Here is a 52,660-nt window from a genome sequence, read left to right as displayed (position 1 = left end):
GGCCGGCGAGGTGGTCTCGCGGGTGGCGAGCGCGGTGGTGGAGGTGGTGGTGGAAGCCGTCTTCGACTGCGGCGACATTCTGGGCAAGGTGTTCGACGACAAGAACCGCAACGGCTACCAGGATGCGGGCGAGCCTGGGCTGGCGGGCGTGCGGGTGGCGACGGTGAAGGGGCTGCTCGTCACCTCGGACCAGCACGGGCGCTTCCATGTGGCCTGCGCGGAGCTGCCGGACCAGCGCATCGGCACCAACTACATCCTGAAGCTCGACCCGCGCTCGCTGCCGTCCGGCTATCGCTTGACGAGCGAGAACCCGCGCGTGGTGCGGCTGACGGCGGGCAAGGCGTCGGAGTTCGCCTTCGCGGCGGCGCTCGGGCGCGTGGTGCGGCTCGACCTGACGGCGGCGGCGTTCGAGGGAGGAAGCGCGGCGCTCCGGCCGGAATGGCAGGCGCGGCTCGGCCAGGTGCTGGCGCTGCTCGACAAGGAGCCGTCGGTGCTGAGACTCGCCTATGCGGAGGCCGGCGGCAGCAAGAGCCTGGCAAGGAAGCGCCTCGGCCTGCTGCGCCGGCAGTTAGAGGAGGAATGGCGCAGCCTCGGTGGCCGCTATCGGCTCGAGATCGAGACCCGCATCCACACTGAGCGCCCCCCGCGCGTCACAAGGGACCGCATGCCGGTCTACAAGTGAACGCGACGGTGCCCGGGCTTCGGCCCGGGCGCCGATCGGCACTCAATCCCGTAGCACGATGCTGTCACCGCTGAGCTCGAACCCGGATAAGGTGTTGATGAAGCTCATGCCGAGCAGGCTCTGACCGAGCTGTCCGGGCTGGGCGATGTGAAGCGGCATGTCGCGGCGGACGATCGCGCCCACCCTGATTTCGGCGGCGCGAGCCCGCGCCACCATCGTGATGCCGTTCGCGGTGGAAACGGGGATGCGGAAATCGAGCGTTGCCGGGTCGAAGCCGATGCGGCGCGCGTCCTCGGCGGACAGGACGATGCCGCTGGCGCCCGTGTCGATCAGCATGCGCAGGGGCCGGTCCTCGATGTCGACCATCACCTCGAAATGGCCGCTCGAGGAGCGTCCCACGAGAACGCGGGTTCCAGTTGATCCGTCGCCGACCGAGATCGGGCTGCCGGGAACCAGGCCCGCCGTGACGCGGCTTGCCACGTCCTGCAATTCGTAACGGTATTGATAACCGGCCACCAGGACGAGCAGGAGCAGCACCCAGAAGGCGAACGAGCGGGCGACCTCGCCGAGGCGCATGCCCGACGTGGCTATTCCAACGAGGATGACCGCGGCCCAGAGCCCGAGATAAAGAGCTCCGGCGAATATGTTGTTTTCGATACCGAAAACCGATCCCGCGTCATTGTTGGCGATGAGCAGGAGCAGCCCGCCGCCCATGATCGCCATGATGATCCAGAACAGCCGCATGCTATCGGCCCTCGGCGCGCAGGCGGGCGAGGCGCGCGCGCTTCGTCTCGCGCCGCGGGCGACGCTCGACGGTCTCCAATCGGGCCGGCAGTGCCTCCATCACCGCGCGGCGCTCGGCCTTGGTCATGCCGATCCAGGAAGCGATTTCGGCGCGCGTCCTGCCGCAGCCGAAGCAATAGCCGGTGTTAAGGTCGATCGAGCAGACCAGGATGCAAGGGGAGTCGATTTCCGTCATCAATCGTCCAGCCGTTTGCTCTGACATGGGACATTCGACGCCCACGTGCAAGAGCCACCTCCCTTGGTATAGGCGCTTGCGCCATTGCGTTGGGCTGTCTCGGCGGCTATGCCGTTGCCGTCTCCAATCGGGTGGATTTCCCATGACCGTTTCCGGAATGCCTTTCGACGACGTGCGCAGCCTGTTGCAGCAGATCAGCGAGCCCGATCGCGCGGCCGCTTCGGCGATGGAGGATGCCTTCGCCGGGGCAGGCTATGCCGGTGAGGAACTCGGGCGGATGAAGGGGCTCGCCCTGTGGCTTGCCGCGACACGCGAGCGGGTGCCGCCGCTGATCGGCAAAGCCGGCGTCGCCCTTTATGCCGCCACGCACGGTTTTTCCTTTGCGGGCCGGGACGTGCTCGCCGACCAGCGCCGGCGCGTCGATGCCGTTGCGGCGGGCGCTGCGGCCGTCTCGCATCTGTGCGTCGCCAACGATCTTTCCCTGAACGTCTTCGACCTCGCCCTCGATCTGCCCTCCGGCGACATCACCCGCGAGCCGGCTCTCGACGAACGGGCCTGTGCGGCGACCATCGCCTTCGGCATGGAGGCCACCGCCGAAGGCGGCGACCTCCTGTGCCTCGGCTCGCTTGGCGAGCAGGCCGATGTGGCGGCCCTGGCGGTGCTGACGGCGCTGCTTGAGGTCGCGAGTGACGGCATGCCGCGCGATGCTCTCGACGTGGTGGAACGCGCCGTGACGGCTCACGAGGGGCATCTGCACGATCCGCTCGAGGTGCTTCGCCGGCTCGGCGGTCGCGACATCGCAGCGCTCACCGGCGCGATCGTGGCCGCCCGCATGCAGCAGATGCCGGTGATTCTCGATGGCCTGCCGGCGCTGGCCGCCGCTGCCGTGCTGCATCGGTTGAGGCCGACCGCCATCGCCCATTGCGTCCTTTCCGGCGCCGACCATCCCGTGGCGGTGGAGGTCGCGGCGCGGCTCCATCTGGAACCGCTTCTGGCGCTCGGGCTCGCCGAGGGCGGGGGATGCGGCGCCGCGATGGCCGCCGGCGTGGTCAAATCCGCGGCCGTCCTGGCGGGCGGCGTCGCCGAGATCGCCCGCCGCCTTTCCTGATCAGCGGCTACCGGCGGAGGAGACTTTTCTTTTGCGCGTCGTGCGGGGGGCTTCCGCCACGCGGGACCGCGGGAAGGCGACGATGGCTTCCGTGCCGGCGCGCAGTTTCGATCTCAGCTCGAAGACGCCGTCATGCAATTGCGTGAGGCCCTGGACGATGGGCAGCCCGAGCCCGGTGCCTTCCTCCGCGCTCTTGATCGCGATGGAGCCCTGGCCGAACGCGGCGAGCACCACCGGCAGTTCATCCTCCGGGATGCCGGGCCCGTTGTCCTTGATGGCGATGTACTGACCGCCGCCGGCCGTCCAGCCGACGCGGATGCGGATTTCTCCGCCGCTCGGGGTGAATTTCACCGCGTTCGACAGAAGGTTGAGGACGATCTGGCGAACAGCGCGCTCGTCTGCAAGTAGCTGCTGCAGCGTCTGCTCGATCTGCAGGACGAGGCGGATGTTCTTCGCCTGCGTCTTGAGTTCGACCAGCTTGCAGCAATCCTCCACCACCGGCGCCAGGAGCAGGGGCTCCTCGTTCAACGGATAGCGCCCGGCCTCGATGCGGGAGAGGTCGAGAATCTCGTTGATCAGGTCGAGAAGATGCCGGCCCGAGACATGGATGTCGTTGGCGTAGTCCTTGTAGGTGGTGTTCTCCAGGGGGCCGAGAACCTGATTGGCCATCACTTCCGAAAAGCCGAGGATGGCGTTGAGCGGGGTTCTGAGCTCGTGGCTCATGGAGGCGAGGAAGCGCGACTTGGCCAGATTGGCTTCCTCAGCCCGGCGCCGGGCCTCGTCGGACATGGCTTTCGCCGTCTCCAACTCGCCGATCAGCGCGTCTTTTTCGCTGCGCAGGGAGAGCAGCGTGAGCGCGGCCCGGTTGCGGTGATGGGCGACGTAGGCGAAGAACGGCAGGGAAAGCGAAAGAAGAACCGCCATCGTCGTGCCTGCCGGAGTCGACTGGCCGGCGGCTTCATAGGCGAAAAAAAAGACGGGAAGCGCAAATGCGGCCACCACAGCACCGCCCAGCGATGCCGCCATCATCGCCGTGGCGGCGATGACGATGAGCAGCACCGCACCCTGGAAAACTTGGATCTGACCCGCTCCGCAGGCTTCGCAGCGCAATGCGACCAGATAGGCCCAGCCCAGACCGCTGAGGAAATGCGCAAGGAAGAACAGCTGCTGGGTGCGCGCCGCATCGATCTCGTCGCGTGGCTGCCGGCTGAGGCGGCGCGCAAAGAGATAAAGCGGCGTGTAACCCAGGACCGCGGTGAACGCCCATGCCGCAACGTGCTCGCCCATGCCGAGGTTGAAGCCGGCAAGGCACAGGAGAAGCACCAGGACGGGAAGGGCGGCCGCGTTGTGGAGCACGGCGCGGGCGTGCATCTGCAGCGTGTCGCGGTTGAAATCGCATGTGCCGGCTTGTGCGGAAAGGCGGTCGCGCGTGCGCTGTACCGCGCGGCCGACATTGCTGTTGCGATGCGGCTTGGTGCGGTCCACAATGAATTTGTCGGCCGTTGTTGAAGGTTCCGGCACCATCACCCGAGTTGAATTCCCGCTATTCGCCGGCCACGCTATCCTGGAATGATTAAGAGACCCTTCAGCCCATGAGAGGACGCCGTCGCTACCGGGCGCGTTCGCGCAGCCGCTTCGGGCGGGCGGGCGACATTCTGTTCGCCCTGTGCGTGATCGGCGTGCTCGCCGTCGCGGTGGATCGTCTTCAGCGGCTGAACACGCGCAGCCTGTCCGGTGCCGTGACCGTGAACGACGGTGATACCCTGACGCTGTCGGGCGTTCGCATCCGCCTGCTGGGGCTCGATGCACCGGAATTCCAGCAGACCTGCAGCAGGCGTGGCGTGACGTATTCCTGCGGGCGGGAAGCGCGCAATGTGCTGCGCGGGCTGATCGGGGCAGGGGAGGTGAAATGCGAAGGCCACGAGCACGACCGCTACGACCGCCTGCTGGCGCGGTGCAGCGTCAACGGCAAAGATCTCGGCGAGGCGCTGGTTGCCGGCGGCTGGGCCGTCGCCTATGGCGACTACGGGGCGGCGGAGGCCGAGGCGCGCCGTGCTCGGCGTGGCATCTGGGACGGGGAATTCGATGCGCCGCGCGACTGGCGGGCGAGCCATGGCGGCGATCCCGAAACGGTCGAGAGCGGCCTGCTGGAGCGCATTCTGAGTTTTGCAAAGCGCCTCCTCGGGAGGCCGGAATGAGGAGACGTCGATGAAGCTTTACGATGGAGGCCGCGCGCCGAATCCCCGCCGGGTCCGCATCTTCCTGGCCGAGAAGGGGATCGAGGTTCCCCTGGTGCCAGTGGACATGGGGGCGATGGGACACAGGTCCGAAACGCTGACGAAACTCAATCCCCTGCAGCGGCTGCCGGTCCTCGAACTCGACGACGGCACCATCCTCACGGAAACCGTGGCCATCTGCCGTTATTTCGAGATGTTGCAGCCGGAGCCCGCTCTGCTCGGAAGAGGAGCGTTGGGAGCGGCCACGGTGGAGATGTGGCAGCGGCGCCTCGAAATGCATCTCTTCCTGCCGGTCGCCCAGGTGTTCCGCCATCTGCACCCGGCCATGAAGGAGTGGGAAGTGCCGCAGGTGGCCGAATGGGGCGAAGCCAACAAGCCGAAGGTCCTGGAGTTCCTCGAACTGCTCGACCAGCATCTGGCCGACCGCCCCTTCGTCGCTGGCGACGAGTACACGATCGCGGACATCACGGGGCTGGTCAGCATCGACTTCATGAAGCCGGCGCGGCTGGTCGTCCCCGACGGCCTCGATCATCTGACGCGCTGGTATCAGGCGGTCTCTTCGCGGGCGAGCGCAAAGGCATGATGGAAAGCCGGTGAGCGAGCAACTGAACGATCTTCTGGCGGAGATCCGTGCCTGCCGCATCTGCGTCGAGGAACCCCGGGGCAGACCGTTGCCGCACGAGCCGCGCCCGGTCGTGGTCGGCTCGCCGACGGCGCGCGTGCTGATCGCCGGGCAGGCGCCGGGCACACGGGTTCACGCCTCGGGGCTGCCGTTCGACGACCGCTCCGGTGACCGGTTGCGTGACTGGTTGAAGGTCGACCGGGCGACCTTTTACGATCCCGCGTGTTTCGCAATCGTGCCGATGGGCTTCTGCTTTCCGGGACTTGACGCGAAGGGAGGCGATCTTCCGCCGCGCCGTGAATGCGCTCCGGCATGGCGGGACCAACTCCTGGCACGGATGCCGCAGATCGAACTGGTGCTGGTGATCGGCCAGTACGCGCAGGCCTGGCATCTGGGAGCGGATCGTCGGACGACGCTGACGGAGACCGTGCGCGACTGGCGCCGGCTGCTCGACCGGGACCTCCACCCGCGGGTTCTGCCGCTGCCGCATCCCTCCTGGCGAAACACCGGGTGGCTGAAGCGCAATCCGTGGTTCGAGCGGGACCTGCTGCCGGTCCTGCGCGAGGAAATCCGATGGCATCTCAGCAAAATATGAGGAAATTCAACTCACACCGCGGTGTTTGTAGCAAATATTTTCTTGTTTCGGAGCGTACTCGCTGCCAATTTGGGAAATCATTTTTCTCGGAGACTGTGATGGACCGCCTCGACCGTAAGATCCTACGCCTGTTGCAGGAAAATTCGACCCTTGCGGTGGCCGATGTCGCAAAGAAAGTCGGGCTTTCGACGACGCCGTGCTGGAGACGGATTCAAAAGCTCGAGGAGGAAGGCGTCATTCGCAGGCGCGTCGCCGTTCTCGATCCGGAGAAGGTCAACGCCAAGGTGAACGTGTTCGTCTCGATCCGGACCAACATGCACAGCCACGAATGGCTGAAGCGCTTTTCGGAGGTGATCCAGCAGTTTCCGGAGGTGGTGGAGTTTTACCGCATGAGCGGCGATGTCGACTACCTGCTGCGCGTCGTCGTTCCGGACATCGCCGCCTATGATGCGTTCTACAAGAAGCTGATCAGCAAGATCGAGATCCGCGACGTCTCCTCGACCTTCGCCATGGAGCAGATCAAATATACGACCGAGTTGCCTCTGGATTATCTGGTGCTCGACAAGGAGACGTCGAACGCTTCGGCATAGGGAACTGTGCGTCCGAAGAGACGCACAGCGCCGTCGCGAGGGCTGGGACTTTTTCCTAGAGCTTTTCATCTTTTGCTTGAAGCATCGGGCGCCTATCGCACCCCCCTCTGCCCTGCCGGCCATCTCCCCCTCAAGGGGGGAGATTGGACGGCCGCAAGGACTTTGACCAACCGTCCAACGTTGCACGGGATGCGACACGGTGCTGCCTGCTGATCTCCCCCCTTGAGGGGGAGATGGCCGGCAGGCCAGAGGGGGGTGTGCCGCGCGCCGAAGCCGAGCCGAAACCACGCATTCGACCGAGCGCTTCCGTCAAAACCTGAACCGCTCTAAAGCGTCACTTCTCGAGCCGGGCGAGCAGGGACGAGGTGTCCCAGCGGCTGCCGCCCATGGACTGAACGTCCTTGTAGAACTGATCCACAAGGGCCGTCACCGGCAGGCTGGCGCCGTTGCGGTTCGCCTCAGCGAGGCAGATGCCGAGATCCTTGCGCATCCAGTCGACCGCGAAGCCGAAGTCGTATTTTCCGGCGGCCATGGTCTTGTGGCGGTTCTCCATCTGCCAGGATCCGGCGGCGCCCTTTGAAATGACGTCGACCACCTTTTCGATGTCGAGCCCGGCCTGGCGCCCGAAATGGATGCCTTCGGCGAGACCCTGCACCAGGCCGGCGATGCAGATCTGGTTGATCATCTTGGTGAGCTGGCCGGCTCCGGCGGGCCCCATGAGGCCGACCATGCGGGCATAGGAGGCGATCACCGGCTCGGCCCGGTCGAAGGTCTCCTGCGTGCCGCCGCACATGACCGTCAGCACGCCGTTTTCCGCGCCGGCCTGGCCGCCGGAGACCGGCGCGTCGAGAAAGGCGAGGCCGCGCTTTTCGGCCTCCCGAGCCAGGTCGCGGGCCACTTCGGCCGAGGCCGTCGTGTTGTCGATGAAGACGGCGCCCGCTTTCATGCTCTGGAAGGCGCCCTCGGCACCGAGGGTTACCGAGCGCAGGTCATCGTCGTTGCCGACGCAGGCGAAGACGAAATCCTTGTCCTTCGCCGCCTCCATCGGTGTCGCAGCGTTCGAACCGCCGTGTTCGGCCACCCACTTCTCGGCTTTTGCCGCGGTGCGGTTGTAGACGGTGACCCTGTGGCCGCCCTTGTTCTGCAGGTGAGCGGCCATCGGATATCCCATGACGCCGAGCCCGATGAATGCAACGTCTGCCATCCGGTCCAACAATCCTCCTCTTGCGGGTTGCGTTTGCGGCCTGCGCGAAATCAGCGCTTCAGATGCCGCGTGATGCGCCCTTCGATCCAGTCGATCAGGTTGCGCAACAGCTCGACGATGACAAGATAGATCAGCGCCGCCCAGATGTAAGTCTGGAAATCGAAAGTCTGTGAATAAGCCCGCCGCGTCTCGCCCATCAGGTCATAGACTGTGATGATGGCGACGATCGCGGACCCCTTGATCATCAGAATGATTTCGTTGCCGTAGGGACGAAGGGCGACGATCATCGCCTGGGGCACGATGATCTTGCGCAGGGTCTGCAGCTTCGACAGTCCGAGCGCCGCCGCCGCCTCCCATTGCCCGCGCCTGACGCTTTCGATGGCGCCGCGCAGGATCTCCGCCTGATAGGCGGCGGTGTTCAGCGTGAAGGCGAAGACGGCGCAATACCAGGCTTCGCGAAAGAAGGTCCAAAGACCGATCGCCTGCAACTCGGGACGGAACGAGCCGAGCCCGTAATACACCAGGAAGGTCTGCGCCAGCAGCGGCGTTCCACGGAAGAAGTAGACATAGGCGTAGGCCAGCGAGGAAAGGACATGGTTCTTCGACATCCGCGCATAGGCGACAGGGATCGACAGCAGGGCGCCGAGGACGACCGACAGAACGACCAGCCTTATCGTGGTCCACAGGCCGGACATGTATCGCGGCGCATAACGGCTGAAGATCGCCGGGTCCCAGGCCTGGATCATGAAGAACAGCACCGCCAGGCCCAGAGCGGCCCACAGGCACAGCAGGACGAGGCCGACGGTGCGCTGGTGCGTCCAACGCTTCTTCTCCGCCGGCGGGCGCGGCAGGGCGGCGGTTCGGTCCGCACTCATCGCGACACCTCGCTGCGCTCGGCCCAGCGCTCGATTGCGCCGAGCGCGACCGAGGAGAGCATGGCAAGGGCCAAATAGATGAGACAGGCGATTCCGAAGAAGAGGAAGGCTTCCTTGGTCACGCGCGCGGCAATGCCAGCCTGGCGCAGCGTGTCGGCGAGGCCGATGACCGAGACGAGAGCCGTGTCCTTCAGCAGGATCAGCCAGAGATTGGAGAGGCCGGGCAGGGCAAGACGCACCAATTGAGGCAGGATGATGAGCCGCATCGTCTGCAACCGGGAGAGGCCGACCGCGAAACTGCCTTCATATTGTCCCTGCGGAATGGCGCGGAAGGCGGCCAGAAAAACCTCGCTGGCGTAGGACGAGAACACCGCGCCCAGCGCGACCATGCCGGCGATGAAGGCGTTGATCTCGATGTTGGCGCGGGGATCGAACAGATGCACCAGCTTCTGCAGGCCGATCTGCGCGCCGTAGAAGACCAGGAACAGCGTGAGCAGTTCGGGAAGCCCGCGAAACAGTGTGGTGTAGATGTTCGCGGCGATCCGAAGCAGGCGGTCGTTCGACCGTTTGCCGAGCGCTACGAGGAACCCGACCACCAGACCGAGCGGCAGCGTGGCAAGCGCCAGGGACACCGTGACCAGCACGCCTGCCGCGATGTCGTCGCTCCAGCCCTCGGGCCCGAAGCTCAGAAGGGTGAAGACCCTCTCCATGTTTCAAAGATCCCCTGTTGGCCCGATTCTGCATATTTTTCCGGCAGTTGGCCCGCGGTTCTTCAACCGGTCTGCCAGAATTGTCGGCGAGCCCTCTTGCAACACAGGCGGCCGGACATGCCTGCCGCCTGTGCCGTGTCGCAATCAAGACAGGATCTCGTCCTCAGATCGCGATGATCGTGGTCTACCCGCCGTAGACGTCGAACGAAAAGTACTTGTCGTTGATTTCCTTGTACTTTCCATTATCACGAATGGCCTTGATGGCGGCGTTGAGCTTCTCGCGCAGATCGTCCTCGCCCTTGCGGACGGCGATGCCGATGCCGGGGCCGTAGATCTCCTCCACCGGCGTGAGCGTACCGACCACCTTGCAGCAGGCACCCTCGTCGCTCTTCAGGAATTCCTCCAGGACGACGACATCGTCGATCACCGCGTCGAGGCGCCCGTTGATGAGGTCGAGCTTGTATTCCTCGGCCGTCGGGTAGAGCTTGACGTCGCTGTCGGAAAAGTGGGTTTCCGCATAGGTCGAATGCGTTGTCGAGCCCTGGGCGCCGATCGTCTTGCCGGCCAGATCCTCCTTGGTCACACCCTCGATGTCGGTGTCGTTCGGCGCGACGACGGCCGGCGGCGTGTTGTAGTATTTGTCGGTGAAGTCGACCTCCTTCAAGCGGTCTTCCGTGATCGACATGGAGGCGATGATGGCGTCGAATTTTCCGGCCTGCAGCGCCGGGATGATTCCGTCCCAATCCTGCGTGACGAATTCGCAGTCGGCCTTCATCTCTTCGCAAAGCGCTTTGGCGATGTCGATGTCGAAGCCTTCGAGCGAGCCGTCCGAGGTCAGATTGTTGAAGGGCGGGTAGGCGCCCTCGGTGCCGATCTTGAGCTTCATCGTGTCCTGAGCATTTGCCGCTCCCATGGCAAGGGCCAGGGCCGCAGCCGGCACCGCGAGCGCAATACGCCTTGAAATACGCATTCCAGTTCCTCTCATTTATTGTTTGCCACCGCCGAAAGGTTCCCTCGGGGCGAACGCGAAACCGGATATTCCCATCGTTCCGCGCGCAATTGCAACTGCAAAAGGTGATGCTCCCATGCAGCGAACGGCTACTGAGCGCCCTTCAGCAGACCATTGCGGGAGACGATGAAATCCGCAATGGCCTTCACGTCGTCGAGCGCAAACCACGGGAGGTCGCCGCTGTCGGTTTCGTGATCGGCGGCTATCGCCACCACCGAAGGGTCGTCCGGAGCGAGAAAGCCCTTGTCCCTGGCGGCGGTGCGCCTGCACTCGATCTTCGGATGCGGCGCCCGCTTGAAGCCTTCCACCAGCACCAGGTCGCAGGGCGAAAGACGCTCCAGCATGGCTTCGAGAGACGGCTCGTCTTCGTCGTTCAACTCATGAATGATGGCCCAGCGCCGGCTCGAAACGATAGCGACCTCCACGGCCCCGGCTGCGCGGTGGCGAAAGGAATCGGTGCCCTCGTGATCGATGTCGAATGCGTGGTGGGCGTGCTTCAGCGTCGCAACCCGCAATCCCCGGCTCGTCAGTTCCAAAACGAGGCCGGCGGTCAGGGTGGTCTTGCCGGAATTCTTCCAGCCGACGATGCCAAAAACAGGGTTGCTCATCGCTCCTTGCCTTCGATCCTGTCCCGGACCTGCTTCAGATCGTCCGGCGTGTTGATGTTGAAGAACGGGTCCGCGGCGGGCCCGGCGGGAAAGTCCGCCAGAATCACGGCATGCCGCTCGCCTGCATAGGCTTGCAGGCGCCGGTTGCCGCCGTTCATGATGTAGAGCTCCAGATCGGCGGCAAGGTCCGTCGGCCAGAGGCCGAACACGGGATGCACGCGGCCGAGCGAGCGGGCCAGAACGATGTCCGTCGCCTTCACCTGCGCCCTCCACAGGCGGGCGACGAGGTCGCCGGGGAAGAACGGCGTGTCGGCGGCGACGGTAACGATATGGTGCAGGCCGGGGTGCCGGGCCGAAGCCCACCGCATCCCCGCCAGAATGCCGCCCAGCGGGCCGACCGGCTCCGGCAGAGGGTCGGCGACGACGTCCAGCCCCGCGGCGCTGAACCGGCGAGGGTCGCCATTGGCGTTGAGCACCATGGCTTCGACCTGCGGGGAGAGTCGGTCGATGACCCGTTGAAGCAGCGTTCGGCCGCCGATCGTAAGGAGCCCCTTGTCTCCGCCGCCCATGCGGGAGGCGGTTCCTCCTGCCAGAATCACGCCGGCGACCGGATGCGCCATCGTTCCCATTCTCAGATATCGCCTGCCTTGCGGGCAACATGCACCACGTAGAGCGAGGCGACAATCGCAAGAAGCGAGGAGATCAGCATCACCCAGACCAGCGGATAGGGCCCCGATTGCGGCGACAGCAACGCGCCGGCCACAACCGACAGGGCAGCGCCGCCGCCGATCTGCAAGGCGCCGCCGAGCCCCGAGGCGGAGCCGGCCAGATGCGGCCGGACGCTGACCAGGCCGGCATTGGCGTTGGGCATCGTCATGCCGTTGCCGACACCGACGAAGAGCGAGGGGCCGAACAGGGACAGGGGATGATAATAGCCGACCCAAAAAAGGACGAGGGAAAGGATGAGCCCCATCGATGCGATCACGTTGCCCATCAGCATCATGGGATTGATGCCGATGCGCCGCGAATAGCGGCCCGACAGGAAGTTGCCGAACATGTAGCCGATCGAGATGAGCACGAAATAGAGGCCGTATTCGGAGGGCGAAAGATCGAGCATCTGCGTCGCCACATAGGGGCCGCCGCCGAGAAAGGCGAAAAAGGCACCGGAGGCCATAGCCGCCGTTGCGGTGTATCCCCAGAAGCGGCGTGCGCGAAACAGCTCCGGATAGTTGGTGAGCTGCGCGGCGATGCTCGACGTGCGCCTCTGGTTGGTTTCGCCGAGATCGAGATAGACGACCGTGAACGAGACGAGGCCGAAGGCGAGGATCAGATAGAAGGCCGCTTTCCACCCGTAGAGCTCGTCGAGAATGCCGCCGACGAACGGCCCGATCATTGGCGCCAGCGTCATGCCCATGGTGATGTAGCCGATGCGGCTGGCGGCCTCATCGGCGCCGACCGTATCGCGGACGATGGCGCGCGACAGCACCATGCCGGCCGCGGCGAAGGCCTGAAGGACGCGGCAGACGAGAAAGATGGTGATGTTCGGCGCGAACAGCGCCGCAAAGGTGCTGGCGATGAAGATCGCGAAACAGGAGAGCATGACCGGCCGCCGCCCGAAACGGTCCGATGCGGGACCGATGCCGAGCTGCAGGACGGCCGTCGCCGCCAGATACAGCGACACCGCAAGCTGCACGACGGCGTAGTCGGCGTTGAAATAGGCTGCCATGCCGGGCAGGGAGGGCAAAAACAGATTCATCGACACTGCGCCCGTCGCAGTGGCGATGACCAGGGTCAGGATATGGGGAGGCGTGTTCCGCCGGGCTGTCGATCTTGCCATTTCGTCCTGAAGTGATTGCCGGATCAGAAACCGTTTATCGGGCGCAAAGTCAAATCGCGAGCCGCCCGCTCCGGCGGACCCTCGGGTTCACGTGCCTTCCGGCGCCATGCTTGGTCCGGTGCTCTTGGCCGCCGGGGTGATCTTGCCGCCGATTCGCTCGCGGTAGAGCGTGTAGAGGCCCGAGCAGACGACCATCGTCGCGCCGACGATCATCGGCAGGTCCGGCCGGTCCGCGAAAAGGAGGAAACCGAGGGCGAGGGACCACAGGAGCGAGGTGTAGCGGAAGGGCGCTATGAAGGAGAGCTGGCCGAGGCGCAGCGACAGGATGATGAAGTGGTATCCGACGACGATGCAGACCGAGGCCGCGACCAGCAGGGCGAAGGATGTCGCGTCGACCGGGGACCAGCCGCCATACGGCACGACGAGCGCGGCGCCGGCGAGCGTGACCGTGGCGGCGGTCACCGTCGAGATCAGCGGTGTCGGGACGTTGTCCGGGATGAGGCGGGTGGCAAGGTCGCGCATGGTGGCGAAGGCGACGGCCGCGAGACCATAGAGCGCATAGGCGTTGAAGCCCTCGAAGCCCGGCCTGATGATGATCAGGATGCCCACGAAGCCGACGAGGATGGCGCTCCACCGGCGCCAGCCGACCGGCTCGGCCAGGAAGAGCGCCGCCCCCATGGTCACGGTGAGCGGCAGGACCTGAAGGACGGCGGCGATGTTGGCGATCGGAATCTGGACGAGGGCGGCGAGAAAGCAGACCGTGGCACCGGCTTCGCCCAGGACCCGCAGGGCGATCATCGGGTGCCAGATCAGCCGCGGCCTTGCGAGCGCGCCCCAGCGCCAGGCCAGGAGGCCGATCAGCAGCGTTGCCATGACACCACGGATCAGCATCATCTGCCCGATATTCATGGAGGAACCGACGAGCTTGGTCATGGCGTCGTTGATGGTGAAACCGGCCATCGCAACGGACATGAAAAGCGCGCCGCGCAGGTTGGAAGAAGCGGACACGGGGCCCCCAAGGCTGATGAATCAGCCGAGGCTAGGGATGCCCATACGGTTTGGCAATCGGACCAGCGGTGAAATAGTGTTGGCCGAAGGCCGCGACGACATCAGCCGCCGGTCACGCTCATGTGGCGTGAGACCGACGGGCGCCTGGTGTGGCGGTCGATGACGAAGTCATGCCCTTTCGGCTTGCGCAAAATGGCATCGTCGATGGCGCCGGCGAGCAATTCGTTGCCTTCCGAGGCGCGCAACGCGGCACGCAGATCAGCCGAATCCTCCTGGCCGAGGCACATATAGAGCGTGCCCGTGCAGGTGATGCGCACGCGGTTGCAGCTTTCGCAGAAATTATGCGTCATCGGGGTGATGAAGCCCAGCCGGCCGCCGGTCTCTGTCACCTCCACATAGCGCGCCGGACCACCGGTCTTGAACGGGATATCGGTGAGGGTGAATTCCCGTTCCAGTTGGGCGCGCAGCAGCGACAGGGGCAGATACTGATCGGTGCGATCGGCATCGATCTCGCCCATGGGCATGGTCTCGATGACGGTCATGTCCATGCCGCGGCCGTGCGCCCAGCGCAGCATGTCCGGAATCTCGTTCTCGTTGAAACCCTTCAGCGCGACGGTGTTGAGCTTGACGTGCAGGCCGGCGGCCTCGGCCGCCTCGATGCCGCGCATGACCTTGTCGAGATGGCCCCAGCGGGTGATGGCGTGGAACTTGTCGGGATCGAGGGTGTCGATCGACACGTTGATGCGGCGGACGCCGCAATCGGCGAGTTCGCCCGCGAAGCGCTCGAGCTGCGAACCGTTGCTGGTCAGCGTCAGTTCCTGCAGCGCGCCGGATTTCAGGTGGCGGGACAACTGCCGGACCAGATGCATGATGTTCTTGCGCACCAGCGGCTCGCCGCCGGTCAGCCGCAACCGCTTCACGCCCTTTTCGATGAAGACGGTGCAGAGGCGGTCGAGCTCTTCCAGGCTCAGCAGGTCGCGCTTGGGCAGGAACGTCATGTCCTCCGCCATGCAGTAGACGCAGCGGAAATCGCAGCGATCTGTCACGGACACCCGCAGATAGTCGATGCTGCGGCCGAAAGGGTCGATCATGGTGCTCTGCTGGATCATGGAAGCCTGGTTCTCCCTGCCGTCCTCGGCGTCGTTCCTGATATGTCGTTGTTTCGGGCGGCAGTTCAAGGCGGCAGGCTAGCATTGCAGGTGCCCGAAGAGCAATCCGCTCGAATCGGTCCGGCTTTCGGATGCCCGGGCGGTCGTCGCCGTGTAGCGGGACTTTCCAGCCGATGGCGAAATGCTTTAGTGATACACGCCGAAAGACGGTGCCCAATATGAAACCTCCCAAGGAACTGCGCATCTCCAAGGATCGCGCCACCATGACCGTCCGCTTTGCGGATGCGGATCCCGTAGAGCTCCCGGCGGAGATGCTGCGCGTTTTGTCGCCGTCCGCGGAAGTGCAGGGCCACTCGCCCGAACAGCGCGTCACCGTGCCCGGAAAGCGGCACGTCACCATCGCGCAGGTCGAGCCGGTGGGACACTATGCGGTGAAGATCGTGTTCAGCGACGGCCACCAGAGCGGGATCTTCACCTGGCCCTACCTTCATGAGCTTGTCACGGAAAAGGACAAGAAGTGGCAGGCTTATCTGGTCGAATTGCAGGAAAAGGGATTGAGCCGTGACATTTGAGGACACCGGCAATCTGATCACCTCGCTGGAGGCGCTCGAGGCCCTTTACGGGCGGCCGGGCGAAGCATCGCTCGTCAAGGTGACCGAGCGTGTCATTCCCGAATACGCAGCCCTGATCGAGGCGTCTCCGTTCGTGGCCCTGGCGACCATCGGGCCGGAGGGGATCGACTGCTCGCCGCGCGGCGATCGACCGGGCTTCGTGCGCATCCACGATGACAAGACGCTGCTGATGCCCGACCGGCGCGGCAACAATCGGACGGATTCGCTGCGCAACATCGTGCGCGACGATCGCGTCGCCTTGCTCTTTCTCATTCCCGGCTCGGGAACGACGCTGCGGGTCAACGGCCGGGCGAAGCTCTCCATCGATCCGCAGCTCTGCGCCTCGTTTGCCGTCGACGAGGCCGCGCCGCGCTGCGTCGTCGTCCTGTCGGTCGAAGAGGTCTATTTCCAGTGCGCCCGCGCCATCGTGCGGTCGGATCTGTGGAACGCCGAGAAGCACGTCGATCCCAAAACGCTTCCGACGCCGGGACAGATCCTGCAGGCGACGAGCCGCGAGCGGATCGACGGCGATGCCTACGACCGGGAGTGGCCGGAGCGGGCGCGAAAATCCATGTGGTGAGCCGCGCTCACATGTGGATGAGGATGTTCACCAGCCGGCCGAACGGATCGCGCGTGTAGAAGCGTCGGACGCCCCACGGTTCATCGGCAGGACCGTATTCGATCGGGAAACCGGCTGCCTTCACCCGGTCGAGCGCCTCGTCGAGGTCGTCGACCTCTATGGAGAGGTCCGGGACCGGCGTTGCCGATCCGCCTTCGCTGGCGAAGCTGACCTGGACGCGCATCTCCTCGCTCGATCCGTAGGTGACGATCCAGCCGTGATCCATCCGCACCTCGAGGCCGAGCACGTCGCCGTAGAAGCGGCGCGCCGCCGCGGTGTCGTCGGTTGCGACATTGCTGACGATCCGCCTGACTTTCATTCCGGTCTCCTGTTCCAGATCGCGATTTTGGACTGAGCCAGTGCGGAATCATCGCGATCGGCTTCAATAAATTGAAGTGGGATGCGGGCGGAAAACCGCTTCACACTTTTTCTCGTCCCGCTCCAGATCGCTCAGCCTGTCTTTTTCAGGTCGGGCAGGAACACTGTCAACAGCCCGAGCAGGGGGAGGAAGGAACAGATGTTGTAGACGAACTCGATGCCGTGCCGGTCGGCGAGGATGCCGAGCGCGGCGGCGCCGAGGCCGCCGGCGCCGAAGGCGAAGCCGAAGAACATGCCGGCGACCATGCCGACGCGGCCTGGCAGAAGCTCCTGGGCGAGGACGACGATCTGCGGGAAGGCGGATGCGAGTATGAGACCGATCGCGATGGTCAGCACCGGCGTCCAGAAGAGGTCCGCATAGGGCAGGGCGAGGGTGAAGGGCAGGACACCCAGGATCGAGAACCAGATCACGGTTTTCGAGCCGATGCGATCGCCGATCAGCCCTCCCAGCACGGTGCCCGCCGCCACGGAGCCGAGGAAGATGAAGAGCAGGATCTGCGATTGCTGGACGGAGAGCCCGAATTTCTCGATCAGAAAGAACGTGTAGTAGCTGGAAATGCCGGCCATATAGACGTTCTTGGCGATGACCAGGGTGATGAGGACGGCCAGAGCGACCGCGATGCGCCCGCGGGGTAGGGTGAGGGATCCGGCGACTGACGGGCGCGATGCCGTGCGGATGCGATAGCGGCTATACCAGGTCCCCACCCGCCACAGGACGAGCATGCCGAGCAGCGCGGCGAACGAGAACCAGCCGACGCTGCCCTGTCCCTTCGGCATTACGATGAAGGCGGCAAGCAGCGGCCCGACCGCCGATCCGACATTGCCGCCGACCTGAAAGACGGCCTGGGCAAATCCGTAGCGGCCGCCGGAGGCAAGGCGGGCGACGCGCGAGGATTCGGGATGGAAGATCGCCGAACCGAGGCCGACGAACATCGCGCCGATCACCAGCACGACATAGTGGCTGGCGGTGGCGAGCAGCAGCAGGCCGACAAAGGTCGATCCCATGCCGACCGAGAGCGAATAAGGCATCGGCCGTTTGTCGGTGACGAGGCCGATCGCCGGCTGGAGCAGGGATGCCGTCACCTGGAACGCCATGGTGAGCAAGCCGATCTGCCAGAAATCGAGGCCGTAATTGCTCTTCAGCATCGGATAGATCGCTGAGAGCATCGATTGCATGATGTCGTTCAGCATATGGCAGAAGCTGACGGCGAGGAGAACGGCGAAGGCCGTCTTTTCTGCCTGCGTGGAAACCTGATCGGCTGGAGTGTCGGTCACGGGAATGCTCCGGAATGAGCCGCGATCTGCAGCGGCTGCGCGGTTATACGCGTCTTGCAATTGACCTTCTTCAGTGATTTGGTCGAGTTATTTCGAGAGTGGGCCAAAAATCTTGGACGATGAGAAACAGGAAGATCTGTTGAACAGCCGCTGGTTCCTGCAGGCTGAAGAGCAGAGGCGTGCCTGGCTCGAACGCGCCAAGGGGACTCTCGTGGTGGGCGAGATCATCCAGTCCACCGGTTTCAGTGTCTCCCCGCATCGCCACAGTCGCTCGCAACTTCTTCATGCGCGCAGCGGCGTGGTGCTGGTGCGGACGGTGTTCGGCCACTGGCTGGTTCCGGCCGGTCACGCGATCTGGATTCCGGCCGGGGTCGAGCATGCGGTGGAGATGCTCGCCGACGTGCGCCTGCAGTCGGTCTATGTGCTGCCGGAGGCGATCGAGGGATTGCCCACGGCACTACGCGTCATCAGCATGACGGCGCTGATGCGCAGCCTGCTGGAGGAGGTGGTCCAACTGCCGCACGAGTCGCGGCCGACCGGCCGCAACGCGCTGCTCTACAATCTGATCCTGCACGAGATTCCGCGGTTGCCGGCGCTGCCGCTTGGCCTGCCGTTTCCAGTGGACAAGCGGCTTGTGGGACTGTGCCGCAGGTTCCTCGCCGCGCCGTCGAGCAGGGTCACGATCGACGCCTGGGCGAGGGAACTCGGCATGAGCCGGCGCACCTTCACGCGCAAATTCCAACAGGAGACGGGCGTCAGCCTCTCCCTCTGGCGACAGCAGGCAAGCCTTTTCGCCGCACTGCCGCGCCTGACCGACGGCGAATCGGTCACCAATGTCGCGCTGGATCTCGGCTATGAAAGCGTCGCCGCCTTCACCACCATGTTCAAGCGGATGCTGGGCGCGTCGCCGCGTTCTTATCTACGGGTGCCGCCGGCTCTTCCTCCGTCAGCGCCTCGCTGATGCGGCGCATCTGCTCGCCCATCGCCTCGCATTGCGCGGGCGTCGACTGGGCCATCACCCTGTCGATGAGCTGGGTGTAGACCGCGAGTGCCCTCATCAACCGTGCCTCGCCCTCGGTGGTGAGATAGAGGCGCAGCACGCGCTTGTCCGAAGCATCGCTTTCGCGCCGCACCAGGCCCTGCGCCTCCATCTGCGGCAGCAACATCGTGATGTTGGACCGGGCGACCAGAAGCCGGCGCGCGAGATCGTGCTGCGACTGGCCGGGATGCCGGTAGAGATTCATCAGCATGTCGAGCTGGGCGATCTTCAGGCCAAGCGGTTCCAGAGACTTGCTCAGCGCCCGCACGATCGCCTTCTCGGCACGGGCCACGGCGATCCAGGTGCGAAAACGCGGATTGTCCCAGGGGAGGTCTTGTTTTTTGTTCATGCTTGAACTATTTTTTGTTCAGGATTGAACATTCTTCGGATCTTTGGCATGGCCGATTTCAATTCGCGGATCATAAGAACTCTTTTTGGCACAGTTGAACATATCGCGCCAAGTCTTGCGGGGCGCTTTGCTTTCGAGCTGTTCTGCCGGACACCCGATCCGGCGCGGCTGTCGGAACGCGAGCGTCGGCTTCTGGCGCAGACCTCCGATCTGATGGCGGGGGCGCGCAAGCATCGTCTTGCCGGAGAGTCCGGGTCCTTCGTCGCCTACGAGTTCACCAATTGGGGCGCCCGCCGCGACGCGCCCGCCGCCCTCGTGCTGCATGGCTGGCGCTCGCGCAGCGAGCATATGCGTGCGATCATCGAAGCGCTGCTCGGGCGGGGTTTTCGCGTCGTCGCCGTCGATCTGCCCGGACACGGTGCCGCTTCCGGACGCCGGCTCAACATGGCGAATGCAGTGGAGGCGGTGCAGGTCGCGGCGCAGTGGCTCGGGCCGTTTAACGCTGCAATCGGCCATTCCTTCGGCGGTGCCGTGGCGCTCAATGCGGCAGTCGGTTCCGTCAGGCATGTTCCCGCGGTTCCCTTCGAGCGACTGGTGCTGATTGCTTCGCCCAATTCCATGCCGGCGCTTTTCAGGAGGTTCGGGCGCCATTTCGGCCTCGGGCCGCGCACGCAGGGAGCCTTCGAGGCGCGGGTGGAAGCCGTGGCGGGCAATCCGCTGGCGACCTATGTCTGTTCCCGGCAGCTTGCAACCGTGGACACGCCGACCCTCGTCATCCACGCTCCCGACGACAAGGAGGTCGCTGCGCGCGATGCCGAAGACATGGCTGCGGCAGGCAGGCATGTGCGCCTCGCCTGGGCGCCGGGCCTCGGCCACCGGCGCATCTTGAGCGACGTCGATGTGGCTGCACGGGCCGCCGAGTTCGTCGCTATGCGGGAATGGGCTTCTCCGCCAAGACCGGAGGTCGCCTCCTTAGAGCTTCATTAACCAATCGCAAATTGAGCGGATAATTCGCGACAATTTTACCGATCATCCGGCGACTGACAGGGTGCGAACTGTTATCCTGACGATGAATCACCGTGTGCGCATCATTGTCGATGGAGCGGAAAGCGGTGTGAGACGTTGACGGAATGAGCGCGAGCCTGTTGTGCCGGCATGGCCGTGCCGGCACGGGTGCCCGGGCAGGGAGAGTCATGGTTTCTGGATATTTTCACAAGGCCGGCCTTGCTTGCGCCGCCGTTGCCCTACTGGCCGGCAGCGCCTCCGCGGTTCGCGCCGACAATCTCTTCGATATGCTGTTCGGCGGCAACCGGGCAGCCCGCGGGGCGCCGATCGAGCAGCAGCAGCGGCGCGTCGCGCCGCCGGCACAGCGAAAGCCCGTTGCCCTGCCGAAAGTGTCGGCGCCGTCCTACTACAATTATCAGCCGGCATCGCTGGTGCGGGTCGATTTTTCGCAGATCGCTCCGTCGCCCGAGGCTTCCGAGGCGGAGGCCGAAACGCGTGTGGTGAAGGGCGATCCGGCGTTCCAGTCGGCACTGACCGGGCTCGCCGGCTTCGAGCTCTATGCGGAAAAGGATATCGCCGAGGCGCTGGCTGGCTATTACACGCGGCATCCGGGGTTCATCTGGGTTGACCAAGACAGGCCCAATGCGGCGGCGCAGAGCGCCCTGCGCGTCCTGGCCGAGGCCGGACGCTACGGCTTGTCCGAGGCCGATTACAGCGTGCGTTTCCCGTCAGCGGATGGCAGCAGTGCCGGTCAAGCGGAGCGGCAGCGGTCGCTGATCCGCTTCGAGATGATGCTGTCGGCGCGAGCCCTGCGCTATGCGCGCGACGCTTATTCGGGCCGCGTCGATCCCAACAAGCTCTCCGGCTACCACGACTTCCCCAAGAAATCGATGGACCTGGTGCAGAGCCTCGGTTTCATGGCGCACGCTTCGGATGTCGATCTCTATCTGCAGGGGCTGCATCCGCGAAACGACGAGTATCGTGCCTTACGCGCCGAGCTCGAGACGCTTCGTGCCGCGGCGGAAAAGGAAATCGTCGTCGATCCGAAGACCTTCGTGCGGCCGGGCGGCTCGCATCCCGAATTCGCCAAGCTGCTGAAGATCATGAAGCGCGACGGCGACACGGCCTTCCTGGAGACCTACGGGGCGTTGCTCGACGGCCATGCCGGCAGCGAGGTCTATGACGAAGAGCTGGTGCCGGTCGTGAAAGCGGCGCAGGAGCGGCACGGCCTCAAGCCGGACGGCGTCATCGGCCCGCGCACCGTCAGCGCCGTGGCCGGTGAGACCAAGGCTGCGCGCATCGAAAAGGTGCTGTTCGCGCTGGAGCGTTTGCGCTGGCATCCCTCGAAGCTCGGCGATACCCGCGTGGTGATCAACGCGGCCGCCTTCGAAGTGGATTATTTCGAGGACGGCAAGCCGCGGCTCTCCATGCGCACCGTGGTCGGCTCGGCATCGAATCAGACGAGCTTCTTCCACGACAAGCTGGAATTCGTCGAGTTCAACCCCTATTGGGGCGTGCCGCGCTCCATTCTCGTCAACGAGATGCTGCCGAAACTGGTGCGCGATCCCAGCTATCTCGACCGCAACGGCTACGAGGTCGTCAACAGCCGCGGCCAACGGGTCTCCTCGACGTCGGTCTCCTGGGGGCAGCATGGCGGCAAGGTCCCGGTGAGCGTGCGGCAGAAGCCGGGCCCCAGCAACGCGCTCGGCGAGTTGAAGATCCTGTTCCCGAACCGCCACGCGATCTACATGCACGACACGCCGTCCAAGAGCCTGTTTCAGCGCGATACGCGCGCTTTCAGCCACGGTTGCGTCCGGCTCGCCGATCCGCGCGCCATGGCCGCCGCCGTGCTTGGAACGTCGGTGGACGATGTTGCCGCGAGCATCAACAGCGGCGACCGCAGCCGCCCGACCCGCCGCAAGATCGACCGGGACATTCCCGTCTATGTGGGATATTTCACCGCCTGGCCGGAGGCCGCGACTGGCCGGATCGGCTATCACGGCGATGTCTACGGACGCGATGAACGCTTGAAGATCGCGCTCGAAAAGATCGCCGATCTGCGCGCCGCGAGCAGCTGACGCGCAGGCGATATCCAGGCCGGAAAGATCCTTTGTCTTCCCGCATTTCTGCGGGCGTCCGGTGATTTCACCTGACTGCAAAACGCTCTATGGCGAGTTCAGCTGCGCCAGAAGGCCGGCACGAACAGGACGATGACCGCCAGGATCTCCAGGCGTCCGAGCAGCATCGATGCCGAGAGCACCCATTTTGCGAAATCGCTCAACGATGCGAAATTGCCGGCCGGGCCGACCACATCGCCCAGACCCGGGCCGACGTTGGTGAGCGCGGTGAGGGAGGCGGTGGTGGCGGTGATCAGGTCGAGGCCGGTCAGCGCCAGAAGCAGTGTCGAAAGGACCCAGGAGGCCAGAAACGCCGACAGGAACAGGCCCACGGACCGTTGCATCTCCTCATCGACGACGCGCTTGCCGTAGCGCAGGGATTGCACGGAATGGGGGTGGATCAGCAGCTTGAGACCGTTGAGGAGCATGCGGCCGAGGATGAGGAACCGATAGGCCTTGATGCCGCCGGAGGTCGAGCCGGAGCAGCCGCCAAGGAAGGTTGCGAAGAAGACCATGGCGACGGCGAACGGGCCCCACAGCGTATAATCCTCGCTGGCATAGCCCGTGGTGGTGATGATCGAGGCCAGGTTGAAGGCGCTGGTGGTGAGCGCCACGTCGAACGGCATGCCGGTGGTGATGCGCCGCTGCACAGCCAGAACCACGACGATGACCGCCACATAGGCGAGGAACACCCGGATCTGCGGATCGCGCAAGGCGTCGAGCCGCCCGCGCGCGAAGAAGAGCACGAGGATGGAAAAGGGCAGGGCGGCAAGCAGCATGAAAACCGTGCCGACCCAGAGGACCGCCATGCCCTCGAAATAACCGAACGAGGCATCGTGCGTCGAGAAGCCGCCGGTAGCGATCGTCGTCATCGCATGGTTCACGGCGTCGAAATTGCTCATGCCGGTGGCCGCATAGCTGAGCGCGCACAGCGCCGTCAGCAGGCAATAGATGCCGATCAGCGCGATCAGGAAGCTGATGAATCGTTCGTAGGGACGGTTTTCGATGTCCGAGGATTCGACGCGGAAATAGGAGAAGCCGCCGACCTTGAGCAGCGGCAGCAGGAACAGCCCCAGCGCCACCACGCCGATGCCGCCGATCCACTGCAGCAGGGATCTCCACAAGAGGAGGCCGGGGGGAAGGCCGTCGAGCCCGGAGATCACCGTGGAGCCGGTCGTGGTGATGGCCGAGACCGATTCGAACACCGCCCCGGCAAGGTCGAGCTTCAGCGAGGAGGTGTAGAACGGCAGTGCGCCGACGGCGCCGAGCATCAGCCAGAGAAGCACGACGACGAGGAAGGTCGATTGGGTCGACCCCCTGGGCAGGTGGCCGCGCGTCGCCGCCGCGATGGTCAGCGCTATGGCGCCCGTGGCCAGAGAGCAGACCACGAAGACCTGCCAGTCCTTGTTGCCGTAATAAAGGTCGACCGCCGCCGGAAGCAGCATCGCGGCTGCAATGTAGACGGCGAATATCGCGGCAGGATAGGCGGCGGTGCGGATTGTCGATGGTTGCACTGCGACGGGTCTCACGAATGGTCGATCACTCCGTACAGGAGAATCGGTTCGGAGGAAACCGCCTCGCTCGGCACGCGGTTTGAATGGCGCGCGTCTTCACCCGGCGGCCTGCTCGTGGCCCGTCTCGACCTGTGCCCGGTTGCCTAGGGTCAGGACCTATTAATATGGCCGCAATGGTCGGCCTGATTTGTGCGGATACGCGAAGCAGGACCGCAGGAAGACTTTACGTCTTTCAAGGTCTTGCGACAAAGTAGCCCGTGCAAATCAGGCCGATCCGAAGGACGCTCGATAGACCGGCGCGCTGCCGCGTCAAAGCCCTTGACCGGGGGAAAGACCCCGCTCTGCGGGCTTTTCCTTGCATCTCTTGGTCTATCGAACGCCATTGTGGTCATATTAATAGGTCCTGACCCTAGTGGTGCGATCCCAACAGATGGTACCCGTCTGTTGGGAAAATCGCCCCACCAGATCAATAGCTTGTGGGCTGACTTGTCGAAACAGATGGGTACCATCTGTTTCGGTCAGACCACTGGCAGGAACTCGGCTCCCCTCTGGCCGATCATCAAGGTGGCGGCATTGGTGTTTGCGGAGGTGATCTTGGGCATGACGGATGCATCGATCACGCGAAGCCCCTCGACGCCCCGCACGCGCAGTTGCGGATCCACGACGGCGCGATCGTCCGTGCCCATGCGGCAGGTCCCCGAGGCATGGAACACCGTGCCGCCGGTCGTGCGGATCGCCTCCCAAAGCTGTGCGTCGGTCTGCTGATCGGGGCCGGGGACGATCTCCTCGGTCCACAATTCGCGGAACGGGCTTTGCCGGTGAATCTCACGCAGGATGCGGACGCCTTCTATCATCACCGCGCGGTCGGCCTCGGCCGCGAAATAGCGCGGTGAAACCTTGGGCGGGGCAAGCGGGTCGGTCGAACCGATGTGCACGGTGCCGCGGCTTTCCGGATGGCACTGCCAGACCGATGCGGTGAAGCCGGAATAATCGTGCAGCGGCGTGCCCGGTTTGTCGACCGACAACGGCATGACGTTGAACTGGATGTCGGGCCGGCCGTTCTGTGCGTATCGCGTGCAGGCCCCGCCGCCGACCTGGCCCGCGCCGACCGTCAGCGGGCCGGTGCCGTGCACGGCCCAGTCGAATCCCATGCGGGCGAGCTTGAGGGGATTGCGCACGTCGTCATTCAGCGAAAGCGGCCGGTTGAGCCGCAGGATGAGACGGATCTGGTAGTGGTCCTGGAGATTTTCCCCAACCTCGGGCGCGTCAACAATGGTCTTGATGCCGAGCGATCGCAGACGGTCTGCCGGACCGATGCCCGAAAGCTGCAGCAGTTGCGGCGACTGCAGGGCTCCGGCCGCCAGAACGACCTCCCGGCCTGCATGGGCGAGGCGGCGCTGCCCGCCCTGCATGTATTCGACACCCGTCGCGCTCCCCTTTTCGATGACGATGCGGGTGACGTGCGCCTTGATCTTCAGCGTCAGGTTCTGCCTTTGCAGCGCCGGGCGCAGGAATGCGGCGGAAGCGCTGGCCCGCAACCGGCGGCCGAGGCTGAGCTGGTAACGGCCGACGCCATAGGTGGAGGCGCCGTTGAAGTCCGGATTGAAGGGGAGGCCGAATTGCTGTGCCGCCTCGAGCCATGCGGCACAGGCGGGATTGGCGCTGCGAAGGTCCGACACCTGCATGTCGCCGCTTCTGCCGTGGAAGCGGTCCTCTCCGCCCTGATAGCGCTCGATGCGGCGAAACGCGGGGAGCACCTGCTCGTAAGCCCAGCCGGAGGCCCCCATGCGCTGCCAGTCGTCGAAATCCTCATGCTGTCCGCGGATGAAGATCAGCCCGTTGATCGAGCTCGATCCGCCGACGACGCGCCCGCGCGGCCAGCCGATGCCGCGGAAGCCGTCACCCTCAGACGGTTCCGTTTCGAAGAAGCGCGAAAACCGCGGATCGTAGATCGTCCGGAAATAGCCTATCGGCAGCTTGAGCCAGAAATTGCGGTCGTGCCCGCCGGATTCGAGAACCAGAACACGTAGATCCGGCTGTGCCGAGAGGCGGTTGGCCAGCACCGAGCCGGCAGAGCCGGAACCGACGATGATGTAGTCATACTCCTCCGCAGCACGCATTCGCCGCCTTTCTCCTCCCGTTCCAATATCGATCGCGGAAACCCCGTTGCGCTGGTCCATAAGTACGTATATACGAACTTTATGACAAATACAGCCCTTTATATCCGCAGCCGGCAGCCGCTCTACATGCAGGCGGCGGGCCAGATCCGCCTGAAGATCGACAATGGGCAGTGGCGGCCGGGCGAGCAGATCCCGGTGATCGAAGTGCTGCAGGCGGAGTTCGGCCTTTCGCGCGCGACAATCCGCGAGGCGCTCGACGTTCTCGAGGGGGAGGGGCTGATCGAGCGCTATCGCGGCCGCGGTACCTTCGTGCGGGCGAACCTTCCCGAGAGGCGCTCGCACGCCCTGCCGACCACCTGGAGCGATCTGGTGGCGGGCCTGCGGAGCGTCAAGCCCGAGATGATCGCGCCGATTTCGACGGAAGACGGCGCCCGGCTTCGCGATTTGCAGGTCGGGCAGGCGCACGGTTCCTATGCGCGGTTCCAGCGCGTGCACAGCCGTGGCCGCGAGCCCTATTGCCTGATCGACATCTATCTGCGTGAAGACGTCTTCGCAGCCGATGCAGATCGTTTTCAGGCAAGTCCCGTCATTCTTGTTCTGGCCGAACGCCACGGATCGCTGATCGCCGCAGCCAGGCAGCGCGTGACGTTCTCGATCGCCGACGAGCGCACGGCAAGCGCGCTGGGGATCGCGCTGGGGGCGCCGGTGGTCGAGATCCTGCGCACCATCTGCGATGCGGAAGACCGCGTCGTCGTCCACACCCATGCCCGCTATCCGGGCGAGTATGTGCGGCTCGACTTCGATTTCAACACGGGCGGAAGCGCGCGTTCTGCCTCCGCACCGACGGAGAGATGAATGGAGCGATTGACGGAATTCGGCTGGCGGCTGCTGCCGTTCCTGACGGTCATCGTGGTCTGGTATCTGGTGCGCTGGAGCGGCCTGGTCGATCAGGGGCTCCTGCCGCCGCCTCATCTGGTCTTTCTCGATATCTGGCAGCGCAGCACCGACGGGACCTTCCTGATCGATATCTGGATGTCGGTCCGGCGCGTGCTGCTCGGCCTCCTGTTCGGGATGCTGCTCGCCGTGCCGGTCGGCTTCCTGATCGGATGGGACCGGCGCATCCGCCGCTTCATCGATCCGCTGATCAATTTCTTTCGCGCCCTGCCGCCGATCGCGCTGATCCCGCTCGCCATCGTCTATCTCGGCATCGGCGAGGTCGCAAAGGTGGCGATCCTCTTCTATGCAGCCTTCTTTGCCGGCGTCATCGTCATGTATGAGGGCATGTCGCAGACCAACCCGCTTTTCATCCGCGTCGCCCGCACGCTGGGGGCGACCGACTGGGAGGTGTTCTCCAAGGTCATCGTCCCTCTCACCCTGCCGCATGTGCTGACCGCGACCCGCGTCGCACTGGGCGTTGCCTGGGCGACGCTGGTGGCGTCGGAACTGGTGGCGGCGCAGAACGGGATCGGCGCGGTGATCCAGAACGCGAGCGCCTTCTTCAACCTGACGACCATCTATGCCGGCATCATCGCGATCGGCTTCTTCGCCCTGATGATGGACACGATCCTTCGCTGGGCTTCGCGCCGCTTCCTCGATTGGCAGGAAAGGGAGGCCCAATGAACGGGGAGGGATCGTTGGCTTCGGGGGCTTCGGGTGCTGGGGGCCTGCATGCCGAGCGGAGCGACATAAAGGTCCGCTTCAACAACGTCTCGATGCATTATGGCGACGTCGAGGTGGTCCGGGACGTCAGCTTCGACATCGCCGAAGGGGAGTTCGTCTCGCTGGTCGGCCCCTCCGGATGCGGCAAGACGACGATGATGAACATGCTGGCGGGCTTCGTTCGCCCGACCTCCGGCGACGTTCTGCTGGAGGGGGTTCCGGTCTCGGGCCCCGGGCCCGATCGCGGGGTGATGTTTCAGGAATATGGCGTCTTCCCGTGGCTTACAGTCGAGAAGAACATCCGTTTCGGACTTGATCTTGCCATCAAGCGCCACGTTTCCAGAACGGAACGCCAGGCGATCACCGAGAAGTATATGCGCCTGATGCGGCTGGGTGATTTCCGGGACGCTTGGCCGAAGAACCTCTCGGGCGGTATGCGCCAGCGTCTGGCGCTGGCGCGCGCCTATGCTGCAAACCCGCATTTCCTGCTGATGGACGAGCCGTTCGGGGCGCTGGATGCCCAGACCCGCAGCGACATGCACGAGCTGCTGCATCAGATCCTTCAGGCCGAGCGCAAGACGGCGCTTCTGATCACCCATTCCGTGGAGGAGGCGATCTACCTGTCGAGCCGCGTGCTCGTCATCTCGGCACGCCCGTCCCGCATCGTCGAACGGATCGACATTCCCTTCGGGTTCCCGCGCGACAAGAGCTTGCTGGATTCGGGCGAATTCATCGCATTGCGCAGTCATCTGCGTGAGCAGGTCATGAAGCAGTACGCCGAGCAACAGGCGCTTCGATGACCATTCTGGCCGCAGCCGAGATGCTGCGGCAATTGAGGGAGGATATGATGAAACTGAACAGACGCAATTTTCTACGGTCGGCAGCCGCCGGCGGTGTCACGATGCTGGCTGCCCCGGCCATCGTCCGGGCGGCGGGCTCGGAGGAGGAGATCCGTGTCGGCTATCTCCACACGCTCGCGGTGGACGGTCACATCTGGACGGCGGAGCAGAAGGGGTATTGGCAGGAGCAGGGCCTGAAGCCCACCTTCACGCGGTTCTATACCGGCCTCGAGTTGTTCCAGGCGATGGTGGGAGGCTCGCTCGATATGCTGGCGACGGGGGCGGTCGTCTCCAATTTTCCGGCCCGCGGACAGGGCAAGGTGTTCCTGATCAACAACGTCGAATATGCGACCGCCCAGCTCTGGGTGAACCCGGCGATGGGCGTCAACTCGTTCGAGGACCTGAAGGGCAAGCAGATCGCCACCTCCATCGGCACCACCGCCCATGTGTTCCTCGACACCGCATTGAGCGCCAACGGCATCGATCCCAAGTCCGGGGTTTCCATCATCAATCAGCGCATGCCCGACGCGGTCACCGCCTTCATCTCGGGCGCCGTGCCTGCGGTGGCTCTCTGGGTTCCGTTCAACGTTCAGGTCAAGAGCCAATTGCAGGGCGCCAAGATGCTGGTCGATGCTTCCGAGTTTTATCCCGAAGCGGCGATCGTCGGCGGCTGGGCGGCACGCAACGACTATTTCGACGAGCGCAAGGACGTCCTCGAGCGCGTGATCAAGGCCTGGCTGCCGGCCAACAAGGACCTGATCGAGGATGCCGATGCGACGCTGGCGATGCTCCAGAAGGAAAAATACGCGGACGTGCCGATCGAGGACCTGCGCGAGCAGTACGGCGCCCAGAAGCTCTTCTCGGCAGCCGACTGGGCGAAGATGTACCAAGACGGAACGGTGGCGACCTGGCTCGATCGGGTGACGGACTTCTATGTCGGGATCGGCGGCATCTCCGATCCGGTGAAAGCCGAGGGCTATTTCGATCCGAGCCTGTTTCTGAAGCAGGCCGGTTAGAACCCCGGTGGAGGCACCCCGCCCGCCGTCCTGGCGGGCGGGCACGATCGAGTGAAGGCGGCGATGTGGGGACAGATCACTTGAAAAGGGGCTTTAGAATGCGCAAAGGCCTCGATCCGGCAGCGCTGTTGCGCCCCGCTTCCCCCGTCGGACGCGTCCTGCGCCAGGCAGTGTTCGAGACGCAAACCCCGATGCCGGGGAAGCGCTGGCCGGAGGGCGGACTGGCATGAGCCGTTTGAGCGTCCGCATCCTCGTCCACCGCATCCCGATCGATATCCCGGTGCGCACCTCCTTCGGGACCATGCTGAACCGGCCGTCCGTGCTCCTGCGGATCGAGGACGAGGACGGTCATGTCGGCTGGGGCGAGGTCTGGTGCAACTATCCCGCCGTCGGCGCCGAGCACCGGGCCCGGCTGCTCGAGAGCGTGATCCTGCCGCTGGCGAGCGAGACGGGGCTGCTCGGTGAGCCGGCGCGGCTCTGGGGCGTCCTGTCGGAGCGCTTGCGGGTCCTGGCCATACAGACCGGAGAGACCGGCCCCATATCGCAATGCCTGGCGGGGCTGGAATGCGCCCTGCAGGATCTGGCGGCGCGGCGACGCAAGCTACCATTGCACCGCTTCCTTGCCGCGGGCAGCGGCAACGATGTCGGCGTCTATGCCAGCGGCATCAACCCTTCCGGGGCCCCGGAGACGGCGGCGCGTGCGATCGCTGCCGGATATGCGGGCTGCAAGATCAAGGTCGGCTTCGATGCCGCGCTCGACCGGTCCAACCTGCACGAGGCGCGGGGCGCGATCGGAGAGGGCGTTCCGCTGATGGCCGATGCCAATCAGGCATGGACGATTGAGGAAGCGGTGGCGTTCGCGGCCGATGTGCGGGAGGTCGGGCTGACCTGGCTGGAAGAGCCGATCGCTCATGACGAGCCGGACGAATATTGGATGCGGCTTGCCGCGGAGACCGGGGCGCGGCTCGCCGCGGGGGAGAATTTCACGAGCCTTGCCGATTTCGCAGCGCTTCCGGCGCGACGTGCCCTGCGCTATCTGCAGCCGGACGTCGGGAAATGGGGCGGCTTGGGCATGGCGCTCGAGGTGGCAGGGATGGCCCGGGCGGCCGGCATCGCGTTCTGCCCCCACTGGCTCGGCGGCGGGGTGGGGCTTCTGGCATCCCTGCACGTCAAGGCGGCGGCGGGCGCCGGCGAAGGCTTTGTCGAGGTCGATTTCAACGAGAACCCGATGCGCAGCCGCTTGACCGAGGACACGTTCCGAACGCTCTCCGGCGGGCGGCTGAAGCTTTCGCCCAAAGCCGGGATCGGCGAATGCGAGGCAGCGGTGGCCGAATTCGACGATTGCCTCGTGTTGCGCAAGGACATTCTTTTGAACGCGCTGCCCGCGGGCCGAGAAGCGGTCGGTGATTGATGTCCGACGTAAGGTGGTGATCGTGCCCGGCCGGCCCCTCGGTGCGGGCTGTCACGCGATGATCCATCATCTTGCGACGGCTGGCAGGCTGGAGATGTCGTGTGGCTGTTGTCCATCAGAGAGCGCCGGGATCGGGGCTGGCTGATGGTGGGCGCGGCAGGGATTGAACCTGCGACCCCACCCGTGTGAAGGGTGTGCTCTCCCGCTGAGCTACGCGCCCGCTCGCAAATCATCATCGAGCGAGCCGCGATATAAGGGGCGGTGCGGGGGTGAGTCAAGCGGGGTTTGCGGTTGTCCCGGAGGAAGCGGTCGCGGCGATCAGTTGTTCGATCATCTCCACGCTCAGCTCGTCGAAATGCGAGATGATCCGCGAGGGTTCGAACTCCCGCACATGCCGGTCGGTATAGCCGAAGTCGACCGCGACCACGGGTATTCCGGCCGCCTTCGCCGTGTCGATATCGGTGCGCGAATCACCGACCATGACCGCCCGTTCGGGGTTTGCGCCGGCCATGGCGATCGTTCCGAGCAGGTGGCCGGGATCCGGCTTGCGCACCGGAAACGTGTCGCCGCCGCAGATGGCCCGGAAGTGACGGGCCAGGCCCAGCGCTTCGAGAAGCGCCAGCGACATGCCTTCCAGCTTGTTGGTGCAGATGGCGGTGGCGTAGCCGGCAGCCTGAAAGCGCTCGATGGCTTCCAGCACGCCGGGATAGGGGCGCGAACGCCCGGGAACGTTTTCCGTGTAGTGATCGAGGAACAGGGCCTGCAGCGCGTCGAGCTGACCGGGAGCCAGGCTTTTTTGTCGAACCGAGAAGGCGCGCTCGATCATCACGCGGCTGCCGAAACCGACGATGCGATTGATCTCCGCATCGTGGACCGGCTCGATACCGGTCGTCGCAAGGCAATGATTGAGGCTGTCGAGCAGGTCGGGTGCAGTGTCGACCAGCGTTCCGTCCAGGTCGAAAACGATGATTGGCGCTGTCATGATGTCCCCTTTGCAATTGAGCTGGGATAGCGTGCCGAAGGGGATGGCGCAAGTTTGTGCGTTTGGCGGCCAAGTCGCATTTGCGGGGCAGGGCAAAACGGGTTAGGAACCGCACAGAACGAGATTGGGGCCACACGTTGAGCGATATGCGTGAGTTGAAGATCGAAGCGGCGCGGGCGGCGCTTGGCCAGGTGACGGACGGGATGCGTCTCGGCATCGGCACCGGCTCGACTGCCGAGGAGTTCGTGCGCCTGCTCGCCGAGCGTGTGGCCGACGGGCTTTCGGTGATCGGCGTTCCGACTTCGGAGCGCACGGCCGGCTTGTGCATGGAACTGGGCGTGCCGCTGACCACGCTCGACGAGACACCGGCCCTCGATCTGACGATCGACGGGGCGGACGAGATCGGCCCTGGCCTTGCTCTGGTCAAGGGGGGCGGGGGTGCGCTGCTGCGCGAAAAGATCGTCGCCGCGGCCTCGGCGCGCATGGTGGTGATCGCCGACCAGAGCAAGCTGGTGGAGACGCTCGGGCAATTCCCGCTGCCGATAGAGGTCAACGCATTCGGCCTGCGGGCCACGATGCTGGCCGTCGAAGAGGTGGCGCGCGAGCTGGGATTGAAGGGGTCTCTTGCGGTTCGCCAGCGAGCCGGCGAGCCGTTCCTCACCGATGGTGGACATCTCATCGTCGATGCATCTTTTGGCCGCATTCCCGATCCAAGAGCATTGGCAAGCGCATTGAACGCCATACCCGGCGTTGTTGAACACGGCCTGTTTCTCGACCTCGCGGACACCGCCTTCATCGCAGGCGACGGCGGGGTGCGGACCGTCGGGGCCTTCTGAACGATAATGGAGTGAGAATAGATGACTTTGGCAACGCGCCTCCGCCTCATTACAACCTCCGCCGCCTTGGCGATGACGCTTGCTGTCGCCCAGGCCGGCGCGCAGGAGATTTCCGAGACTCATCTTGCTGCGGCGCGCGCTGCGGTCAGCGCGATCCATGCGACCGATGATTTCGACAGCGTGCTGCCGCAGGCGGCCAACGCTCTCAAGTCCGAGCTGATCAACAAGAACCCCGACCTCGTGCAGCTGATCAACACCACGGTGGACGAGAAGGCGATCGAGCTGGCCGGCCGCCGGGTCGACCTGGAGCGCGAGGCCGCACAGGCCTATGCGCGGGTCTTCAGCGAGCAGGAGCTCAAGGACATCAGCACCTTCTATCAGTCGCCGACCGGCAAGAAGTTGCTGGCGGATGGTCCTATCGTGACCCGCGAAGTGCTCAAGGCCGGTGAGATCTGGCGGCGCGGCATCGCGCGCGATCTGGCGCAGATGGCGGGGCAGCAAATTCAGGCGGCGCTCCAGGCGACGGGCGAGGGCGGCCAGAAGCCGGACGAGGCCGGCGCCAACCAGTAAGCTGACGCCAGCGCATCGGCCCGAAAATCGGAATCGATTTTCAGAAAGCGCGATGCGCAGATTTAAAGACTTGCAGCGTCCTTCGCACGTCCAAATGGACGCATGGCGCTGTAACGGCGTTGTGAAAGCCCGGCCAACGTGCCGGGCTTTTATTTTGGCCTCTGCGTTTCTAAGTCTATGCAGCCGCTGCCGCCAGATTCGGCAGGCGGGCTCGTGTCCGCAAGGGCACGCTTTTGCATCACATCGGGCAGATGCCCGGCAACGTCTTCGAGCCAGGGAAGCAGGATGAGCAATTTCGATTACGATCTCTTTGTGATTGGCGGCGGATCGGGCGGTGTACGCGCCGGGCGGCTGGCGGCGGGGCTCGGCAAGCGCGTGGCGATCGCCGAAGAATACCGGTTCGGCGGAACCTGCGTCATTCGCGGCTGCGTGCCGAAGAAGCTGTTCGTCTATGCCTCGCAGTTTCCCGAGCATTTCGAAGACGCCGCCGGCTACGGCTGGACCGTGCCGAAGCCGTCATTCGATTGGCCCACCCTGGTCAAGAACAAGGATCAGGAGATTGCGCGCCTGGAAGGGCTCTATCGCAAGGGACTGGAGAACGCCGGTGCCGACATCTTCGAGGCCCGTGCGCGGCTGATCGATCCTCACACGCTCGACGTCGGCGGCAAGCGGGTGACGGCAGACAAGATCCTGATCGCCGTCGGCGGGCGTCCCAACCCCCATGAAGCGCTTCCCGGACACGAGCATTGCATCTTCTCGAACGAGGCGTTCGACCTGCCCGAACTGCCGTCCGCCATCGTCATAGAAGGCGGCGGCTACATCGCGGTGGAGTTCGCGAACATCTTCCACGGTCTCGGCGTCGACACCACGCTCGTCTATCGCGGCAAGGAGATCCTGTCCCGCTTCGATCAGGATCTGAGGCGTGAGCTGCACGCGACGATGGAGGCCAAGGGCATCAAGATCCTTTGCCACGACATCCTGACCTCGGTGGAGAAGCAGGCCGACGGCAAGCTGGCGGCGCATCTGAAATCCGGCAAGGTCATCGAAGCGGGCCAGGTGATGCTCGCCATCGGGCGCATCCCCAACACGCAGGATCTGGGGCTCGAGGCCGCCGGCGTCGAAACCGGCAAGACGGGCGAAATCCTCGTCGATGGCTTCTCGCGCACCAATGTCGAAAACATCTGGGCGCTCGGCGACGTCACCAACCGGGTTCAGCTCACACCGGTGGCGATCCACGAGGCAATGTGCTTCGTCGAAACCGTGTTCAAGGGCAACCCGACGGAGGTGGATCACGACACCATCGCGACGGCCGTCTTCTCGCAGCCGGAGATCGGCACGGTCGGGCTCTCCGAGGACGAGGCCGCGCTTCGCTTCGACAAGCTGGAGGTCTATCGCGCCAGCTTCCGGCCGATGCGGCACACGCTTTCGGGCCGGCAGGAAAAGATGCTGATGAAGCTGGTAGTGGACGGGCAGACCCGCCGGGTGCTTGGCGCCCACGTTCTGGGCCCCGATGCCGGCGAGATGGCGCAGCTCCTCGGCATCTCGCTGAAGGCCCGCCTCACCAAGGACGATTTCGACCGCACGATGGCGGTTCATCCGTCGGCGGCGGAAGAGCTCGTCACCATGTATCAGCCGAGCTACAGGATCGAGAAGGGCGAGCGGGTGGGCTGAGGAGGAGGCCGCAAGGCGGGCAGGGCGCTCCGGCCGCCTGTTTGGGCTATCCTTCGCCGATCGCACGACCCCGTCCTTCCCGCGCGCAGCGGCGCTCGACCTGGAGGAGCGGGCTATTTTCGGCGCAAGTTTGGTGCAGAATATCTCTTGTTTTGCATTATTTGTGCATTGGTGTTTCATCAATGCCACAAATCCGGGCTGGTATCGGCCGCTTCCATTGGTTAAGAAGCGGCCTTCCGGTCGCCGCATGGCAGCAGATCAGGCGGTCCGGCATGATCCCGCAGCAACTGTCGAGTAACGAAGATGACGAAGTGGTCGCCGAATTCGTGGAGAGAAAAGCCGATCCAGCAGGTCCCGGCCTATCCGGACCTGTCCGCCCTGGCTGACGTCGAGGCGCGCATGGCCACGTATCCGCCGCTCGTTTTTGCAGGTGAGGCGCGCAAGCTGAAGAAGCAGCTCGCCGCTGTCGCCGACGGCAACGGTTTTCTGTTGCAGGGGGGCGATTGCGCCGAAAGCTTCGCCGAGCACGGCGCGGACAATATCCGCGATTTCTTCCGCGCTTTCCTGCAGATGGCGGTGGTGCTGACCTTTGCCGGCTCGCAGCCGGTCGTGAAGGTCGGTCGCATCGCCGGCCAGTTCGCCAAGCCGCGCTCCTCCGACACGGAGACCAAGGGCGACCTGGTTCTGCCGAGCTACCGGGGCGACATCATCAACGGCATCGAATTCGAGGCGGCGTCCCGCATTCCCGACCCGGCGCGCCAGGAGATGGCGTATCGGCAGTCGGCGGCGACGCTGAACCTGCTGAGGGCCTTTGCCCAGGGCGGTTTCGCCAACCTCGAGAACGTGCACAAGTGGATGCTGGGGTTCCTGTCCGACAGTCCGCAGGCCGAGCGCTATCAGGAGCTTGCCAACCGCATCACCGAGACGATCGACTTCATGCGCGCCGTCGGCATCACCGGCGAGAGCTCGCATGCGCTGCGCGAGACCGATTTCTACACCAGCCACGAAGCCCTTCTGTTAGGGTACGAAGAGGCCCTGACGCGGGTCGATTCGACTTCGGGCGACTGGTACGCGACCTCCGGCCACATGATCTGGATCGGCGACCGTACGCGCCAGCCTGATCACGCTCACGTGGAGTTCTGCCGCGGCATCAAGAATCCGCTCGGCCTGAAATGCGGCCCCTCGCTGACGCCCGACGGCCTGATCGAGCTGATCGACCTCCTCAACCCGGAAAACGAGCCGGGCCGACTGACGCTGATCGCCCGCTTCGGTGCCGAAAAGGTCGGTGAGTACCTGCCGAAGCTGATCCGAGCCGTCGAGCGGGAAGGGCGCAAGGTGGTCTGGTCATGCGATCCCATGCACGGCAACACGGTCACCGCGGCCGGCTACAAGACGCGGCCTTTCGACCGTATCCTGAAGGAGGTGCAGTCCTTCTTCGAGGTGCACAGGGCCGAGGGAACGCATCCGGGCGGCATGCATGTGGAAATGACCGGCAAGAACGTGACCGAGTGCACGGGTGGCGCGCGCGCCATCCGCGACGAGGAGTTGCAGGATCGCTACCACACGCATTGCGATCCCCGTCTCAACGCCGATCAGGCGCTGGAGCTGTCTTTCCTGGTCGCCGAACTTCTGAAGAAGGACCGCCAGGCCATGCCCGCGAGCAAGGTCGCCAATGCGTGAAACGCGGTTGAAGCTTAGCTTCAGCCTTTGGCGATGCCCGCAGGCGCATCGGAATGCTAGTCATAGCTCCAGTCGCCAAGCGAGAGGAGAGGGCCATGACTGACCACAAGAACGGATCGTGCCTTTGCGGCGCGGTCCGTTTTCGCACCAGGGGACCGCTGCGCGGCGTCGTCTATTGCCATTGCTCGCAATGCCGCAAGCAGACCGGTCTCTACTACGCGGCAACCGATGTCAGAGACGTGGATGTCGACATCGGCGGTGGGGAGAATCTCACCTGGTACGCGGCTTCCGATTTTGCCAGGCGCGGGTTTTGCAGGACATGCGGCTCGGCGTTGTTCTGGAAGCGCAACGACAGCGACAAGATCTCCATTCTGGCCGGTGCGTTCGAGACGCCGAGCGGACTCGTCTCCGAAGCCCATATTTTCGTCGCCGACCAGGGCGACTTCTACACGATCGGCGACGACGGGCTGCCGAAACATGCACGCTCGTCGCCGGGCGTCCTTGTCGCCGGGGACGACGGATCGTCGTGAGCGACCTGCCCGAGACGCTGCGGCTCGACGCCCGCACCGGCCTGCCGCCGGACCTGCGGTATCTCGTCGAAAAGTATCCGCGTGAGACCTGGGGCACGCATCCCAATCTCGGCGGCATGGCGCAGTTCTGGCTGCAGCGGCACGACATGTTCCGCGAGCTCGGCGGAATGTTGCAGACGAGCGTCTCCGACTATCGCGAGGGGCGCCTGCCGCCGCAGGATTTCGCGGCATGGTTCGCACCGCGCCTGCGATTCTTCCTGCAGCAGCTGCACGGGCACCATCAGATCGAGGACATGCATTATTTCCCGGTGTTCGCGGCAGCCGAAAAGCGCCTGGTGCGCGGCTTCGACCTGCTCGACAGCGACCATCACGTCATCCACGACGCGCTGGAGCGCAATGCCGAGACGGGCACCGCCTTCCTTCAGTCGCTGGGGGGAGACCTGGACAAGCGGCTGTTCGCCGCTGACGCCTATGCGGATGAAAACACGCGATTGCTTGCCATGCTTCTGAGGCATCTGGAGGATGAGGAAGACCTTATCATTCCGCTGATCCTCGATCGCAGCGAGGAGGGGCTGGGCATCAGCGCCTGATCGGCGCCGGACGTGTTGCAACCGGCCGGTGCGCGGGCTACACGCAACAGGACAGCCGCCTTCTCGACAGGAACGCCATGGCCCGCAAATCTCCCGCCCCCGACATCCTGCGCATCGCCACCGCCCAGCTCAATCCGGTTGTCGGCGACGTGGCCGGGAACCTGATCAAGGCGCGCGAAGCGCGTGCCGACGCGGCGCGCCACGGTGCCGATCTGGTGCTTTTCACCGAGCTGTTCATCGCGGGCTATCCGCCGGAGGACCTGGTCCTGAAACCGGCTTTCATCGAGGCCTGCGAGCATGCCGTGCGGGAGCTTGCGGAAGACACCAGGGACGGCGGCCCTGGCATCGTCATCGGAACGCCGCTGCGCCGGGAAAGTGGCCTGCACAATGCGATCATGGTGCTGGACGGCGGAGAGGTCGTCGCCGAGCGCTACAAGATCGACCTGCCCAATTACGGCGAGTTCGACGAAAAGCGCGTGTTTCAGGCGGGGCCGCATGTGCCGGGGCCGGTCAATTATCGCGGGATCAGGCTCGGAATCCCGATCTGCGAGGATATATGGGGAGATCTCGGCGTCTGCGAGACGCTGGCCGAATCCGGCGCCGAGATCCTGCTCGTGCCGAACGGCTCGCCCTATTATCGCGGCAAGGTCGACGTGCGTCAGCAGGTGGTGATCTCGCAAGTCATCGAAACCGGCTTGCCGATGCTCTATGCCAACCAGCTCGGCGGGCAGGACGAGCTGGTCTTCGACGGCGCGTCTTTCGCCATCCAGGCGGACAAGTCGCTGGCCTTCCAGATGAGCCAGTTCGAGGAGGCCGTCTCCGTTTCCACCTGGAAGAGACAGGACGAGGGGTGGCGCTGCGCGGACGGGCCGATGTCGAAGATCCCCGAGAAGGAAGAGGCGGACTACCGCGCCTGCATGCTGGGCCTGCGCGACTACGTCAACAAGAACGGCTTCAGGAATGTGGTGCTCGGCCTGTCGGGGGGCATCGATTCGGCGATCTGCGCGGCGCTCGCGGTCGACGCGCTGGGCGAGGAGCGGGTCCGCTGCATCATGATGCCGTATCGCTACACCTCGAAGGATTCGCTGGCGGATGCGGAAGCTTGCGCACGGGCGCTGGGATGCCGCTACGACATCGTGCCGATCTTCGAGCCCGTGGAGGGGTTCACCCATGCGTTGACGCAGCTTTTCGAGGGGACCGGGGAAGGCGTGACGGAGGAGAACCTGCAAAGCAGGACGCGCGGCACCATCCTGATGGCGATCTCCAACAAGTTCGGCTCGATGGTCGTCACCACCGGCAACAAATCCGAGATGTCGGTCGGCTATGCCACGCTCTACGGCGATATGAACGGCGGCTTCAACCCGATCAAGGACGTCTACAAGATGCAGGTCTATGCCCTGTCGTCGTGGCGCAACACCACCGTGCCGCCCGGCGCGCTCGGGCCGTCGGGCGAGGTGATCCCGAAAAACATCATCGACAAGGCGCCGTCGGCCGAGTTGCGCCCGGATCAGACGGATCAGGATTCCCTGCCGCCATATCCCGTTCTGGACGACATTCTGGAATGCCTCGTCGAGAACGAGATGAGCGTCGACGCCATCGTCGCGCGCGGGCATGACCGCGAGACGGTGCACAAGGTGGAGCACCTGCTCTACATCGCCGAATACAAGCGCCGGCAGGCGGCACCGGGCGTGAAGATCACCAGGAAGAATTTCGGCCGCGATCGACGCTATCCCATCACGAACCGATTCAGGGATCGGACGTAAGGGGCTGATATTTAAGAGCTTGTGACTCTTTTAGCGGCGAAGCCAGGATCCCCTACGCGCCTCCCGCCTGGTTCTCTTTCCTGCCGGCCTCGAGTTCGGTCCGGCTGCGATAGACCCGATCCACCAGTCCCCAGTCACAGGCCTCCTGCGCCGTCATGAAGAAGTCGCGGTCGAGGGTGCGTTCCACCTCGTCTTCGGTGCGGCCGCAATGGGCCGCATAGATCCCGATCATCCGCTTCTTCAGCTTCAGAATGTCTTCCGCATGCCTTTGAATGTCGGAAGCCTGGCCGCGAAAACCTCCGGAAGGCTGGTGAAGCACGATGCTGGCATTGGCCAGGGCGGCGCGGCGGCCTGGCTCTCCGGCCATCAGCAGGAAGGAACCCATGGAGCCGGCCGTGCCCATGCACACCGTGGCGACGGGGCTGCGGATGAAGCGCATCGTGTCGTAGATGGCAAAGCCGCTGGTGACGACACCGCCCGGCGAATTGATGTAGAAGGAGATTTCCCGCTCCGGGTTCTCCGATTCCAGAAAGAGCAGCTGGGCGCAGATGAGCGCCGCCGATTCGTCGTTCACCTCGCCGTTCAGGAAGATGATCCGCTCGCGCAGAAGCCTGGAATAGATGTCGAAGGAGCGTTCGCCACGCGGCGATTGCTCCACAACCATAGGGACGAGTGCCATCGTGCCGCGCATTGCGACCTCTCCTTTTCGTAGCGGGTTGATTGTCGGTCAGGCCGCCAGCGCCGTGGGCCTGCCGTTGCAGTTTGCCGCCGCGCGCGGCGCCTTCTCGGCGCTGTGCGTCAGGCGAAACCATGTGCGGTCCAGGGGGCGCGGCGAAAGCTCGAAGGTCACCAGCGTGTCCGGCTCGCTCGCCGTGGCGTCGTGCCAGGCATAGCGGACCCGCGAGAAGGGCAGGGCGTCGAGCATCTCGTAGCCGGGTTCATCCCTGCCGTCGCCGCACGCTCCGAGCCACTCTGCTGCAAGCTCCGGCACCGTCAGAGCGCGCCAGACCTTCTCCGGAGGTGCGTCCAGCTCGCATTCCAGCACGATGGTTTCATTGGTCTCTTGCTCATCGGCGGGCGTCATTGATCCATCTCCTTGAGCAGCGTTTTCAGTTTTTCGACACGGGCCGGCCAGAACGCGCGATACCCGGTGAGCCAGTCCACCAGAGGCCGCAGGCCCTCCGGATCGATGCGATATCTGACATGACGGCCGGCACGTTCCTCCTTGATCAGTCCGGCGCCGCGCAGCACGGCGATGTGCTGGGAAATCGCCGGCTGGGAAACGCCCAGTCCCTCGCGCAGTTCGGTGGCGTTGCGTTCGCCGGCGGTCAGCCGTTCCATCAGCAAACGGCGGGTGGGATCGGCCAGGGCGCGGAAAATGTCCGAGTCGTTCATGTTGACAGATAAGCATTTACTTATCTGTTGCGCAAGGCGTTTCTAAAGCACTGCGCCCGTATTGCGCCGGATCCGCCTCTCGCGGCCCGCTGGTGCGCGTTCCGGCGGCGTAACCTGCGGGTGAAAATTTTGAATGTCCGGGGGTTGGCGGGGCGGACCAGCTTGGCTATAACCGCGTTCCTTAATTCAGCTCTCTCGGGAGGTGTGCATGCCAGCCTTTGTTTTCTCCATTCAAGGCAGCGCTCGCTGACCGCCTGACGTGTTGCGGCCGCTTCTGCGGCCGACAGTGCCGGCGGCTCTTCGCGCGACTGCTCGTGGCTTCGCCCGCCTTGGCGGTGGAATGCCCGACCGAATGCCGGCGCACCCTCTTCCAGACCCGTTTCTCTTTCCGCGCCAGCACCCGTGACTCGTCTTTTTCGGGGCCGGAAGCTTTTCGCTTCCGGGTTTTGACATGGCTTTTTTACGCAAAGCCCTCAGGGGCAATGCCTTTCGGACCGTTTTCGCCTTCACGTTCGGCCACTGGCAACGGCAGCCGGTTCGCCTGGCCTTCATCGTGCTCGCGGTGCTGGTGGCGACCGTGGCAGACGTATTGACACCGCTTTTCTCGGGGCGGCTGGTGGATGCGGTCGCCAACGGTTCGGCGAGCGAGGAGGCGGCATGGAACGCCGCCCTGGCCGCGTTCTTCACCCTGCTCGGCCTTTCGGCGAGCTCGATCGTCATGCGGCACTTCGCATTCGTCGGCATCATTGCCCTGACCATGCGGATGATGTCGGACATCGTGGCCGACGCCTTCGCGCATGTGCAGCGCTTTTCGACCGACTGGCATGCCAACAGCTTCGCCGGCTCGACCGTGCGCAAGGTCACCCGTGGCATGTGGGCGCTCGATCTCTTGAACGACACGCTGCTCGTGGCGCTCCTGCCCTCGGCGGTGATGCTCGTCGGCTCCACCATCCTGCTCGGCTGGTACTGGCCGATGATGGGCCTCATCATCGGTCTTGGAACGGTGCTCTATGTGACGATCACCGTTGGATTGTCGCTGTTCTATGTGGCGCCGGCGGCGAGCCTCGCCAACAGCTGGGACACGCGGCTGGGTGGCGCGCTCGCAGACGCGATCTCGTGCAACGCGGTGGTGAAAGCCTTCGGCGCGGAAGCGCGCGAGGATCGGCGGCTGGCAAGCGTCACCGGCAAATGGCGGTCGCGCACGCGGCGCGCCTGGCTGCGCGGAACCTATAACGGAACCACGCAAGGGGTGACGCTGCTGCTGCTGCGCGCGGCGGTGATCGGCTTCGCCGTGCTCCTCTGGGCACGCGGACAGGCGAGCGCCGGCGACATAACCTTCGTGCTGACCTCGTTTTTCGTGCTGCAGGGCTATCTGCGCGATGTCGGAATGCATGTGCGCAACGTGCAGCGCTCGGTCAACGACATGGAGGAACTGGTCGACATCCAGGCGGAACCGCTCGGCGTTGCCGATCACGTCGACGCCAAGCCGATCGCCATCGGTGACGGACGCATCGACTTCGATCACGTGACCTTCCACTATGGCGGGCACAGCAAGCCGCTCTATCGTGACTTCTCGGTCTCGATCCGCGCCGGTGAGCGCGTCGGCCTCGTCGGTCATTCGGGATCCGGCAAGACCACGTTCGTGAAGCTGATCCAGCGGCTCTACGACCTGTCTGGCGGTCGCATCCTGATCGACGGGCAGGACATTGCTCACGTGTCGCAGTCGTCGCTGCGCTCACAGGTCGCCATCGTCCAGCAGGAGCCGATCCTGTTTCATCGGTCGCTGGCGGAGAACATCGCCTATGGACGCCCCGGCGCGAGCCAGTCCGAGATCGAGACGGCGGCACGGCTCGCCAGCGCGCACGGCTTCATCGAGGCCCTGCCGAAGGGCTACGGCACGCTGGTGGGCGAGCGCGGCGTGAAGCTGTCGGGGGGCGAAAGGCAGCGCGTGGCGATTGCCCGCGCCTTCCTCGCCGACGCGCCGGTTCTGATCCTGGACGAGGCGACGTCGAGCCTCGATTCGGAATCGGAAGTGTTGATCCAGGAGGCCATGGAGCGCCTGATGGTGGGGCGCACGACGCTTGTCATCGCGCACCGGCTGTCCACCGTGCGGGCGCTCGACCGGCTTCTCGTGTTCGACAAGGGCCGCATCGTCGAGGAGGGCGATCACGCGGCGCTGATCCGGCTCGAAGGGGGCATCTACCGAAAGCTGTTCGAGCGGCAGGCGCTGGAACTCACCAAAGGCTTTGCCTGAGGCCCGGCAGGGCCGTCCGATCGACGGCCCTGCTTGCCAATCGGAAAGGGTTCGGCTACGCCGCACTCATGACTGTCACCGTCCGCTTCGCGCCGTCCCCGACCGGCAGGATCCATATCGGCAACACGCGCACCGCCCTGTTCAACTGGCTCTACGCCAGGAAACATGGCGGCCGCTTCATCCTTCGCTTCGACGACACGGACCTCGAGCGGTCGAGGAAGGACTATGCCGATGGCATCGCCCGCGACCTTGACTGGCTGGGGATCTTGCCCGACCAGACGGTCGCGCAATCCGAACGCTTCGGCAGCTACGATGCCGCGGCCGCCAGGCTGAAAGCGGCGGGCCTGCTCTATCCCTGCTACGAGACGCCGGAGGAACTGGAGCGGCGGCGCAAGATCCGCCTGTCCCGCCGTCTGCCCCCTGTCTACGGCCGCGAGGCGCTGAAGTTGACGGAGGAGGAGAAGGCTGGGCTCGAAGCCGAGGGGCGCATGCCGCACTGGCGCTTCCTGTTGCCGAACTTCGCCGACGATCCCTTCGCGACCAGGCGCACCGAAGTGCACTGGGACGACGTGGTGCGCGGGCCGCAGACGGTGGACCTTGCTTCCATGTCCGACCCGGTCCTGATCCGCGCCGACGGCACATATCTCTACACGCTGCCGTCGGTGGTCGACGATATCGATCTCGGCATCACCCATGTGATCCGCGGCGATGACCATGTCACCAACACGGGGGCGCAGATTGCGCTGTTCCGAGCGCTGGGGGCGGAACCGCCGGCATTCGGACACCACAACCTGCTCACCACCGTTTCGGGCGAGGGGCTTTCCAAGCGCACGGGGGCCCTGTCCATCGCCAGCCTGCGCGAGAGCGGCATCGAACCGATGGCGGTGGCTTCGCTCGCGGTGCTGATCGGAACGTCGGAGAATGTGGTCGCGGCGGCGACGATGGAGGAGCTTGCCGATCGCTTCGAGCCGACCGCCACGTCCAGATCGGCGGCGAAGTTCGATCCGGCGGAGCTTTCTGGGCTCAGCAGGCAGCTCATCCAGCACATGCCCTATGACGAGGCGGCTCGAAGGCTCGCCGCACTCGGCATCGACGGTGCCAAGGCCGAGGCCTTCTGGAATGCCGTGCGCGGCAATCTGGAGCGGCTGGACGACGCCTCCATCTGGTGGCGGATCGTCAACGACAAGCCGGACGGCGAGGCAGGCCTGTCCGACGAGGACAGGGTTTTCGTGCGCGAGGCCATGCAACACCTGCCGCAGGAACCCTGGGACGGCGGGACCTGGCGGGCGTGGACCGATGCGGTGAAAGCTGCGACGGGGCGCAAGGGCCGGGCGCTCTTCATGCCGTTGCGGGTCGCGCTTACCGGGCGCGAGGCTGGGCCGGAACTCGCAGGTCTATTGCCTCTTCTGGGGCGGGAAGAAACTTTGGCCCGACGACCCTGACCCGACGAACGCCGCTGGCCGGCGTCGCCTTGCTCGTCGGCGGGACGTCCGAGGTCCTGACCGCGTTGTCGACGGTGTCTTTTGAGGATGGTGTCGGCTGGATGTAGAAGCTGGTGGCGGCGTCCGTGCCCGCCTCTGAGATCGGGTAGACGTCGGCCGGTATGGTGTCGTCCGGGATCGCCGCCGCGACGACCGAGGTGTTCCCATCCGGCCGGCAGCTGCAGGTGTCCCTGCTGAGGCCGGCCTGGCGGTAGAGAAAGGCGTTCGGAAGTTCACGATAGGGTGCGCCGTCGGCGACCGAGATCATGTCTTCCGATTCCTCGCTGAGCACGTTGTGGGCATAGAGCTTGACGTCGCTGCCCGGGCAGCGCGCCTGACAGGTCTTTTCATCGCGGGCGAACATGTCTCGCGAGACCGAAAACGAGATCGGGAAGTAATAGCCGTCGCAGCTTCGCACGCACATGGTCTGGAAGACCTCGCCGGGCCGCCTTACGGTGGAAGCCGTGCCGTTCCGCTGGGCGGTCTTTTCCCTGGGGGTGGGCGCTGCGGCCTTGCGAACAGCCGGCTTGTCGTCGCAGCCCTTGGCGCGCATCGTTGCAAGGATGTGGTTGCGGTCGCGCACCGCGTTGCCCTGGCCCTGGCGATCGAGCTCCGACCGCAGGTTCAGGACGTTGCGCTCCATGCTCGAGGCCGATTTCCTCAGCGCGGTGCATTCGGGGGCGCGATTGCCGAAGATCCCGAAGCCGCACCGCGCCGTCCGCATCTGCCCGCGCACCTTGCTCAGTTCGCCGTTCTGCCGGGCGATGGCGCCTTGCAGTTTGCTGATCTGGGCCGCCGACCCGCCGCGCGAGGCGATTTGAAGTTGGGATGCGAGATTGCGGCAAAGCTGCGTCTGAGCAGCGGCGCTTGCCGATAGGCCGAGCAGCCAGACGACCAATCCCATGCTCATGCAAAAAGCCCGCAGGAACAACACGCCACGCATCGCGATACAGCCCCCTTGCTCACGCGCATTCCACGGAACGCTGCGCGCCCGTTAACCAGTGATTGAAAATTGCGACGCGATAAAACCATATCGCGCAGTTCTTTTCCACCCTGGGGTGTATATTTTGAGCGATCGACGGGTGCCATGGTAAACGCTCCCCGACTGATCGAAGAACGCGCCGGTCGGCTCTCTGCCGCAATCGCGGCGCGAAGACGCGTTCTGGAGCCGGGTTCAGACGGCTGCCGTTGCCCTGCTCTTCTGCAGTGCCTCCACCGCGGCGAGCGCCGTCATGTTGACGACGCCGCGCGAGGTGACCGATGGCGTGAGGATATGCGCCGGCATGGCCGTGCCGAGCAGGATCGGCCCGACATGCAGGGCGTCGGTCATGGTCTTCAGCGTGGTGAGCGTGATGTTGGCCGCATCCAGGTTGGGGAACACGAGCAGGTTTGCTTCTCCCGTCAGGCTGGCCTGCGGGTAGACGCGCTGGCGCAGCGCCTCGGAAAGGGCCGAGTCGCCGTGCATCTCGCCGTCCGACATCAGATCCGGGGCGATCTGCTTCAGGAGGTGGGCGGCTTCGCGCATCTTCACCGCGCTGTCGGAATCGCGGGATCCGAAATTCGAGTGCGACAACAGCGCTGCCTTCGGCTCGATGCCGAAGCGCCGGATCTCCTCGGCCGCGAGCACAGTCATTTCGGCGATCTCCGAGGCGGTCGGACAAAGCGTGACATAGGTATCGGTGAAGAAGGTCACGCCGAACTGGGAGATCAGCATCGACAGGGCCGAGAGATCGCCGACGCCCTCGCGGCGGCCGATGATCATGTCCACATAGCGCAGATGCTTCTCGAACCGTCCTTCCAGCCCGCAGATCATGGCATCGGCCTCGTCGCGCATCATGGCGATGGCGGCGATGACGGTCGTGTTGGTGCGCACAAGCGTCCTGGCCGCCTCGGGCGTCACGCCGCGCCGCCCGGCCAGCTGAACCAGAAGGTCGACATAGTGGCGGTAGCGCGGATCGTCTTCCGGGTTGATGATGGCGAAATCCTCGCCGGGCCGGATGCGCAAGCCGTAGCGCTTGAGCCGCGTTTCCACCACGTGCGGGCGGCCGATGATGATGGGATCGGCGATCCCTTCCTCGATCACCACCTGCGCAGCCCGCAGCACGCGCTCGTCCTCGCCGTCGGCATAGATCACGCGCTTGCGTCCGGCGATCTTGGCGGCCGAGAAGACGGGCTTCATGACGAGGCCGGAACGGAACACGAAGCGGTTCAGCCGATCGAGATACTGGTCTATGTCCTCGATCGGCCGTGAGGCAACGCCGCTTTCCATCGCCGCCCGGGCGATCGCCGGCGCGATGCGCAGGATCAGGCGCGGATCGAACGGCGAGGGAATGAGGAATTCCGGACCGAACATCGGGGTCTCGCCGGAATAGGCGCGCGCCGCGACATCCGAGGGCTCCTCACGGGCAAGCGCGGCAATGGCCTTCACGGCGGCACGCTTCATCTCCTCGTTGATCGCCGTGGCTCCGACGTCCAGCGCACCGCGGAAGATGTAGGGGAAGCAGAGCACATTGTTGACCTGGTTCGGGAAATCCGAACGGCCGGTGCAGATCATGGCGTCGGGCCGCGCCGCGCGCGCCACGTCCGGCATGATCTCGGGAACCGGGTTGGCGAGCGCCAGGATCAGCGGCTTCTCGGCCATGCCGGCCAGCATCTCGGGCTTCAGCACGCCGGCAGCCGAAAGCCCCAGGAACACGTCCGCGCCGTCGATCACCTCAGCCAGCTTGCGCGCTTTGGTGTCTTTCACATAAGGCGCCTTCCAGCGATCCATCTCCTCCTTGCGACCCTCATAGACGACGCCGTGCCGATCGGTGAGCCAGATGTTTTCCGCCTTCGCGCCGAGCGAAACCAGGAGATTGAGGCAGGCGAGGGCAGCGGCACCGGCGCCCGACGAGACGATCTTCACCTCGGCGATGTCCTTGCCGGCGAGCTCCAGCGCGTTCATCGTCGCCGCCGCGACGATGATCGCCGTGCCATGCTGGTCGTCGTGGAAGACGGGGATGCCCATGCGCTTCTTGAGGCGCTCCTCGACCTCAAAACATTCCGGCGCCTTGATGTCCTCCAGATTGATGCCGCCGAACGTCGGTTCGAGGGAAGCGATCGTCTCGACCATGCGCTCGACTTCGGGAGCGTCGATCTCGATGTCGAAAACGTCGATGCCGGCGAACTTCTTGAACAGGACCGCCTTGCCCTCCATCACCGGCTTGGAGGCGAGGGGACCGATGTTCCCCAGCCCCAGAACGGCCGACCCGTTGGAGATCACGGCCACAAGGTTGGCCCGCGCCGTGTAGTCGGCAGCGCTGCTCGGGTCGTCGTGGATCGCCATGCAGGGCACCGCCACGCCGGGAGAATAGGCAAGCGCCAGGTCGCGCTGGTTGCCGAGAGGCTTGGTGGCCTGGATCTCGAGCTTGCCGGGGGCCGGGTAGCGGTGGAAGAAGAGCGCAGCCTGGTCGAATTCGGATCGTTCCGGCTTTTTGGTTCTGGACGGCATCTGGCGGCTCCCGGTAATGGCAATCTCTGTGGCCCCCGCAGGCGACCGAGGGGTAGTGATTAGGCCCTGGCGCGGCGTTTTTCCAGAGCCGAATGGCGAAGCGCCGACTTCAGATTGAAAAATCTGCGACCGGCTGTCGGACGGGGTTGGGTCTCCAGGAGGCATCGTCACATGCCTGTGACATGAATCGGGCCATAGAGGGCTCGATTTTGGCAGGCTTGGGCGAGATCATGGACGGCGCCGGAAACCGCAGCTTTCGCACCCTCTTCTTATCCGACATCCACCTTGGCTCGAAACCGGCCAAGGCGGAGTTCCTGATCGACTTCCTGCGTCATCACGATGCCGACAAGATCTTCCTGGTCGGCGACATCGTCGACGGCTGGCGGCTCAGGCGCTCCTGGCACTGGCCGGCGAGCCACAACGATGTCGTGCAAAAGCTGTTGCGCAAGGCGCGCAAGGGGGCGGAGATCATCTATATCGCCGGCAATCACGACGAATTCCTGCGCTCCTTCCAGGGGGTGCATTTCGGAGGCATCGTCGTTGCCGACCGGGCCATCCACGAGGCCGCCGACGGCCGGCGGTTTCTCGTCATCCACGGCGACCAGTTCGATCAGGTCGTGCACAATGTGCGCTGGCTCGCCTATCTGGGCGACAAGGCCTATGACCTGGCCATCGTGGTCAACCGGGTTATCGGGCGCGTCCGCAGAATGTTCGGCCGGCCCTACTGGTCGTTCTCCTCGTGGGCCAAGGTGAAAGTCAAGAAGGCGGTCAAGTTCATCAGCTCGTTTCAGGACGTCCTGGCCCAGGAGGCGCATCGGGCCGAGGTCGACGGCGTGATCTGCGGCCACATCCATCACGCGACCATCGAGGAAATCCGCGGCGTCAGCTACATGAACACCGGCGATTGGGTGGAAAGCTGCACCGCCCTGGCCGAAAATTTCGACGGCACGTTCGAGATCATCCATTGGGCCAAGGTGCTTGGCGCGGAAGCGGCCACGACACGGGTCAGGCCGCGCGTCGTGGCGTACGAGGAAGACGGCGTAAGGGCGGCCTGAGCGCGAGCATCCGGGAGACCGGACCGCCTTGGGGCCCGGTCAGCCCCAGAGCTGCGGGGCGGGCGGCGAGACGAGCGAGCCCGAATAGCGCAGCCCGTGAGGACGATCCCGTGCCAGCAGCAGCGGCCCGTCGAGATCGACGAAGTCGGCACCCTGCGCGAGCAGGACGGCCGGCGCCATGGCGAGCGAGGTGCCCACCATGCAGCCGACCATGACGCCGAAACCCATTTCCCTCGCCTTGTCGCGAAGCTCGAGCGCCGCCGTCAAGCCGCCGGTCTTGTCGAGCTTGATGTTGACGAAGTCGTAAAGGCCTGCGAGCTCCTTCAGGTTGTCTGCCGTGTGGACGCTCTCATCGGCGCAGACCGGCACCGGATGCGGGATATGGCGCAGAAGCTCGTCCTTGCCGGCGGGCAGGGGCTGCTCGATCAGCGCCACGTGGAACTCGGCGGCGGCAAGCATGTTCTCGAGGATGTTGTCCTCGGTCCAGCCCTCATTGGCGTCGACGATCAGCCGGCTCTCGGGGGCGGCGCCTGCCACCGCATGGATGCGGGCGGCGTCGTTGTCGCTGCCCAGCTTGACCTTCAGCAACGGCCGCGCGGCATGGGCGCGGGCCTGTGCCGCCATGTCTTCGGGAGCGCCAAGCGAGATCGTATAGGCGGTCGGCAGCGGGCGCGGCGGCACCGTGCAGGCGGAGAGCGCGGCGCGCTTGCCGGAAAGCTTGGCCTCGAGGTCCCACAGGGCGCAATCGACCGCGTTGCGGGCCGCCCCCGGCGGCATGCTCTGCATCAGTGCGGTACGGTCGATGCCGTTGATGAGGTCCTGCCGGATCGCCTCGATCTGTTCCACCACGCTTTCGACCGTTTCATCGTAGCGCGTATAGGGCACGCATTCGCCCTGGCCGCGCACCGCCCCGTCGCCCAACGTGCAGGTCACCACACGGGCCTCGGTGCGCGAGCCGCGCGAGATCGTGAAAACACCGGCAATGGGAAACGTCTCGATCTCGGTGACCAGCGTGCGTGTCATTTCTGCCCTTCTTTTGCAGAAGTCGGAATTATCGGAGGAAACATGCCTTATATGGCGACCGGTCCCATCGACAACCGGTTCCCTTTGGGCCTGGTCCACACTAATGATGGTGCAATGTTGATCAATTCGCAGGGCGAAGCAAGCGACGTGCAGCAGCCGATCGGACAGAACAAGGATCCGCTCATCAGCCTTCATCAGGATGGCGCAGCGGTCACCTGTCGCCTGACCGGTGCCTGGAACACCAGGAGGGTCGCGAAGGTCGACGCGCAGATGCGCGCATTGCAGGCCCGCCCGGACATTCAAACGCTGGAGATCGACCTGGCTGCCATCACCAGCCTGGACACCGCCGGCGCCTGGCTGATCCAGCGGCTGATCCACACGCAACGATCGCGCGGCGCGGACGTAAGCGTGTCCGGCGAATCGAAGGCCGCGACGGTTCTTCTCGCCGCGGTGGAAGAAGCCGTCGCCCAGAGCGACGGTCATGGCCCGCGGCCGAGACGCGCCTGGATCGTGAACCTTCTCGAGGCGATCGGCCGCACGGTCTACGATGCGCGCGACGACATCGTCTATGGGGCGCATATCCTCGGGGCGACCATCGGCGGGGCGCAGATGAAGCTCGGCCGGGCGCATGCGGTGAACCCCGCGGCGATCGTCAACCAGATCGACCGGATGGGCGTCGGCGCCGTTCCCATCATCGTCCTGATGTCGGCCATCGTGGGGGCGATCATCGCCCAGCAGGGCGCCTTCCAGCTGCGCTATTTCGGCGCCGAGATCTTTGTCGTCGATCTGGTGGGCATCCTCATCCTGCGGGAACTCGGCGTGCTGATGACGGCGATCATGATCGCCGGCCGCTCCGGCAGCGCGATCACCGCCGAGATCGGCTCGATGAAAATGCGCGAGGAGGTGGATGCGCTGACGGTGATCGGTCTCAATCCCGTCGGCGTGCTGGTGTTTCCCCGTCTCGTGGCGCTGATGATCGCCGTTCCGTGCCTGACCATCGTCGCCAATTTCGCCGCCCTCGGCGGAGCCATGCTCATCACCTGGCTCTATTCGGGCATTCCGCCGGAAGCCTTCATCGACCGGCTGCGCGATTCCATCGATCTTTCGACCATCTTCGCCGGCCTGATCAAGGCGCCTTTCATGGCGCTGATTGTCGGCATCATCGCCTCGGTCGAGGGCATGAAGGTCGGCGGCAGCGCGGAATCGCTCGGCGGTCACGTCACTGCCTCCGTGGTGAAAGCCATCTTCATCGTCATTGTCGTCGACGGCTTTTTCGCCATCTTCTATGCGGCGATCGATTTTTAGGGTCAGATGATGGTGATGGCATCGGAACGGCAGGAACAGGCGGTCACGGCGCAGCGCGACGTGGTTCTGTCGGTGCGCGACGTGACCGTCGGTTTCGGCGACACGATCGTCCTCGACCACCTGTCGCTGGACGTCTACCGCGGTGAGATTCTCGGCTTCGTCGGCGCTTCCGGTGCCGGCAAGTCGGTGCTCCTGCGTACCGTGCTCGGCCTCATCCGCAAGCGGGCCGGCACCATACGGCTGCTCGACCAGGATCTCGACGAGGCCAGCGACGCGCAACGCATGCAGATCGACATGCGCCAGGGGGTCCTGTTCCAGCACGGTGCCCTGTTCTCGGCCCTGACCGTGCTCGAGAACATTCAGGTGCCGATGCGCGAATACCTGGATCTGCCGCGCCCGCTCATGGACGAGCTGGCCTATTTGAAGATCGAGCTGGTCGGCCTGCCGCGCGATGCCGCGCAGAAGTTCCCTTCCGAACTGTCGGGCGGCATGATCAAGCGCGCCGCCCTGGCACGGGCCCTGGCGCTCGACCCCGACATCGTCTTTCTCGACGAGCCGACATCCGGCCTCGATCCGATCGGCGCGGCCGATTTCGACGAACTGGTCGCCAAGCTCCGCGACACGATGGGCCTCACCGTCTATATGGTGACCCACGACCTCGACAGCCTGCTCACAGCCTGCGACCGTATCGCGGTTCTGGGCAACAAGCGCGTGCTGGTGCAGGGCACGGTCGAGGATATGCTGGAATGCGACGATCCGTGGGTGAAAGCCTATTTCAGGGGCAAGCGGGCGAGGCATATCGACCGCGCCGCAAGAGGTCATACCAAGGGAGATAACTGTTGACCGATCTGATGGGACAGGTCGATCCGCTGGCTGGGCGCGCTGCGCAGGGCGATGCGGGGCATCGTCC

51 protein-coding genes, 1 tRNA gene and 1 pseudogene are annotated in these 52,660 nt (G+C 64.7%); 28 read left to right on the top strand and 25 right to left on the bottom strand.

Features of this window, described 5'->3' with window-relative positions:
- A pseudogene (locus NUU27_RS11030) lies at positions 1–682 on the top strand (hypothetical protein); the annotation flags it as partial.
- Between the two features lie 42 nt (positions 683–724).
- Here the strand turns inward: NUU27_RS11030 and NUU27_RS11025 are convergent.
- Positions 725–1,426 (bottom strand): TIGR02281 family clan AA aspartic protease, encoded by a 702-nt coding sequence (locus NUU27_RS11025; RefSeq protein ID WP_257762150.1) that lies wholly within the window; start codon positions 1,424–1,426, stop codon positions 725–727.
- Between the two features lies 1 nt (position 1,427).
- Positions 1,428–1,661 carry a DUF1289 domain-containing protein gene (locus NUU27_RS11020; RefSeq protein ID WP_257762149.1) on the bottom strand — a complete coding sequence of 78 codons (234 nt, stop codon included), beginning with the start codon at positions 1,659–1,661 and terminating at the stop codon, positions 1,428–1,430.
- Between the two features lie 142 nt (positions 1,662–1,803).
- Between NUU27_RS11020 and NUU27_RS11015 the strand changes: the two genes are divergently transcribed.
- Positions 1,804–2,769 (top strand): nicotinate-nucleotide--dimethylbenzimidazole phosphoribosyltransferase, encoded by a 966-nt coding sequence (locus NUU27_RS11015; protein WP_257762148.1) that lies wholly within the window; start codon positions 1,804–1,806, stop codon positions 2,767–2,769.
- On the opposite strand, the gene NUU27_RS11010 is transcribed toward NUU27_RS11015, so the two are convergent.
- Positions 2,770–4,293 carry a HAMP domain-containing sensor histidine kinase gene (locus NUU27_RS11010; RefSeq protein WP_257762147.1) on the bottom strand — a complete coding sequence of 508 codons (1,524 nt, stop codon included), beginning with the start codon at positions 4,291–4,293 and terminating at the stop codon, positions 2,770–2,772. It abuts the gene before it with no gap.
- A 68-nt stretch (positions 4,294–4,361) separates the two neighbouring features.
- Between NUU27_RS11010 and NUU27_RS11005 the strand changes: the two genes are divergently transcribed.
- The 4 genes from NUU27_RS11005 to NUU27_RS10990 all read left to right on the top strand — a co-directional run bounded on the left by NUU27_RS11005 (position 4,362) and on the right by NUU27_RS10990 (position 6,813).
- Complete coding sequence (locus NUU27_RS11005) at positions 4,362–4,967, top strand: thermonuclease family protein (protein ID WP_257762146.1); 606 nt, start codon at positions 4,362–4,364, stop codon at positions 4,965–4,967.
- Positions 4,968–4,977: 10 nt separating this feature from the next.
- Positions 4,978–5,589: a glutathione S-transferase gene (locus NUU27_RS11000; RefSeq protein WP_257762145.1), complete on the top strand. Its 612-nt coding sequence runs from the start codon at positions 4,978–4,980 to the stop codon at positions 5,587–5,589.
- Between the two features lie 10 nt (positions 5,590–5,599).
- On the top strand, positions 5,600–6,223 hold the full coding sequence (locus NUU27_RS10995; RefSeq protein ID WP_257762144.1) for a uracil-DNA glycosylase family protein: 624 nt from the start codon (positions 5,600–5,602) through the stop codon (positions 6,221–6,223).
- A gap of 98 nt (positions 6,224–6,321) precedes the next feature.
- On the top strand, positions 6,322–6,813 hold the full coding sequence (locus NUU27_RS10990) for an Lrp/AsnC family transcriptional regulator (protein WP_257762143.1): 492 nt from the start codon (positions 6,322–6,324) through the stop codon (positions 6,811–6,813).
- A gap of 334 nt (positions 6,814–7,147) precedes the next feature.
- On the opposite strand, the gene NUU27_RS10985 is transcribed toward NUU27_RS10990, so the two are convergent.
- The 9 genes from NUU27_RS10985 to moaA form a co-directional block, all read right to left on the bottom strand.
- The gene (locus NUU27_RS10985) at positions 7,148–8,017 is read right to left on the bottom strand and encodes an NAD(P)-dependent oxidoreductase (protein WP_257762142.1); all 870 of its coding nucleotides are present in this window, start codon (positions 8,015–8,017) and stop codon (positions 7,148–7,150) included.
- A gap of 50 nt (positions 8,018–8,067) precedes the next feature.
- A complete protein-coding gene (locus NUU27_RS10980; protein ID WP_257762141.1) occupies positions 8,068–8,892 on the bottom strand; it encodes an ABC transporter permease in 825 nt (274 codons plus the stop codon).
- Positions 8,889–9,602 carry an ABC transporter permease gene (locus NUU27_RS10975; RefSeq protein WP_257762140.1) on the bottom strand — a complete coding sequence of 238 codons (714 nt, stop codon included), beginning with the start codon at positions 9,600–9,602 and terminating at the stop codon, positions 8,889–8,891. The genes NUU27_RS10980 and NUU27_RS10975 overlap by 4 nt, the downstream gene beginning before the upstream one ends.
- 184 nt (positions 9,603–9,786) lie before the next feature.
- On the bottom strand, positions 9,787–10,572 hold the full coding sequence (locus NUU27_RS10970; RefSeq protein WP_257762139.1) for an ABC transporter substrate-binding protein: 786 nt from the start codon (positions 10,570–10,572) through the stop codon (positions 9,787–9,789).
- Positions 10,573–10,700: 128 nt separating this feature from the next.
- Positions 10,701–11,219, bottom strand: coding sequence for a molybdopterin-guanine dinucleotide biosynthesis protein B (mobB, locus tag NUU27_RS10965; RefSeq protein WP_257762138.1), 519 nt, complete (start codon positions 11,217–11,219; stop codon positions 10,701–10,703).
- Entirely contained in the window at positions 11,216–11,839 is a 624-nt protein-coding gene (gene mobA / locus NUU27_RS10960; RefSeq protein WP_257762137.1) for a molybdenum cofactor guanylyltransferase MobA, read from the bottom strand. Before mobA ends, mobB begins: the two co-directional genes overlap by 4 nt.
- An 11-nt stretch (positions 11,840–11,850) precedes the next feature.
- Positions 11,851–13,056 (bottom strand): multidrug effflux MFS transporter, encoded by a 1,206-nt coding sequence (locus NUU27_RS10955; protein ID WP_257762136.1) that lies wholly within the window; start codon positions 13,054–13,056, stop codon positions 11,851–11,853.
- Between the two features lie 87 nt (positions 13,057–13,143).
- Complete coding sequence (locus NUU27_RS10950; RefSeq protein ID WP_257762135.1) at positions 13,144–14,064, bottom strand: DMT family transporter; 921 nt, start codon at positions 14,062–14,064, stop codon at positions 13,144–13,146.
- A gap of 101 nt (positions 14,065–14,165) precedes the next feature.
- Positions 14,166–15,173, bottom strand: a complete 1,008-nt coding sequence (gene moaA, locus NUU27_RS10945; protein ID WP_257762134.1) for a GTP 3',8-cyclase MoaA — start codon at positions 15,171–15,173, stop codon at positions 14,166–14,168.
- Between the two features lie 218 nt (positions 15,174–15,391).
- Here moaA and NUU27_RS10940 point away from each other — a divergent pair, with 218 nt between their 5' ends.
- Together NUU27_RS10940 and NUU27_RS10935 are read left to right on the top strand one after the other, a co-directional pair.
- Positions 15,392–15,745: a DUF971 domain-containing protein gene (locus tag NUU27_RS10940; RefSeq protein ID WP_257762133.1), complete on the top strand. Its 354-nt coding sequence runs from the start codon at positions 15,392–15,394 to the stop codon at positions 15,743–15,745.
- Entirely contained in the window at positions 15,735–16,364 is a 630-nt protein-coding gene (locus NUU27_RS10935) for a pyridoxamine 5'-phosphate oxidase family protein (protein ID WP_257762132.1), read from the top strand. The genes NUU27_RS10940 and NUU27_RS10935 overlap by 11 nt, the downstream gene beginning before the upstream one ends.
- A 7-nt stretch (positions 16,365–16,371) precedes the next feature.
- On the opposite strand, the gene NUU27_RS10930 is transcribed toward NUU27_RS10935, so the two are convergent.
- Together NUU27_RS10930 and NUU27_RS10925 are read right to left on the bottom strand one after the other, a co-directional pair.
- The gene (locus NUU27_RS10930; protein ID WP_257762131.1) at positions 16,372–16,722 is read right to left on the bottom strand and encodes a VOC family protein; all 351 of its coding nucleotides are present in this window, start codon (positions 16,720–16,722) and stop codon (positions 16,372–16,374) included.
- Positions 16,723–16,853: 131 nt separating this feature from the next.
- Entirely contained in the window at positions 16,854–18,056 is a 1,203-nt protein-coding gene (locus NUU27_RS10925) for an MFS transporter (protein ID WP_257762130.1), read from the bottom strand.
- Between the two features lie 136 nt (positions 18,057–18,192).
- Here NUU27_RS10925 and NUU27_RS10920 point away from each other — a divergent pair, with 136 nt between their 5' ends.
- On the top strand, positions 18,193–19,017 hold the full coding sequence (locus tag NUU27_RS10920; RefSeq protein WP_374566452.1) for a helix-turn-helix domain-containing protein: 825 nt from the start codon (positions 18,193–18,195) through the stop codon (positions 19,015–19,017).
- Here the strand turns inward: NUU27_RS10920 and NUU27_RS10915 are convergent.
- Positions 18,941–19,444, bottom strand: a complete 504-nt coding sequence (locus NUU27_RS10915; RefSeq protein WP_257762128.1) for a MarR family winged helix-turn-helix transcriptional regulator — start codon at positions 19,442–19,444, stop codon at positions 18,941–18,943. The two genes, NUU27_RS10920 and NUU27_RS10915, sit on opposite strands and share 77 nt — an antisense overlap.
- 48 nt (positions 19,445–19,492) lie before the next feature.
- On the opposite strand from NUU27_RS10915, the gene NUU27_RS10910 reads away from it, so the two are divergent.
- Positions 19,493–20,431, top strand: a complete 939-nt coding sequence (locus NUU27_RS10910; RefSeq protein ID WP_257762127.1) for an alpha/beta fold hydrolase — start codon at positions 19,493–19,495, stop codon at positions 20,429–20,431.
- A 206-nt stretch (positions 20,432–20,637) separates the two neighbouring features.
- Entirely contained in the window at positions 20,638–22,527 is a 1,890-nt protein-coding gene (locus NUU27_RS10905) for a murein L,D-transpeptidase (protein ID WP_257762126.1), read from the top strand.
- A gap of 98 nt (positions 22,528–22,625) precedes the next feature.
- On the opposite strand, the gene NUU27_RS10900 is transcribed toward NUU27_RS10905, so the two are convergent.
- Together NUU27_RS10900 and NUU27_RS10895 are read right to left on the bottom strand one after the other, a co-directional pair.
- Positions 22,626–24,080: a TrkH family potassium uptake protein gene (locus NUU27_RS10900; RefSeq protein WP_257762125.1), complete on the bottom strand. Its 1,455-nt coding sequence runs from the start codon at positions 24,078–24,080 to the stop codon at positions 22,626–22,628.
- Between the two features lie 518 nt (positions 24,081–24,598).
- The gene (locus tag NUU27_RS10895) at positions 24,599–26,200 is read right to left on the bottom strand and encodes a GMC family oxidoreductase (RefSeq protein ID WP_257762124.1); all 1,602 of its coding nucleotides are present in this window, start codon (positions 26,198–26,200) and stop codon (positions 24,599–24,601) included.
- A gap of 81 nt (positions 26,201–26,281) precedes the next feature.
- Here NUU27_RS10895 and NUU27_RS10890 point away from each other — a divergent pair, with 81 nt between their 5' ends.
- The 5 genes from NUU27_RS10890 to NUU27_RS10870 all read left to right on the top strand — a co-directional run bounded on the left by NUU27_RS10890 (position 26,282) and on the right by NUU27_RS10870 (position 31,125).
- The gene (locus NUU27_RS10890) at positions 26,282–27,055 is read left to right on the top strand and encodes a GntR family transcriptional regulator (RefSeq protein ID WP_257762123.1); all 774 of its coding nucleotides are present in this window, start codon (positions 26,282–26,284) and stop codon (positions 27,053–27,055) included.
- The gene (locus NUU27_RS10885) at positions 27,056–27,820 is read left to right on the top strand and encodes an ABC transporter permease (RefSeq protein WP_257762122.1); all 765 of its coding nucleotides are present in this window, start codon (positions 27,056–27,058) and stop codon (positions 27,818–27,820) included. It begins immediately after the preceding gene.
- A gap of 92 nt (positions 27,821–27,912) precedes the next feature.
- Positions 27,913–28,659: an ABC transporter ATP-binding protein gene (locus NUU27_RS10880; protein ID WP_257762152.1), complete on the top strand. Its 747-nt coding sequence runs from the start codon at positions 27,913–27,915 to the stop codon at positions 28,657–28,659.
- Between the two features lie 47 nt (positions 28,660–28,706).
- Positions 28,707–29,714, top strand: a complete 1,008-nt coding sequence (locus NUU27_RS10875) for an ABC transporter substrate-binding protein (protein ID WP_257762121.1) — start codon at positions 28,707–28,709, stop codon at positions 29,712–29,714.
- Between the two features lie 226 nt (positions 29,715–29,940).
- The gene (locus NUU27_RS10870; RefSeq protein WP_257762120.1) at positions 29,941–31,125 is read left to right on the top strand and encodes a mandelate racemase/muconate lactonizing enzyme family protein; all 1,185 of its coding nucleotides are present in this window, start codon (positions 29,941–29,943) and stop codon (positions 31,123–31,125) included.
- Between the two features lie 145 nt (positions 31,126–31,270).
- Here NUU27_RS10870 and NUU27_RS10865 read toward each other — a convergent pair.
- Both NUU27_RS10865 and gph read right to left on the bottom strand, forming a co-directional pair.
- A tRNA-Val gene (locus tag NUU27_RS10865) sits at positions 31,271–31,345 on the bottom strand.
- Between the two features lie 54 nt (positions 31,346–31,399).
- Entirely contained in the window at positions 31,400–32,107 is a 708-nt protein-coding gene (gph, locus tag NUU27_RS10860) for a phosphoglycolate phosphatase (protein ID WP_257762119.1), read from the bottom strand.
- A 146-nt stretch (positions 32,108–32,253) separates the two neighbouring features.
- Here gph and rpiA point away from each other — a divergent pair, with 146 nt between their 5' ends.
- The 7 genes from rpiA (at position 32,254) to NUU27_RS10825 (ending at position 39,747) form a co-directional block, all read left to right on the top strand.
- Positions 32,254–32,943 carry a ribose-5-phosphate isomerase RpiA gene (gene rpiA, locus NUU27_RS10855; protein ID WP_257762151.1) on the top strand — a complete coding sequence of 230 codons (690 nt, stop codon included), beginning with the start codon at positions 32,254–32,256 and terminating at the stop codon, positions 32,941–32,943.
- Positions 32,944–32,964: 21 nt separating this feature from the next.
- Positions 32,965–33,513 (top strand): DUF2059 domain-containing protein, encoded by a 549-nt coding sequence (locus NUU27_RS10850; RefSeq protein ID WP_257762118.1) that lies wholly within the window; start codon positions 32,965–32,967, stop codon positions 33,511–33,513.
- A 285-nt stretch (positions 33,514–33,798) separates the two neighbouring features.
- On the top strand, positions 33,799–35,184 hold the full coding sequence (gor, locus tag NUU27_RS10845) for a glutathione-disulfide reductase (protein WP_257762117.1): 1,386 nt from the start codon (positions 33,799–33,801) through the stop codon (positions 35,182–35,184).
- Between the two features lie 303 nt (positions 35,185–35,487).
- Positions 35,488–36,864 (top strand): class II 3-deoxy-7-phosphoheptulonate synthase, encoded by a 1,377-nt coding sequence (locus tag NUU27_RS10840; protein WP_257762116.1) that lies wholly within the window; start codon positions 35,488–35,490, stop codon positions 36,862–36,864.
- Positions 36,865–36,959: 95 nt separating this feature from the next.
- Positions 36,960–37,394, top strand: a complete 435-nt coding sequence (locus NUU27_RS10835; RefSeq protein WP_257762115.1) for a GFA family protein — start codon at positions 36,960–36,962, stop codon at positions 37,392–37,394.
- Positions 37,391–37,984, top strand: coding sequence for a hemerythrin domain-containing protein (locus NUU27_RS10830; RefSeq protein WP_257762114.1), 594 nt, complete (start codon positions 37,391–37,393; stop codon positions 37,982–37,984). The genes NUU27_RS10835 and NUU27_RS10830 overlap by 4 nt, the downstream gene beginning before the upstream one ends.
- Before the next feature lie 77 nt (positions 37,985–38,061).
- A complete protein-coding gene (locus NUU27_RS10825; RefSeq protein WP_257762113.1) occupies positions 38,062–39,747 on the top strand; it encodes an NAD+ synthase in 1,686 nt (561 codons plus the stop codon).
- A gap of 52 nt (positions 39,748–39,799) precedes the next feature.
- On the opposite strand, the gene NUU27_RS10820 is transcribed toward NUU27_RS10825, so the two are convergent.
- Genes NUU27_RS10820 through NUU27_RS10810 form a run of 3 tightly spaced genes read right to left on the bottom strand, consistent with a single transcriptional unit; the run spans position 39,800 to position 41,142 of the window.
- Positions 39,800–40,438 carry an ATP-dependent Clp protease proteolytic subunit gene (locus NUU27_RS10820; RefSeq protein ID WP_257762112.1) on the bottom strand — a complete coding sequence of 213 codons (639 nt, stop codon included), beginning with the start codon at positions 40,436–40,438 and terminating at the stop codon, positions 39,800–39,802.
- Between the two features lie 36 nt (positions 40,439–40,474).
- Positions 40,475–40,831 (bottom strand): SRPBCC domain-containing protein, encoded by a 357-nt coding sequence (locus tag NUU27_RS10815; RefSeq protein WP_257762111.1) that lies wholly within the window; start codon positions 40,829–40,831, stop codon positions 40,475–40,477.
- A complete protein-coding gene (locus NUU27_RS10810) occupies positions 40,828–41,142 on the bottom strand; it encodes a helix-turn-helix transcriptional regulator (RefSeq protein WP_257762110.1) in 315 nt (104 codons plus the stop codon). Before NUU27_RS10810 ends, NUU27_RS10815 begins: the two co-directional genes overlap by 4 nt.
- Positions 41,143–41,593: 451 nt before the next feature.
- Here NUU27_RS10810 and NUU27_RS10805 point away from each other — a divergent pair, with 451 nt between their 5' ends.
- The gene (locus NUU27_RS10805) at positions 41,594–43,396 is read left to right on the top strand and encodes an ABC transporter ATP-binding protein (RefSeq protein WP_257762109.1); all 1,803 of its coding nucleotides are present in this window, start codon (positions 41,594–41,596) and stop codon (positions 43,394–43,396) included.
- Positions 43,397–43,464: 68 nt separating this feature from the next.
- Positions 43,465–44,838, top strand: coding sequence for a glutamate--tRNA ligase (gene gltX / locus NUU27_RS10800; protein ID WP_257762108.1), 1,374 nt, complete (start codon positions 43,465–43,467; stop codon positions 44,836–44,838).
- Here gltX and NUU27_RS10795 read toward each other — a convergent pair.
- On the bottom strand, positions 44,756–45,787 hold the full coding sequence (locus tag NUU27_RS10795) for a DUF2865 domain-containing protein (RefSeq protein WP_257762107.1): 1,032 nt from the start codon (positions 45,785–45,787) through the stop codon (positions 44,756–44,758). The genes gltX and NUU27_RS10795 overlap by 83 nt on opposite strands.
- 264 nt (positions 45,788–46,051) lie before the next feature.
- Positions 46,052–48,367: an NADP-dependent malic enzyme gene (locus tag NUU27_RS10790; RefSeq protein WP_257762106.1), complete on the bottom strand. Its 2,316-nt coding sequence runs from the start codon at positions 48,365–48,367 to the stop codon at positions 46,052–46,054.
- Positions 48,368–48,597: 230 nt separating this feature from the next.
- Here NUU27_RS10790 and NUU27_RS10785 point away from each other — a divergent pair, with 230 nt between their 5' ends.
- Entirely contained in the window at positions 48,598–49,422 is an 825-nt protein-coding gene (locus NUU27_RS10785) for a UDP-2,3-diacylglucosamine diphosphatase (RefSeq protein ID WP_257762105.1), read from the top strand.
- Positions 49,423–49,461: 39 nt separating this feature from the next.
- On the opposite strand, the gene dgcA is transcribed toward NUU27_RS10785, so the two are convergent.
- On the bottom strand, positions 49,462–50,445 hold the full coding sequence (gene dgcA, locus NUU27_RS10780) for an N-acetyl-D-Glu racemase DgcA (RefSeq protein WP_257762104.1): 984 nt from the start codon (positions 50,443–50,445) through the stop codon (positions 49,462–49,464).
- 114 nt (positions 50,446–50,559) lie between these two features.
- Between dgcA and NUU27_RS10775 the strand changes: the two genes are divergently transcribed.
- Positions 50,560–51,750 carry an ABC transporter permease gene (locus NUU27_RS10775; protein WP_257762103.1) on the top strand — a complete coding sequence of 397 codons (1,191 nt, stop codon included), beginning with the start codon at positions 50,560–50,562 and terminating at the stop codon, positions 51,748–51,750.
- Positions 51,751–51,759: 9 nt separating this feature from the next.
- Complete coding sequence (locus NUU27_RS10770) at positions 51,760–52,593, top strand: ABC transporter ATP-binding protein (RefSeq protein ID WP_257762102.1); 834 nt, start codon at positions 51,760–51,762, stop codon at positions 52,591–52,593.
- The last annotated feature ends 67 nt before the right edge of the window (positions 52,594–52,660 follow it).

It is taken from the genome of Nitratireductor sp. ZSWI3 (assembly GCF_024655565.1).
GTDB lineage: Bacteria > Pseudomonadota > Alphaproteobacteria > Rhizobiales > Rhizobiaceae > Nitratireductor.
This window is presented reverse-complemented; position numbering and strand designations above follow the sequence as displayed.

Coding starts and splice junctions, on each gene's coding strand:
- NUU27_RS10810 (WP_257762110.1), bottom strand. CDS start 41,142: ATGAACGACTCGGACATTTTCCGCGCCCTGGCCGATCCCACCCGCCGT.
- NUU27_RS10805 (WP_257762109.1), top strand. CDS start 41,594: ATGGCTTTTTTACGCAAAGCCCTCAGGGGCAATGCCTTTCGGACCGTT.
- NUU27_RS10955 (WP_257762136.1), bottom strand. CDS start 13,056: ATGGCAAGATCGACAGCCCGGCGGAACACGCCTCCCCATATCCTGACC.
- NUU27_RS10775 (WP_257762103.1), top strand. CDS start 50,560: ATGTTGATCAATTCGCAGGGCGAAGCAAGCGACGTGCAGCAGCCGATC.
- NUU27_RS10880 (WP_257762152.1), top strand. CDS start 27,913: ATGCATTATGGCGACGTCGAGGTGGTCCGGGACGTCAGCTTCGACATC.
- NUU27_RS11025 (WP_257762150.1), bottom strand. CDS start 1,426: ATGCGGCTGTTCTGGATCATCATGGCGATCATGGGCGGCGGGCTGCTC.
- NUU27_RS10905 (WP_257762126.1), top strand. CDS start 20,638: ATGGTTTCTGGATATTTTCACAAGGCCGGCCTTGCTTGCGCCGCCGTT.
- NUU27_RS10890 (WP_257762123.1), top strand. CDS start 26,282: ATGACAAATACAGCCCTTTATATCCGCAGCCGGCAGCCGCTCTACATG.
- NUU27_RS10930 (WP_257762131.1), bottom strand. CDS start 16,722: ATGAAAGTCAGGCGGATCGTCAGCAATGTCGCAACCGACGACACCGCG.
- NUU27_RS10840 (WP_257762116.1), top strand. CDS start 35,488: ATGACGAAGTGGTCGCCGAATTCGTGGAGAGAAAAGCCGATCCAGCAG.
- NUU27_RS10915 (WP_257762128.1), bottom strand. CDS start 19,444: ATGAACAAAAAACAAGACCTCCCCTGGGACAATCCGCGTTTTCGCACC.
- moaA (WP_257762134.1), bottom strand. CDS start 15,173: ATGATCCAGCAGAGCACCATGATCGACCCTTTCGGCCGCAGCATCGAC.
- gor (WP_257762117.1), top strand. CDS start 33,799: ATGAGCAATTTCGATTACGATCTCTTTGTGATTGGCGGCGGATCGGGC.
- NUU27_RS10885 (WP_257762122.1), top strand. CDS start 27,056: ATGGAGCGATTGACGGAATTCGGCTGGCGGCTGCTGCCGTTCCTGACG.
- NUU27_RS10895 (WP_257762124.1), bottom strand. CDS start 26,200: ATGCGTGCTGCGGAGGAGTATGACTACATCATCGTCGGTTCCGGCTCT.
- NUU27_RS11000 (WP_257762145.1), top strand. CDS start 4,978: ATGAAGCTTTACGATGGAGGCCGCGCGCCGAATCCCCGCCGGGTCCGC.
- NUU27_RS10790 (WP_257762106.1), bottom strand. CDS start 48,367: ATGCCGTCCAGAACCAAAAAGCCGGAACGATCCGAATTCGACCAGGCT.
- NUU27_RS11010 (WP_257762147.1), bottom strand. CDS start 4,293: ATGGTGCCGGAACCTTCAACAACGGCCGACAAATTCATTGTGGACCGC.
- gph (WP_257762119.1), bottom strand. CDS start 32,107: ATGACAGCGCCAATCATCGTTTTCGACCTGGACGGAACGCTGGTCGAC.
- rpiA (WP_257762151.1), top strand. CDS start 32,254: ATGCGTGAGTTGAAGATCGAAGCGGCGCGGGCGGCGCTTGGCCAGGTG.
- mobB (WP_257762138.1), bottom strand. CDS start 11,219: ATGAGCAACCCTGTTTTTGGCATCGTCGGCTGGAAGAATTCCGGCAAG.
- NUU27_RS10970 (WP_257762139.1), bottom strand. CDS start 10,572: ATGCGTATTTCAAGGCGTATTGCGCTCGCGGTGCCGGCTGCGGCCCTG.
- NUU27_RS10825 (WP_257762113.1), top strand. CDS start 38,062: ATGGCCCGCAAATCTCCCGCCCCCGACATCCTGCGCATCGCCACCGCC.
- NUU27_RS11020 (WP_257762149.1), bottom strand. CDS start 1,661: ATGACGGAAATCGACTCCCCTTGCATCCTGGTCTGCTCGATCGACCTT.
- NUU27_RS11015 (WP_257762148.1), top strand. CDS start 1,804: ATGACCGTTTCCGGAATGCCTTTCGACGACGTGCGCAGCCTGTTGCAG.
- NUU27_RS10940 (WP_257762133.1), top strand. CDS start 15,392: ATGAAACCTCCCAAGGAACTGCGCATCTCCAAGGATCGCGCCACCATG.
- NUU27_RS10990 (WP_257762143.1), top strand. CDS start 6,322: ATGGACCGCCTCGACCGTAAGATCCTACGCCTGTTGCAGGAAAATTCG.
- NUU27_RS10870 (WP_257762120.1), top strand. CDS start 29,941: ATGAGCCGTTTGAGCGTCCGCATCCTCGTCCACCGCATCCCGATCGAT.
- NUU27_RS10770 (WP_257762102.1), top strand. CDS start 51,760: ATGGTGATGGCATCGGAACGGCAGGAACAGGCGGTCACGGCGCAGCGC.
- NUU27_RS10980 (WP_257762141.1), bottom strand. CDS start 8,892: ATGAGTGCGGACCGAACCGCCGCCCTGCCGCGCCCGCCGGCGGAGAAG.
- NUU27_RS10985 (WP_257762142.1), bottom strand. CDS start 8,017: ATGGCAGACGTTGCATTCATCGGGCTCGGCGTCATGGGATATCCGATG.
- NUU27_RS10875 (WP_257762121.1), top strand. CDS start 28,707: ATGAAACTGAACAGACGCAATTTTCTACGGTCGGCAGCCGCCGGCGGT.
- gltX (WP_257762108.1), top strand. CDS start 43,465: ATGACTGTCACCGTCCGCTTCGCGCCGTCCCCGACCGGCAGGATCCAT.
- NUU27_RS10850 (WP_257762118.1), top strand. CDS start 32,965: ATGACTTTGGCAACGCGCCTCCGCCTCATTACAACCTCCGCCGCCTTG.
- NUU27_RS10795 (WP_257762107.1), bottom strand. CDS start 45,787: ATGAGCATGGGATTGGTCGTCTGGCTGCTCGGCCTATCGGCAAGCGCC.
- NUU27_RS10785 (WP_257762105.1), top strand. CDS start 48,598: ATGGACGGCGCCGGAAACCGCAGCTTTCGCACCCTCTTCTTATCCGAC.
- dgcA (WP_257762104.1), bottom strand. CDS start 50,445: ATGACACGCACGCTGGTCACCGAGATCGAGACGTTTCCCATTGCCGGT.
- NUU27_RS10975 (WP_257762140.1), bottom strand. CDS start 9,602: ATGGAGAGGGTCTTCACCCTTCTGAGCTTCGGGCCCGAGGGCTGGAGC.
- NUU27_RS10820 (WP_257762112.1), bottom strand. CDS start 40,438: ATGCGCGGCACGATGGCACTCGTCCCTATGGTTGTGGAGCAATCGCCG.
- NUU27_RS10910 (WP_257762127.1), top strand. CDS start 19,493: ATGGCCGATTTCAATTCGCGGATCATAAGAACTCTTTTTGGCACAGTT.
- NUU27_RS10835 (WP_257762115.1), top strand. CDS start 36,960: ATGACTGACCACAAGAACGGATCGTGCCTTTGCGGCGCGGTCCGTTTT.
- NUU27_RS10815 (WP_257762111.1), bottom strand. CDS start 40,831: ATGACGCCCGCCGATGAGCAAGAGACCAATGAAACCATCGTGCTGGAA.
- mobA (WP_257762137.1), bottom strand. CDS start 11,839: ATGGCGCATCCGGTCGCCGGCGTGATTCTGGCAGGAGGAACCGCCTCC.
- NUU27_RS11005 (WP_257762146.1), top strand. CDS start 4,362: ATGAGAGGACGCCGTCGCTACCGGGCGCGTTCGCGCAGCCGCTTCGGG.